The sequence below is a fragment of the Clostridium vincentii genome (assembly GCF_002995745.1).
Classification (GTDB): domain Bacteria; phylum Bacillota; class Clostridia; order Clostridiales; family Clostridiaceae; genus Clostridium; species Clostridium vincentii.
In genome coordinates this window covers 1-42,090 of record NZ_PVXQ01000031.1, presented here as the reverse complement: position 1 = coordinate 42,090, position 42,090 = coordinate 1, and the positions used below count along the sequence as shown (strand labels likewise).

38 protein-coding genes are annotated in these 42,090 nt (G+C 30.1%); 18 read left to right on the top strand and 20 right to left on the bottom strand.

Translation table 11 applies throughout. The features are described 5' to 3' along the window. The first annotated feature begins 250 nt into the window (after window positions 1-250). The 7 genes from CLVI_RS12805 to CLVI_RS12780 all read left to right on the top strand — a co-directional run bounded on the left by CLVI_RS12805 (window position 251) and on the right by CLVI_RS12780 (window position 6,242). Window positions 251-1,018 (top strand): enhanced serine sensitivity protein SseB, encoded by a 768-nt coding sequence (locus CLVI_RS12805; RefSeq protein WP_170065668.1) that lies wholly within the window; start codon window positions 251-253, stop codon window positions 1,016-1,018. A gap of 131 nt (window positions 1,019-1,149) precedes the next feature. Continuing rightward, window positions 1,150-1,293, top strand: coding sequence for a hypothetical protein (locus tag CLVI_RS17510; RefSeq protein WP_170065667.1), 144 nt, complete (start codon window positions 1,150-1,152; stop codon window positions 1,291-1,293). Between the two features lie 306 nt (window positions 1,294-1,599). Then, window positions 1,600-2,595 carry an ABC transporter substrate-binding protein gene (locus tag CLVI_RS12800; RefSeq protein WP_106060511.1) on the top strand — a complete coding sequence of 332 codons (996 nt, stop codon included), beginning with the start codon at window positions 1,600-1,602 and terminating at the stop codon, window positions 2,593-2,595. Between the two features lie 16 nt (window positions 2,596-2,611). Further along, on the top strand, window positions 2,612-4,339 hold the full coding sequence (locus CLVI_RS12795) for an HD domain-containing phosphohydrolase (protein WP_146127332.1): 1,728 nt from the start codon (window positions 2,612-2,614) through the stop codon (window positions 4,337-4,339). 88 nt (window positions 4,340-4,427) lie between these two features. Further along, window positions 4,428-4,898: a GNAT family N-acetyltransferase gene (locus CLVI_RS12790; RefSeq protein ID WP_106060517.1), complete on the top strand. Its 471-nt coding sequence runs from the start codon at window positions 4,428-4,430 to the stop codon at window positions 4,896-4,898. Between the two features lie 276 nt (window positions 4,899-5,174). Next, complete coding sequence (locus tag CLVI_RS12785; RefSeq protein ID WP_106060509.1) at window positions 5,175-5,855, top strand: PBECR4 domain-containing protein; 681 nt, start codon at window positions 5,175-5,177, stop codon at window positions 5,853-5,855. A gap of 114 nt (window positions 5,856-5,969) precedes the next feature. Further along, window positions 5,970-6,242, top strand: a complete 273-nt coding sequence (locus CLVI_RS12780; protein ID WP_106060508.1) for a hypothetical protein — start codon at window positions 5,970-5,972, stop codon at window positions 6,240-6,242. A 76-nt stretch (window positions 6,243-6,318) separates the two neighbouring features. Here CLVI_RS12780 and CLVI_RS12775 read toward each other — a convergent pair whose 3' ends face one another. After that, window positions 6,319-6,801: a flavodoxin family protein gene (locus tag CLVI_RS12775; protein ID WP_106060507.1), complete on the bottom strand. Its 483-nt coding sequence runs from the start codon at window positions 6,799-6,801 to the stop codon at window positions 6,319-6,321. A 362-nt stretch (window positions 6,802-7,163) separates the two neighbouring features. Here CLVI_RS12775 and hcp point away from each other — a divergent pair, with 362 nt between their 5' ends. The 7 genes from hcp (at window position 7,164) to CLVI_RS12740 (ending at window position 15,916) form a co-directional block, all read left to right on the top strand. After that, entirely contained in the window at window positions 7,164-8,822 is a 1,659-nt protein-coding gene (gene hcp / locus CLVI_RS12770; RefSeq protein ID WP_207655381.1) for a hydroxylamine reductase, read from the top strand. Window positions 8,823-8,989: 167 nt separating this feature from the next. Further along, window positions 8,990-9,631: a hypothetical protein gene (locus CLVI_RS12765; protein ID WP_106060506.1), complete on the top strand. Its 642-nt coding sequence runs from the start codon at window positions 8,990-8,992 to the stop codon at window positions 9,629-9,631. Further along, complete coding sequence (locus CLVI_RS12760) at window positions 9,631-10,179, top strand: hemerythrin domain-containing protein (RefSeq protein WP_106060505.1); 549 nt, start codon at window positions 9,631-9,633, stop codon at window positions 10,177-10,179. Before CLVI_RS12765 ends, CLVI_RS12760 begins: the two co-directional genes overlap by 1 nt. 121 nt (window positions 10,180-10,300) lie before the next feature. Continuing rightward, window positions 10,301-11,620, top strand: coding sequence for an MATE family efflux transporter (locus CLVI_RS12755; RefSeq protein ID WP_106060504.1), 1,320 nt, complete (start codon window positions 10,301-10,303; stop codon window positions 11,618-11,620). Further along, window positions 11,614-13,914, top strand: a complete 2,301-nt coding sequence (gene gshAB / locus CLVI_RS12750; RefSeq protein ID WP_106060503.1) for a bifunctional glutamate--cysteine ligase GshA/glutathione synthetase GshB — start codon at window positions 11,614-11,616, stop codon at window positions 13,912-13,914. Before CLVI_RS12755 ends, gshAB begins: the two co-directional genes overlap by 7 nt. A gap of 9 nt (window positions 13,915-13,923) precedes the next feature. Then, window positions 13,924-14,244, top strand: coding sequence for an ArsR/SmtB family transcription factor (locus tag CLVI_RS12745; RefSeq protein WP_106060502.1), 321 nt, complete (start codon window positions 13,924-13,926; stop codon window positions 14,242-14,244). Window positions 14,245-14,959: 715 nt separating this feature from the next. After that, complete coding sequence (locus CLVI_RS12740) at window positions 14,960-15,916, top strand: tyrosine recombinase XerC (protein ID WP_242980689.1); 957 nt, start codon at window positions 14,960-14,962, stop codon at window positions 15,914-15,916. Window positions 15,917-16,016: 100 nt separating this feature from the next. On the opposite strand, the gene CLVI_RS12735 is transcribed toward CLVI_RS12740, so the two are convergent. From CLVI_RS12735 to CLVI_RS12725, 3 genes are all read right to left on the bottom strand, one after another. Continuing rightward, a complete protein-coding gene (locus CLVI_RS12735; RefSeq protein ID WP_106060501.1) occupies window positions 16,017-16,541 on the bottom strand; it encodes a hypothetical protein in 525 nt (174 codons plus the stop codon). 130 nt (window positions 16,542-16,671) lie between these two features. Continuing rightward, window positions 16,672-16,905, bottom strand: a complete 234-nt coding sequence (locus tag CLVI_RS12730; protein WP_106060500.1) for a hypothetical protein — start codon at window positions 16,903-16,905, stop codon at window positions 16,672-16,674. A 65-nt stretch (window positions 16,906-16,970) separates the two neighbouring features. Continuing rightward, window positions 16,971-17,378, bottom strand: a complete 408-nt coding sequence (locus CLVI_RS12725; RefSeq protein WP_207655380.1) for a hypothetical protein — start codon at window positions 17,376-17,378, stop codon at window positions 16,971-16,973. A 148-nt stretch (window positions 17,379-17,526) separates the two neighbouring features. Here CLVI_RS12725 and lexA point away from each other — a divergent pair, with 148 nt between their 5' ends. Continuing rightward, complete coding sequence (gene lexA, locus CLVI_RS12720) at window positions 17,527-18,132, top strand: transcriptional repressor LexA (protein WP_106060498.1); 606 nt, start codon at window positions 17,527-17,529, stop codon at window positions 18,130-18,132. Window positions 18,133-18,211: 79 nt separating this feature from the next. After that, entirely contained in the window at window positions 18,212-18,928 is a 717-nt protein-coding gene (locus tag CLVI_RS12715) for a DUF3267 domain-containing protein (RefSeq protein WP_106060497.1), read from the top strand. Between the two features lie 38 nt (window positions 18,929-18,966). Here the strand turns inward: CLVI_RS12715 and CLVI_RS12710 are convergent, their stop codons facing one another. From CLVI_RS12710 to mutS, 5 genes are read right to left on the bottom strand one after another with little or no spacing between them, the layout of a single operon-like run. Then, window positions 18,967-20,247 carry a methionine gamma-lyase family protein gene (locus tag CLVI_RS12710; protein WP_106060496.1) on the bottom strand — a complete coding sequence of 427 codons (1,281 nt, stop codon included), beginning with the start codon at window positions 20,245-20,247 and terminating at the stop codon, window positions 18,967-18,969. Between the two features lie 59 nt (window positions 20,248-20,306). Continuing rightward, window positions 20,307-20,552: an RNA chaperone Hfq gene (gene hfq, locus CLVI_RS12705; RefSeq protein ID WP_207655382.1), complete on the bottom strand. Its 246-nt coding sequence runs from the start codon at window positions 20,550-20,552 to the stop codon at window positions 20,307-20,309. Window positions 20,553-20,600: 48 nt separating this feature from the next. Next, complete coding sequence (miaA, locus tag CLVI_RS12700) at window positions 20,601-21,524, bottom strand: tRNA (adenosine(37)-N6)-dimethylallyltransferase MiaA (protein WP_106060514.1); 924 nt, start codon at window positions 21,522-21,524, stop codon at window positions 20,601-20,603. A 13-nt stretch (window positions 21,525-21,537) separates the two neighbouring features. Beyond that, complete coding sequence (mutL, locus tag CLVI_RS12695) at window positions 21,538-23,373, bottom strand: DNA mismatch repair endonuclease MutL (RefSeq protein WP_106060494.1); 1,836 nt, start codon at window positions 23,371-23,373, stop codon at window positions 21,538-21,540. Window positions 23,374-23,388: 15 nt separating this feature from the next. Further along, the gene (gene mutS, locus CLVI_RS12690) at window positions 23,389-25,998 is read right to left on the bottom strand and encodes a DNA mismatch repair protein MutS (RefSeq protein ID WP_106060493.1); all 2,610 of its coding nucleotides are present in this window, start codon (window positions 25,996-25,998) and stop codon (window positions 23,389-23,391) included. A 216-nt stretch (window positions 25,999-26,214) separates the two neighbouring features. Here mutS and CLVI_RS12685 point away from each other — a divergent pair, with 216 nt between their 5' ends. Beyond that, window positions 26,215-26,559, top strand: a complete 345-nt coding sequence (locus CLVI_RS12685; RefSeq protein WP_106060492.1) for a phenylpyruvate tautomerase MIF-related protein — start codon at window positions 26,215-26,217, stop codon at window positions 26,557-26,559. 294 nt (window positions 26,560-26,853) lie between these two features. On the opposite strand, the gene CLVI_RS12680 is transcribed toward CLVI_RS12685, so the two are convergent. The 8 genes from CLVI_RS12680 to CLVI_RS12645 form a co-directional block, all read right to left on the bottom strand. Next, on the bottom strand, window positions 26,854-30,114 hold the full coding sequence (locus CLVI_RS12680; RefSeq protein WP_106060491.1) for a DEAD/DEAH box helicase: 3,261 nt from the start codon (window positions 30,112-30,114) through the stop codon (window positions 26,854-26,856). After that, window positions 30,111-31,463 carry a tRNA (N6-isopentenyl adenosine(37)-C2)-methylthiotransferase MiaB gene (gene miaB, locus CLVI_RS12675; protein WP_170065666.1) on the bottom strand — a complete coding sequence of 451 codons (1,353 nt, stop codon included), beginning with the start codon at window positions 31,461-31,463 and terminating at the stop codon, window positions 30,111-30,113. The genes CLVI_RS12680 and miaB overlap by 4 nt, the downstream gene beginning before the upstream one ends. Before the next feature lie 183 nt (window positions 31,464-31,646). Beyond that, the gene (locus CLVI_RS12670) at window positions 31,647-32,534 is read right to left on the bottom strand and encodes a GNAT family N-acetyltransferase (protein WP_146127331.1); all 888 of its coding nucleotides are present in this window, start codon (window positions 32,532-32,534) and stop codon (window positions 31,647-31,649) included. 61 nt (window positions 32,535-32,595) lie between these two features. Continuing rightward, entirely contained in the window at window positions 32,596-34,503 is a 1,908-nt protein-coding gene (locus CLVI_RS12665) for a bifunctional 4-hydroxy-3-methylbut-2-enyl diphosphate reductase/30S ribosomal protein S1 (protein WP_106060489.1), read from the bottom strand. 29 nt (window positions 34,504-34,532) lie between these two features. Next, window positions 34,533-35,189 (bottom strand): (d)CMP kinase, encoded by a 657-nt coding sequence (gene cmk, locus CLVI_RS12660; protein ID WP_106060488.1) that lies wholly within the window; start codon window positions 35,187-35,189, stop codon window positions 34,533-34,535. A gap of 53 nt (window positions 35,190-35,242) precedes the next feature. Beyond that, a complete protein-coding gene (locus tag CLVI_RS12655; RefSeq protein WP_106060487.1) occupies window positions 35,243-36,457 on the bottom strand; it encodes a BaiN/RdsA family NAD(P)/FAD-dependent oxidoreductase in 1,215 nt (404 codons plus the stop codon). A gap of 117 nt (window positions 36,458-36,574) precedes the next feature. After that, a complete protein-coding gene (locus CLVI_RS12650) occupies window positions 36,575-37,390 on the bottom strand; it encodes a CAP domain-containing protein (protein ID WP_170065664.1) in 816 nt (271 codons plus the stop codon). Window positions 37,391-37,513: 123 nt separating this feature from the next. Further along, window positions 37,514-38,545, bottom strand: coding sequence for a pyruvate kinase (locus CLVI_RS12645; protein ID WP_106060485.1), 1,032 nt, complete (start codon window positions 38,543-38,545; stop codon window positions 37,514-37,516). Between the two features lie 133 nt (window positions 38,546-38,678). On the opposite strand from CLVI_RS12645, the gene CLVI_RS12640 reads away from it, so the two are divergent. Beyond that, complete coding sequence (locus tag CLVI_RS12640) at window positions 38,679-39,788, top strand: DEAD/DEAH box helicase (RefSeq protein ID WP_106060484.1); 1,110 nt, start codon at window positions 38,679-38,681, stop codon at window positions 39,786-39,788. 82 nt (window positions 39,789-39,870) lie between these two features. Here CLVI_RS12640 and CLVI_RS12635 read toward each other — a convergent pair whose 3' ends face one another. From CLVI_RS12635 to CLVI_RS12625, 3 genes are all read right to left on the bottom strand, one after another. Next, window positions 39,871-40,404, bottom strand: coding sequence for a glutathione peroxidase (locus tag CLVI_RS12635; RefSeq protein ID WP_106060483.1), 534 nt, complete (start codon window positions 40,402-40,404; stop codon window positions 39,871-39,873). Window positions 40,405-40,504: 100 nt separating this feature from the next. Continuing rightward, entirely contained in the window at window positions 40,505-40,846 is a 342-nt protein-coding gene (locus CLVI_RS12630; RefSeq protein ID WP_106060482.1) for a hypothetical protein, read from the bottom strand. A 62-nt stretch (window positions 40,847-40,908) separates the two neighbouring features. Then, window positions 40,909-41,820: a ribonuclease Z gene (locus tag CLVI_RS12625; RefSeq protein WP_106060481.1), complete on the bottom strand. Its 912-nt coding sequence runs from the start codon at window positions 41,818-41,820 to the stop codon at window positions 40,909-40,911. Between the last annotated feature and the right edge of the window lie 270 nt (window positions 41,821-42,090).

Here is a 42,090-nt window from a genome sequence, read left to right as displayed (position 1 = left end):
ATGTGGATTAAAAGGATTTGGAGATATTAGTTACAATTAAGAGTAAAAATGCTTAAGGGAAGTTATAAATATATACTGTAAAATAATGGATAATAAAATAGTTGCCCACTTTTACTTGACTCAATCACTATTTCATAGAAATTTTACTCTAATAGCGTAATTTGATATAATAGGATATATAAATAATAAATAAATTTAGCATGGATTTGCTGATTAGTATAACTATTAATAAAATAGAAGGATGTGTCTTATGATAGATGTAAACAAACCTCTAACAAATGTAGAATTAGTCAATAGCATGAATACTTGCTTAAATGAAAAAACTGTAGAGAATGAATTTGCTTTTATTGAAAAACTTACTAAAGCTAATTTTTTGGCGCCTATAATATTTAAAGGTGAAATAGAAAATGGAGTGATTAAGGAAGACTCGACTATGAGTTTTAAAACCATAACTAATAGTGTAGATGAAGCCTTTTTTCTTGCATTTACAGATTGGGAAGAGCTAGGCAAGTGGTCTAAACAGAAAGAACAAACTTTGATTGTTCCCTACGACGACTTAAAAGCTATGGTGTTAAAAGATAATTTAAATATAAAAGGTTTTGTTATAAATGCCTATGGACAAAACTTTCTTATTACCCCTGAATTAATGGAATACTTTTCTAAAATAAAATCAGAAGTATTAGAAGTATCAGAAGTAGTTGTGAAAAAGAATACTAAAATTTTTCTTGGACAGCCTGCGAAGTATCCTCAGGAGATGGTGGACGCTTTAATAACTTTTTTTAAAGAGCATAATAACGTAGATAGTGCACATTTGTTTTTATATAGTAGAGAGGGTGAAGAAAAGCCAAACTTACTACTTATTATTGATTTTATAGGCGGAAAGGATGAATTATTTTCACAGGTAGCTGCTGTTACTAAGTTGTATTTAGGTAAGGATGAATATATTGATTTAATTTCCATGGGCGACACCTTTACTAAAAATGCAACAAAAGATTCCACTCCTTTTTATAAAAAATAATAATTTTGCAAATAATATTATAAATAAGTATAATATAGAATGTATTAATTTATATACCTTTACTAAAAATTTAGGAATAGATATTTATTTGACCATGTTCATTATATTATTTTGGAAGGGGGGTGAAATTTATGGCAGGAATTAATAGACCTAATACACCACCAAAAAAGCCTACAGTACAAGCACCACAAACACAACAAAGAAAAAAAGGGTTACCGTTAAAACCAGTTAAAGAAAGTGTTGATCCGAGTGGAAGAAAAGGAAGAAATAAATAGGGCGTTTTTTTGTAAGAGAGCTTAATTTAATATTATAGCTCTCTTTTGCTATATAAAAAAGGAAGATAAATAATTGCACTGGGTTATGCTGGTGCAATTATTTATGTTTAATTTAGTTGGATTTCAAAATATAGCAAAAGTAATTAAATTTTTTTCATGTATAAGCTGAATATTATGGTAATTTTATTGTATAATAGTGTAATAATAGGTTAAGAGTGATAATTATATTAAGAAAAAATTTATATAGATTTAATAAGTAAGTTGTGAATTAACTACCGAAAAAATACATCATAGGGGAAGATAGTAATGAAAAATATAAAAGTGTTTTGTAGTATTTGTTGTCCAATATTTATTGCATTATTTTTAGTTAGTTGTGGAAATTCGAATAGTAGCACAAAAGTTAATGAGTCTTTAGAAAGTAAGGATGAAGAAGAAATTTATATTCCGATTATTTCAAAGGGGTGGCAGCATCAATATTGGCAATCGGTTAAGATGGGAGCCAATAAAGCAGCTAAGGACTACAATGTTAGAATAACCTTTGAAGGTCCAGAAGGTGATGCTGCTATTAATAAGCAAATTGAAATGATTGAATCGGCTTTAAGTAAGGAGCCTTCAGCGCTTGTGTTGGCAGCCTGTAATAGTGACGCAGTTATTCCTCAACTTGAGAAGGCTAAAGCTGCTAATATACCTATTATTGGATTTGACTCAGGGGTAGATAGCGATATCCCGATTACTATGGTAGCTACGGACAATGAGGTTGCTTCAAGTGCAGCAGCCGATAAATTGGCTGCTGCTATAGGGCAAGAAGGGGAAATTGCAGTTATATGTCATGATTCTGTAAGTACTACAGGGACAGAACGTCGTGATGGTTTTGTAAATCAAATGAAAGAAAAATATCCTAATATAAAGGTTGTAGCTGTTGAATATAGCGGCGGTGACCATGATATTTCACAAAACATTACTAGGACGATTATTGATAAGTACCCAAATATAAAGGGAATCTTTGCAACAAATGAAGGCTCAGCATATGGTCTAATTAATGGTGTAATCGAAAAAGATAAAGTAGGAAAGATTGTACTTGTTGGATTTGATGCTGGTAAGCTACAAAAGGAATCTGTAAGGAATGGAACAATGCTTGGTGCAATTAGTCAGGATCCGTTTAACATAGGTTACAAAGCTGTTGAGGCTGCTTACAAGGCTTCAAAGGGAGAAGAATTAACAAGTACAATAGACACTGGGTACAAATGGTATGACAAAACTAATATGGATGACGAAGATATGAAGACTTTATTATACGATTAAAGGAAAGAGAGAGATTGTGGTGAAGATAAAAATAAGAAGCATTAGAATTCAGACAAGACTTATAGTATCATTTTTATTGCTATCCATTGTCCCGTTAGCAGCTACCAGCTTAATAAGTTACAAAAAATCAAGTGATGCTATTCAGACTAAAATTAACACTTATTCAGTTCAAGTAATGGATGACGTTAGCAGAAACTTGCAAACTGAATTGACTTTTAAAGAAAGTTTATGTGAAGAGCTAGCTATGACTGATGAGATACAAAAGAATTTAATTGATTATACGAAATTAACTAATACTGAAAAGTATAAAATAGAAGACGATATTACTTTAAAGTTTGTAGAAAAAATGAGGCTTTCAGCATTTAATGCCTCTTCGGATATAACTAGTTTAAATATTATTATTAATAGTAATGTAATAATGGGAACTGGTCAAAATAATTATGACCCAAATCAACTTATTGAAATTTATAATGAAACTAAAGATGACAATTACAAATATAATTACACAATAGTCAAGGATTTGAATGGAAATTTTCAAGTTGCAATTGATAGTATTATAAAAAACCATATTACTGGTGAAGAAATTGGAACCTTAATACTAACATTTAAAGATTCATATATTTCGGATATTTGTAAGCAGTTGGAAATTGGAGAAGATGCAGATGTTCTAATTATGGATTCAAAAGGTAAAATAGTATCCAGTAATGATGAATCTAAAGCACCAATAAATAAAGAATATTTAGAAAAAACGCTAATACAGAAAGTTATAGAGAACAATGAATTAAAACAACATAGTTTTTCAATGGATATCCTGGGTGAAAAACGATTGGTAGCCTATAATCGTATTACTAACTGTGATTGGTTTATAGTAAGTACTATTCCATATACATATCTTCAGGAAGAATCAAAAAGTTTGATGTTGAGTATAATATTTATTGGATTAGTATGTTTAATATTTGCAATACCTCTCTCTTTTATAATTTCATTTAGTATATCAAGACCACTAAGTAGATTAAAGAAGCATATGAATGAAGTCCAAATGGGAAAACTTGATATAGAACTTTCAGATAATAATAGTGACGAGATCGCTGAAATTTCTACAGGATTTAATGATATGATTTCAAGTATAAGACTTCTTATTAAGGATAATATTGATACTCAAAATGAAATAGTATATAAGTTAGGAGCTGTTACAGAAGCTCGTTCACAAGAAACTGGTAATCATATTAAACGAGTTGCTCAGTATTCTAAACTTATTGCACTGAAATATGGTATTCCTGAAAAAGAAGCCGATATTGTAAGAATCGCTTCTACTTTACATGATGTTGGGAAGATATCAATTCCTGATAATATATTATTAAAGCCAGGTAAGCTTACTGTAGAAGAATTTGAAATCATGAAAACTCATGCTGTTATAGGAAATGAGATTTTATCAAATTCTAATAAAAAGGTTTTGAAAATTGCCTCAATAATTGCTCTAGAGCATCATGAAAGATATGATGGTACTGGTTATCCAAGGGGGATAAGCGGTGACAAAATTGGGATTTATAGTAGAATTGTTTCTTTAACTGATGTCTTTGACGCATTAGCAACTGACCGTGTTTACAAGAAAAAATGGGAGTTTACTAAAATAGTAGAATATATTAAGAAACAGCGTGGCAAACAATTTGATCCTAAAATAGTAGATATATTTCTGGCAAATCTTGATGAAATTAAAATAATACAAAATAATTTAAGTGATTAATGAATTATACCTATTAAACGGTAGTGAAGTCACTCACTTGGATATGATATTGGATAGATTTAAGCAGGTGGATAATGGGGTGATATTTATGTTAATAAGAGAAATACAAGAGAAAGATAATAAAGAAGTAGAGTCGCTTATTAGAACTTGTTTAATAGAATTCGGAGGAGATAAGCCTGGTTGTGCATGGTCTGACCCTGATTTAGGACGTTTTTATCAAGTATATCAAAATGAAAAATCTAAATATTGGGTTGTTGAAGAAAATAATAAAATAGTTGCTGGTTGTGGGATTGGATCACTAAATGGTATACAAAACACATGCGAATTGCAGAAAATGTATTCTCTAAAAGAGATAAGAGGTACTGGAATTGCAAGTGAACTAATGAAAACTTCTTTAGACTTTGCAAAAGAACATTATGAAAAATGCTATCTCGAAACCTTTAGTAATATGGTTGCAGCTAATAAATTCTATAAAAAGCATGGATTTATTCAATTGGGAAAACCTTTAATTGTAACTGAACATTATGCTTGCGATGTATGGTACGTAAAAGCATTATAAATTAATAAAAGTCGTATATTAAATATTGTAATTCATAATAGATTGCATCTAATATATTAATAGTGTATAATTATATTAATAGAACAATACATTTAATGGAGAAATGCCTTTAGCTGATAGGCTATAAAGTAATGGGAGCAGAGATGACCTTCTTTCCCTATTGGGGGACAATAATAATACCATAGAAACCCTAGCTGTGGGTTCATAGCAGTTCGTCATCTAAAGAAGAACGTCTTATTTAATAAGACGTTTTTTTTTGTAAAAGGGGGATTTTATATGTTGACAAAAATACAATTGTTGACTCAAAATGAAATGCCAAAAATATCGGATATTTCATTGTTGTTATATATAGAATTTTTTGAGGAAAATTTTCATGGGAAAATATATGAATACAAACTTAATAATGGGTGGATTGTACGATTAAATATGGACAAGTCTCGTATACATCACCTATTAGGAATCCAACATATAGATTCAAAGAGTATAAATAAAAAAACTTTTATAAATGATATCAAGAATTACACCATAACTATTGATGCGTTAAGGGATAGCAAAGGGAAAAAGGATAGATTTAATGATATGAAGGATAGAATTTTAATGTTTTCATGTCTAAATTATTTGTTAGAAAACTGTACATACTTTTATGTAGATACTGGCAAAGTGCCTAAATCAATGGTTCCTGCAGATTTTCTGCTTTTTAATAAAATTTCTGAAAAAGGTGTTCAATTAGCTATTGAGAAAAATAAAGATAATGAATTTTACAAAGCAGTTTCTCTTTTGGTAACTAGAGCAGCTAGTTATGACAAGCATATTGCAGATCTTGATAATTACCAAGTTGTTGAATTAAATATTTGGGGGTGCAATAATAAATTGATTAAAAATATTTATTATAGCAATGAAGTAGAAAAAGAAATAGCTGCTACAAATAATAGGTTCTTAAACTACCTAAAAAAATAGGAATAGCTTATATACTTAAAATTTCAAGACAATCTATTTCTATAGTTTTTTGTAATTAATAGAAGAAATTCGCTAAAATGTGTATAATAATAGTATATGAAAGGTGTGAATATCATGAAAGAAAAAGAACTTTATGTTTTAAAATATGTTATTAAAAAAATAAATGGGAAAAAAGATATTGAATATAATTGTGATATAGAAAAAGAATATGCAGTTAATGAAATAGCATATTACCTAAGACGGCTTATATCGAAAGGCTATATAAGAGGGAGAGGTTGGGCAATGGTAGAGGGCGAAGAAGTAAGTGTATATAAAAATAATGTATCATTAATATATTATGAAAAATTGGTCTTAACGAAACATGGCAAAGAAGTACTAAATAAATAATTTAAGCAGTATTATAAAGGCATTTATTTTAAATGTTATAATACTGCTATTTTTTTTGAAATTATATTAAAATTAATTACGATTTAAGGTTATTAATCCATACTCTAACTTGGATCAGACTTTCCTCAGTATTCTTTTTAACAGGTTCTAGAAAATCTATCTCTCCTATATACTCATTATTTGGTAATTTGTTTTTAAAATTAGTATAGAATTTTTTTGCTCCTCCGCCACCATGACAAGCGAATAAACATATTTTTTTGTTTTCTATATTACAATTTTCTATAAAGGTATTAAATGGTGGAGCATAAGTACCAACCCATATAGGAGTTCCTATAAATATGCGATCATACTCGTTTGGATCTAGATCTATTTCTAATAGATCTGGCTTTTGATTCAGTAGTACGCTTTTTCCACCCCAAAGATATTTCTTAAATCTTCCTGTTGGATATTCTTTCTTAGTTTTAAGTTCTAATATATCAGCATTTGTTTCTTTCGCTATAGTTTCAGCTATTAGTTTTGTATTTCCTTCTAAAGAATAATAAATTACTAATGTTTTCATTTATAATACCTTCTTTCTTAATATATATCTATAGTGATATTTCTATGTCTTTAATTCCAAATAAATATAATTATAACAAACTTGACATTAAATTGACACTTTATAAAAATATAATTATTATAGGGGCAATGCTTTCATATTCTTATTTTTTAATAGGAGTAATATTTGGGATTTATCCCGCTATAATATAAAGGCATCTAAATTAAATCCTATAGACGCTTTAAGATTTGAATAGGCGAAAGATGTCTTTTAAAATCAAATTAGCAAAATTTGTCATTATGTGGTATGTTAATGATAAGAATACGTATACAAAAATAAAAAATGATAATACTAATATTATAAAAGATTAAGGAGTGATTGTAGTGGATAGAAATCCAATGTTTTGCTATCAATGCGAACAAACAGCAGGGGGAAAAGGTTGTACTAAAATGGGCGTATGTGGTAAAACACCTGAAATAGCGAATCTGCAAGATTTACTATTACATCAGGCAAAAGGAATAAGTTGTTATTGTGTTGATTTGATTGAAAAAGGAGAAACTATAGAAAAAGAGATAGTTTCTTTTGTTGAAAATTCACTATTTACTACTTTAACTAATGTTAACTTTGATGCAGAGGTCCATGTTGAAATGCTTAAAAAATCTCAACAGATAAAAAAGGACCTAAGAAATAGAGTTTCTGGCGATAAGTCGTATCCAGATCAGGCGACTTATAATTTAAGTGATACAAAAGAAGAAATGCTTGAAGATTCAATAAAAGCTGGAATTATGTATGATAAAGATCTTAATGAAGATGTACGATCTTTAAGACAAACTATTATTTTTGGACTTAAAGGGGTAAGTGCATATGCTCATCAGGCTAGAGCCCTTAAATATGAAGACGACCAAGTTGATAATTTTTATTTTAGAGCTTTAGAAGCTGTAACAAACGGCAATCTTTCTGTGGAAGAATTAATTCAAATGACAATGAGAACTGGCGATATGAGTGTTGCTGTTATGAAGTTATTAGATGATGCTAATACTACTAAATACATGCATCCAACACCTCATAAAGTTAATGTAAATATTCAAAAGGGACCATTTATTATAGTTTCAGGTCATGATTTAAGAGATTTAGAAATGTTATTAGAACAAACAGAAGGAAAGGGGATAAATATTTACACTCATGGAGAAATGCTTCCTTCCCATGGATATCCAGAACTAAATAAATATTCTCATCTTGTAGGAAACTATGGTGGGGCGTGGCAAGATCAACAAAAAGAGTTTGATGGAATTCCTGGATGTATGTTAATGACTACAAATTGTCTTATGAGACCTAGAGAAACATATAAGGACAGGATATTTACAACAAGTGTTGTTGGATGGGATGGAGTAGAATATATTCCAGCTGATAAGGATGGGTATAAGGATTTTTCTAAGATTATAGATAAGGCATTAGAACTTGGTGGTTTCCAAAGCTCAGAGAAGCCTAAAGAAATTCTTGTTGGGTTCGGTCATAATGCAACATTAAGCCATGCAAGTGAAATAATTAGTGCAGTAAAAAGTGGAGATTTAAGACACTTCTTCTTAATCGGAGGATGTGACGGTGCAAGACCTGGTAGAAATTACTATACAGATCTTGCGAAGATGGTTCCAAAGGACTGTATTATACTTACATTAGCTTGTGGTAAATATAGATTTAATAAATTGCAATTCGGTGAAGTTGCAGGACTTCCAAGGTTGTTAGATGTAGGACAATGTAATGATGCATACTCAGCGGTGAGAATTGCTACAGCTTTAGCAGATGCATTTGATACTGATGTAAATGGATTACCTTTGTCAATAGTTTTGTCATGGTATGAGCAGAAGGCTGTTGCTGATCTTTTAGCATTATTATCTCTTGGAGTAAAGGGAATATTCCTAGGACCATCCCTTCCAGCATTTATTAGTCCAAATGTACTTCAATACTTAGTAGATACCTTTAATCTAAGACCGATAAGTACACCAGAAGAAGATCTTAAGACTTGCTTACAACAGAGTGTTTAAAATTTAGACTTTTTTGAAATAAAGTTGGCTAAAGTGTATAATCTTTAGCTAACTTTTTATATTTCTGTCCATCATAGGTAACATAGGTTACAGACTAGATAAAGATATTTTAGTATACTTTATTTAATGAAGTAATGAAATAATGAAGAATATGAGGAGAGATTAATATGAGTTTATTTTTAGGAAAAGTTCACTATTGGTTATTTAATAAAGTTGTATGGTTTGAAGGATTAGAAGTGGAAGTAATTGGCCTTGCAAAGGATGCTGGCTTAGATATAGAAACTTTATCAAAGGAGATTAACGAAAAATATGGAGCGAAGCTTCCTAGTGTACCACTTGAAGATATGATAGATACAAGCAATATTCATGGTTGGTTACAGGGGAAAATACAGGCTTCAGAAGGAAGAATGGCAGCTTGGACTACTAAAACTTTGAATTATAGTAAGGAGACTTCTTTTAAAATGGAAAATATCTATATTAAACAAGGAGAAAAGGCTGCAATAGAGGTTCAGGAAGAAAATTTAGAATATTCTACAGCACCAGATATTTATAATAGAATAAATGATTATATTTTAGATGGAATGCCTTGTGATAGGGTAAATGAAGTAGTATCTTCAGATGATAACATTCATTCTTGGAAAAGAAACATGTGTGTTCATCATGATATCTGGAAAGGTGAAAATGGGGATGTTGAATATTTCTATAAGTTAAGAAGTTTGTGGATAAAGGCTTTTGTTCATTCACTTAATAGTAAATTTGAGTATATTGAAGATGAAAATGAATTAATGTCAATAAGGAGAATAGGATAATGAATGCAATAGAGCTTATGATGGATGAACATAAATATATTAAAAGAATGCTTAAAGTAGTAAGAAAAGCAACTTTTACAATTCTTGAAGGCAAGTCAGTTAATTATGATGATTTTTATTTAATGATTGATTTTATTAGAAATTATGCAGATGCACATCATCATAAAAAAGAAGAAGTGATACTTTTTAATAAAATGGTTGAAAAATTAGGAACAATAGCTGAAAAAACAGTTAAATATGGAATGCTTGTAGAACATGATTTAGGAAGATTTTATATAATGAGCTTGGATGAATCGTTGCAGAAACTAAAAAGTGGTGATAAAGAAGCGACCTTAGATGTGATTGCTAATGCAATTTCCTACACTCATTTATTAGAAAGACATATTGACAAAGAGGATAATGTAATCTATAAATTTGCACAAAGAGAATTAGATGAAGAGAGCTTATCTAAGGTAGACGAAGAGTGTATTGGATTTGAAAACACAAATAGCAATACAAAGGAAAAATATATTTTGTTATTGGAAGAATTAGAAAAGAAATACAACTAAAAATGATAAAGAAGATGCTAAATTGTAATAGCATCTTCTTTATTTTGCTATCATCTATTGACAAAACATAGATAGTTATCTATATTTATATATGAAGAACACTAAAGTTATGAGGTGACAAATGAAGAAAATAGATCTGACACAAGGTAAGGTCATTTCGGTTTTAATGGCACTTGCCTTGCCGATTATGGGAACATCTTTTCTGCAGTTTGCTTATAATATAATAGATATGATATGGGTAGGAGGTCTTGGCAGTAATGCAGTAGCAAGTGTCGGTTCGGCAAGCTTTTTTGTTAGCCTTGGCTATTCAGTAAACTCATTAGTAGTTATAGGCGTTGGAATAAAGGTTTCTCATTCCTTAGGTAAAAAAGAAGAAAATGAATCTAAAAGATATATAAATGCAGGACTTTTCATAAATGTAATTTTAGGATTACTTTTTGCACTGGCTCTTATATTATTTGGAAAAGCTTTTATAGGTTTTTTAAATATTGATAATCTAGTTGTAGAAAAAGATGCATATTCATACTTAGTCTTAAGTGCTCCTACATTATTTTTCACTTTTTTTAATTTACTCTATGCTAGAATTTTAGGAAGTTATGGAAATACTAAAGAAGCATTAAAAATTAGTGTACTTGGCATAATAATTAATATAGTACTAGATCCAATTCTTATTTATATATTTAAGCTAGGAGTATCAGGGGCAGCTCTTGGTTCTTTAGTTGCTAACCTTGTAATGTTTTTAGTTTATAGAATGAGATTTAAAGGCTCTTTTAACTATAATAAGAAAATAGGACTTGATTATAAAAAGGTTAATGAAATAATAAAGCTTGGGACTCCAATGGCTTTTCAAAGAATTCTATTTACCTTGATAAATATAATACTTGCTAGAATAATTGCAAGATTTGGATCAGATGCCATAGCAGCTCAAAAAATAGGACTTCAAATTGAATCCCTAGGGTATATGGTTATTGGAGGGTTTCAAGGAGCGATTGCAAGTTTTACAGGTCAAAATTTCGGAGGTAAAAAGTTTGAGAGAATTAAAGAAGGATATAATGCTGCATTAAAGATTGGTATAATATATTCATCAATATTAACAGTAGTATTTATATTTTTTAATGTGCCACTAATCAAAATTTTCATTAGGGACGATGCAACAATTATAATTGCTTCAGCCTATTTGCAAGTTATAGGGTTTTCACAAATATTTAGTACAATAGAGGTAATATCAAATGGTCTATTTACTGGTATTGGTAAGCCTAATATACCGGCTACTATTAGTGTGGTTTTTACAGCGTTAAGAATTCCTATGGCTTTACTATTCACCATATTCCTTGGACTCAATGGTATATGGTTAAGTATTGCACTGTCTAGTATGTTCAAGGGAATCGCCGCATATTTAATATATATAGTCAAAGTAAGAAAGGAAAACAAAAAATGTTAAATAGATTTAAAGAGATGTTTACTCCAAATGAATTATTAAAAGGAAATTATGGTATAGAAAGAGAAGCCTTAAGGGTTAGTAAGGATGGACGGATATCCTATGAGATTCATCCAAAAGTATTTGGCAGAAAGATAGAGAATCCATATATAACTACTGACTTTGCAGAAAGTCAAGTTGAGGTGATAACTCCTACATTTACAAATATAGAAGAGACTTATAATTTTTTAAATGCACTTTATGATATTGTATCCATGGAAATAGGGGACGAATATCTTTGGCCACAATCAATGCCTTCTATTATGCCAGGTGAGAATAAAATTCCAGTTGCTAACTTTGGAGAAGGAGAGAAAAATAATAGAGCTCATGAGTATCGAGAATATTTATTGAAAAAATACGGTGGAAAAAAACAACTGATTTCTGGGATTCATTTTAATTTTTCCTTTAGTGAGGAGTTCATTGAAAAGTTATATAAAGATGGGAATATGGAAATAGACTATAAAGGATTTAAGGATAATATCTACTTAAAGGTAGCGAGAAATTTTCTTAGATATAGATGGTTGCTTATATACTTTACAGGAGCAACTTCCGTAGTTCATAAATCTTATCTTTGTGAATGTAAAAATGATTTAGAGGAAATATCAAAGGATAGTTTTTCTTGCGAAGGAAGTCTATCTTACCGAAATAGTGAATGGGGATATAAAAATACAACAAATTTATTTCCAAATTATGATTCTGTAGTGGAACATTTAGAAAGTATAGATGAATTTATTCGTGATGGAGTTATTGAAAGTCATAAGGAACTCTATAGTCAAATAAGGTTAAAACCTAAAAATAAGGATGATTTAAAAAATTCCTTAATAAACGATGGAATCTTATATTTAGAATATAGAAATATAGATATAAATCCTTTTGAGAAATCTGGCGTAAGTTTAGATGATTTATATTTCTTGCAGGTATTTAATTTATTCTTACTTTTAAAAGAAGAAAAAACTCAGGATGGTTGGCAGGAAGAAGCTCAAGCAAATCAATATTTAATTGCGAGTTCAGGATCCGGTGAAATTATGCTAAAGAGAAACGGAGAATCAATATCAAAGGAAAAATGGGCATTAGAACTATTGGATGAAATGATGATAACTAATAAAGAACTTAACTTAAAAAAAGAAGATGTCATAAATAAAATGGTTAATAGAGTTAAAGATCCTAAATTGTCCTATGCTTATAAAGTTAAAGAAATGAGTAGGGAAGACGGTTATATTAATTCTCATATAGACCTTGCAAAGAAATTTAAACAGAGCTCATATGAGAATAGATTTAAGCTTGAAGGATATGAGGATCTAGAATTATCAACTCAAATTTTAATGAAGGAATCTATTAAAAGAGGTATTGCTGTGGAAGTTGTAGATAGAAGTGATAACTTTATTCTTCTGAAAAAGGATGGAAAGGTTGAGTATGTAAAACAGGCGACAAAAACCTCTAAGGATAACTATATAACTGTATTAATTATGGAGAACAAGGTAGTTACAAAAAAAGTTCTGAAAAGTAATGGGATTAGAGTTCCCGAAGGGGAGGAGTTTAGTTCTATTAAAGAGGCTTTACTTGCAGCAGATAGATTTAAAAATACATCTTTAGTAATTAAACCTAAATCAACTAATTTTGGGTTAGGAATAAGTATATTTAAAGATGGAGCTTCAAAGGATGATATAATAAAAGCATTTGAAATTGCTTTTAAACATGATAATACAGTTCTTATTGAGGAATTTATCAAAGGAAAAGAATATCGCTTTTTGGTTTTTGATGATAGAGTAGTAGGGATACTTCATAGAGTTCCGGCAAATGTCATGGGAAATGGTATTAGTTCAATTAAACAATTAGTTGAAATTAAAAATGAAGATCCATTAAGAGGATATCATTATAGAACACCTCTTGAAAAGATAAACTTAGATGAAAATGCAGAACTGTTTTTAAAACATCAAAATAAAGATTTTAATTATATTCCAGGTAAAGATGAAGTAGTATATCTAAGAGAAAATTCTAATATTAGCACTGGAGGGGATAGTATTGATTATACTGATAAAATCCCAGATAAGTTTAAAGAAATAGCAGTAAAATCAGCAAAGGCAGCTGGCGCTAGAATTTGCGGAGTTGATATGATGTTAGAGAATTATAGTGATGAAGGATCTAAATATGGAATAATTGAAATTAATTTTAATCCGGCTATTCATATTCATTCTTATCCATATAAAGGTAAAGAACGAAACATAGCGGCAGAGTTGTTGAAGGTCTTGGATTTATAGGAGGATTTTATGGAGAACTATTATGAAGTAACTGCAAAAACATTTAAAGCATTAAGTGATTCAAATAGATTGAAGATAATTGATTTATTATCCTGTGGCGAAAAATGCGCTTGTGAAATATTGAATTACTTTGAGTTTACTCAACCAACTTTATCTCATCATATGAAGGTATTAATAGAATGTGGTTTAATTAGTTCAAGAAAAGAAGGTACTTGGAATTATTATAGGCTAAACTCAAAAAATACAAATAAGGTCATATTATCATTAATGAATATAGTATTAGAAACAGATCAATGTGTATGTGATAACAATAAAATAGATAAATTATAAAAATGAAAAAATAGAGAATATATTGTTCTCTATTTTTTTGTTTATTTATGGTGTCGATTTGTACAGAAATTAGATTTCAAGTTTTTAATATTAGTAGAAGTGTATGTATTTATAAAAAGTTAAAGCTTAAATCCGGTTAAAAAAGCTTTAACTTTTTAAACAAGTTTTGAAAAGATTAAAAAAACGCGAATAAATAACTTCGCTAAATACACATTTATTATATTTCGCACTCTTGTAGGAAAAAAAACTCTGTGATATAATGAAATCAAGGCTTTAGAGCATATTAACAGAGGTGAAAAAAATGAAAATAATGCGAAGTAAAACTCTTAAATATAAAAATTACGAATATCCACAGGAAATATTAAAGCTTTTTGACGTAGAATTAAATAAAGCTGATAGAAAAAGACTTCATACAATCTATTCTACTTTTTATGACCTTAAAGCTGAACGAGGCTATGAATATATTATTGAGGATCTTTACATTCTTTCATATAAACAAAAGATTACAACATCTCAAATAGCACTAATTTATGATGTTGGAGTTCGTACAGTTCAATTATGGTTTAAAGAATTAGGTCTTAATGAAGAACTAAAACAAACTGCTAAAACTAAAGGCAAAAATAGGGATTTAATAATACCGCCTTTAAATAATGAAGAAACTGCAATATCCAAAGAAATTTCAGAGAATTTTGGAATTGAAAGTCCTTATAACAGTATGTATCCATCTAATATGATAGACTTTTTAAATTATTTAGAAACTATCAAAGGAAAATCTATTAATACAATTAATGGATATGCAATAGATTTAACTTTATTTTTTAGATTTTTAAAAGTTTATAAGGGTGTAATTAAGGATGTTAATCTTGAATTCTCTGAGATTCCTATAAATGATGTTGACAGTGATTTTATTAGATCTATTAAGCTTACTGACATTTACGCATTCCTATCCTACGTAGAAAAGGTCAGAGAAAATGGAAGTTACGCTAGAGCTAGGAAAGTGGCAGCTTTACGATCCTTTTATAAATTTCTTCAGGGTAAGGCGAAAATTATTGATGATAATCCTACTCTAGATTTAGAATCTCCGAAAATAAATAAACGACACCCAGTTTATCTTACACTTGATCAAAGTTTAGATTTATTAAGTTCTTTAAATAGTAAAGACAAAAATTATAGACGAGATCATTGTATTTTAACTTTATTTCTTAATTGTGGAATGAGATTGTCAGAACTTTGTTCCATAAAGATTGATAAAATTAAAACTGATACCCTAACCATTATTGGAAAAGGTAATAAAGAACGGACTGTTTATTTAAATGAAGCATGTGTTAAGACTATTAATAATTACATGCAGGTAAGAGATATATCAAAGGTTCTTGAGGCTGAAAATAAATTTCTATTCATTTCTGCTAGGAATCGTGTTATTAACAAACGAACTGTAGAATTGCTGGTTAAAAAACATATTCAAAATGCAGGGATTGTTGATGGTAAATATACTCCACATAAACTTAGGCACACTGCTGCTACCCTTATGTATAAGTATGGGAACGTAGATATTAGAAGTCTTCAAAGTATTTTAGGCCATGAAGATATATCTACAACCCAAATTTATACTCATGTTGATGAAGAATCTTTAAGGGAAGCTGTTAAATCCAATCCTTTATCTAAATTATAGAAGGTAGTAATTTTTACTAGCTTCTTTTTTGTATTAATATATTACATAGTAAACATTATGTAACCTAATTACGACAATAAAGAGTAAAATAACCCTTTATCTATCCTAAAACCGGATTCCCTAATATTTCTTTTGCTTCTGTAAGGGCTATTTCATTATCTCCATCGTAAATTACCACTACTCTACCCTTTTTATATATGTGTGGAGCTGTCTTCCAATTTACATTTGTATCATTAATTTTCATACCATTATCTGTTACACTTCTAAGATCATCTTCAAGTTTAGTATTATCTTCAGCATTATATTGGTAAACTGAAAACGTTTCACCATTGATTATAAAGTCATTATTTTCAGCTGAAAAATAAGATTTTCCACCTTCTTCTACTTCTTTTGGTATATATCCTTTGGATTCTACATCTTTTTTTAAGTCATCACTATTATAATCCATAGTAGAATCAGTGATCTTCTTGACAAGATCAGAAGCAGTTTCACCTGTTTTTGTAACGCCCTCCTCTACTTTCTTACTAATATCTTCTGAAGTTTCATTAGTTCCACAGCCAAGTAAAAAAACTGATAAGGATATTCCAATAATAAAAGCAAACGGAACGAATTTCTTTTTAAACATAAAATCACCTCCATACTAATACTTCTTAAGTATCTTTTGTAATATAGAGTGATTTTATATTTTTTTTATTATAAACAAAAAAATCCTACAAGGTAGACATTTTATTAAGTGTCTAATTGTAGGATGCAGTTTAGTTAGGAACAATGTCAGAAGAAGTACTGCCTGGTTCTCCAGTATTGTCTTTTTCAGGTTGAGTACTATTCTCTGCAGGTTGAGTGGTATTCCCTGCGGGTTGATTAGTGCTAGGTTTAGCAGGTTTATTACTAATATCATCTGCAGTCTTATTAGTTCCACAGCCAATCAAAAAAGTTGACAATGCTATTCCAGTAACAAAAACTAAAGAAATAAATCTTTTTTTAAACATAAAATCACCTCTATATTACTATTTCTAAGATATCTTGTGTAATACAGGGTGATTTTATACTATAGTTATTTGTCTTTTAACTTCCTTACTCCTGGAAATATTTCTTCAGTAAACTCTTTAAGAGCTTCATCGTTAAAAAGGTCTACACCTTCTAATTCCCCAATATGATCAAAAGCATCTTCATAATTTTCTTGCGAAAAGTCAAATCCAGTCTCACTTTTAAATTCATCATAAGCCGCATTTAACTTATTCTTTGCATCAAATGAAAACTCTTCATTCATTGATTCCTCTTTTGATTCTATATCATTTTTATATTCTTCTTCAAGAATTGTATTCTCTTCCACTGTTTTAGCAATATCTTCAATTCGTATAGCTTTTGTGTCAATCCCATCTGCTTCTAGACATTTTCCGCAGTTATCGCATATTTTTTTACTGTATAAATCGCAGTAATCATCGTCTGTATATTTTTCCATTATAGATCCACCACCTAATTAAATAATAAACTTCATTATAACAAAGAATTTCTCCTTTAGCAAATTTATAGTAAGAACACTAGTTTTGAGAACATAGGTTTGATATAATAAAACCCTTATGATATAATATAAAAAAAGAGGTGTTATTATGGTTGAAATTAAAGATAAACAAGCAGAAATATATAGATTTTTAATTGACTTTACAGAAAAGAAAGGATATCCGCCTTCAGTTAGAGAAATTTGTGAAGCAGTCTCTTTGAAATCTACTTCAACAGTACATGGACATTTAAAGCGATTAGAAAAGAAAGGGTTAATTAAAAGAGATCCGACAAAACCAAGAGCTTTAGAAATCTTAGAATTAAGTGCATTAAAAAGAGAAATGCTTAATATTCCTATAGTTGGCAAGGTTACAGCTGGAGTTCCTATTCTAGCAACTGAAAATATTGAAGATACTTTTGCAATCCCAATGGACTTCATTAAGCATGATAGAGAGTTATTCATTCTTAAGGTCTCAGGAGAAAGTATGATAAATATTGGTATTAGAGATGGTGATTTAGCTATTATTGAACATGCTGATTCTGCATCTAACGGCGAAATTGTAGTCGCTCTAATAGATGATGAAGCAACAATTAAAAGATTTTTCAAAGAGAACAACCATATAAGATTACAACCTGAGAATGATACAATGGATCCAATTATTGTTGAATCCTGCAGTATATTAGGAAAACTTGTTGGATTATTTAGACAATATTAAGTAATAATATTATGTCAAGAGCTATATATTTAAATATAGCTCTTTTTTATAATCTTTTTGCTTAAGGAGGATATATATAATGTTCGTTTATGGTCCTTTTCCCAATATTGAAATGGAAATTCCAAGTAGGTATCAATTAATAGTTGCAGACACTAATACTATAACTGATCAAAGAAAATATTCCTATCTTATAATGCTTTTTATTTATTTCTTCGCATGTTTTGGACTAGGTTGTAGTATGTATTCTTTCAGTTCCTTATTTATTAATTCTGCTTTTTGGTTTTTAGGATATTTAATTGTAATGAGTTTTATAATAATTCCTATGCATTATTTCATTCATTGCCTATTCTACCCTGTAAAAATAAAAAGCGATGAGTGTTTTATTGGTTTTTATAAAAATCTCTTAACACCTTTTTGTTATTGTAAAAAAGAATTGAGAAGACAACGACTTATTATTTCAAGTGTAGTCCCTTTTGTTGTACTTACAATAATACCTTTAATTGCTTTTATCAATTTAGATACTAATATGTGCTTGTATGCCTTGATTTGCGTAAATGCGCTTCTATCATCTTTCGATATATATGATGCTTATGTGCTTATACGAAAAATCCCCAAGGGTGATAAACTTATCATTAAATCAAATAATACTTATTATACTATTTTAGATACTTTAGATGTTGCAGATACTTTAGATGGTGTAGATACTTTAGATGTTGTAAATACTTTAGATATTGTAGACACTTTAGATGTTGTAGACACTTTAGATGTTGTAGACGCTTTAGATGTGAAACAATAAAAGCTGGCTAGTTTTAAATACTAGCCAGCTTTTATTTATTATCCCAGCACTTTATTTAATGCTATTAGAATTCCTATTTTAGCATGATCAAAAGTTAATCCACCTTGAAGATATGCTATATAAGGTTCTCTAATTGGAGCATCAGCTGATAATTCAATTGAAGATCCTTGTACAAATGCACCTGCTGCCATTATAATTTTATCTTTATATCCAGGCATTTCCCAAGGTTCACATTGTACATAACTATCGATTGGTGACCCATATTGTATTCCCTTGCAAAAGTCAACGACCAGATCTTCTTTACCAAATTTTATAGCTTGTATAATATCACTTCTCTTATCATCAAACTTAGGTAATACTTCAAATCCTGCAAGCTCCATAATTCTTGAGCAAAAAATTGCACCCTTAACAGCTTCCATAGATACGTGAGGGGCTAAAAATAGCCCTTGGAAAAGTGTTCTCATAAGTCCAAAAGTAGCTCCACACTCCCCTCCTATTCCAGGGATAGTTAATCTATATGCTGCTTGTTTAACTAATTCCTCTTTCCCTACTATATATCCACCAGCTGGAGCGATTCCTCCACCAATATTTTTAATTAATGAACCTGCTATTATATCAGCGCCTACATCTGTAGGTTCAATTACATCAATAAATTCTCCATAGCAGTTATCTACAAAGACATTAACATCTTTCCTTAGATTCTTAATATATGAAATTACTTCTCCAATCTCGGAAACTAAGAAGGAATTTCTCCATCCATAACCTGTACTTCTTTGAATATGTACTATTTTTATAGAACCATCTTCTAGGGCTTCTTTTATTTTTTCAAAGTCGAATTTTCCTTTTTCAGTTAAGTCAACTTGTCCATAATTTATTCCATATTCCTTTAGTGATCCTATTTTTTCATCACCGCTAATACCAATGATACTATGAAGAGTATCATAAGGTTTTCCGGATACGCAAAGCAATTTATCTCCTGGTCGTAAATTCCCGAATAAGGCTGCTCCTATGGCATGTGTCCCATTTACAAAATGAGGTCTAACAATTGCAGCTTCTGCATTAAAAATCCTTGCATACACTTTATCTAAGGAATCTCTTCCTATATCATCATAACCATAACCTGAAGAATTAGTGAAGTGAGCATCACTTATCCTTTCTTGTTGAAATGCCTTTAAGACTTTAAGTTGATTAAATTCTCTAATCTCATCGTACATTTTAAATTGACCTTCTACATCCTTTATAGCTCTTTCATATAAATCTAAGGTCTCATCTTTTAATTTGTAGTTTGTTTTTAATAAATCTTTAGTTTGTTGTAACATAGTATCCTCCGTTAAATATAAATCAATAAAAAAAGTGAAAGTAAATCTTTCACCTTTTATTATAGTTCAGTTTCATTTTCACTCTCTGTAAATAGTATAGGTTTTGATGGAGTTACTGTAGTAATCGCATGCTTATAAATAAGCATTTGTTCACCTTCCTGATCTAATACAACTGTAAATGGATCAAATCCTTTTACTAAACCCTTAAGCTTAAATCCGTTTGCTAAATAAATAACCACCTGGATTTTATTTTTCCTTGCATTGTTTAAAAATATATCTTGTAAATTATTTTGTTGTTTATTCATCATATAAGCACCTCCATTTTTAATCTTAACCTTATTATACCCTTGTTGTTAGCTGATGTCATCTATAATTTTAGAGACTATCTCCTTAAGGGTGCACGTATCTTTATCTAAAAAAACTGCTCTAGGATCGCGTCTAAACCAGGTTAATTGCCTCTTGGCATAATTTCTTGATCCTTGTTTAATCATTTCTACAGCTTCTATAATAGATATCTTTCCTTCAAGATAAAAGAATACTTCCTTGTACCCTATCCCCTGTATTGATTGCATATTAGAATTATATCCTCGTTCCTTAAGCTTTATACATTCCTCTAAAAGTCCCTTTTCCATCATCATGTCTACTCTTTTATTAATATTTTCATAAAGTTTATCTCTATCCATTGTTAAGACAAAAAAATGAATATCATATTCTGAATTGTAAAAGTCACTTCCTGAATTATAAGAGCTAAATGGTTTTCCAGTTTTCTTATATACTTCTAAAGCTCTTATTACTCGTTTAACATTATTAGCATGAATTTCTTTAAAGCTAATTGGGTCAATATCCTTTAACATTTCATGAAGAGACTCATTCCCATTTTCATCTACTAATTTCTGTAATTCTAATCTGTAATTTTCATCCCTATCGGTTTCAGAAAAATTCATATTGCAAGTTAAAGCGTTAATATAAAGACCGGTCCCTCCTACAATCATGGGGATTTTATCTAGTGCTATAATATCTTCTAGAGCCTTAAAGCCTCCATCTTTAAAATCAGAGACGGAGAATTCGTCAGAAGGAAGCACAACATCTATCATATGATGAGGTACTTGGGACATTTCCTCTTCACTTATTTTACCAGACCCTATATCCATATACTTATATATTTGCATAGAATCTGCTGATATTATCTCAGCATTTAGTTTTTTTGCAATCTCTATAGAAAGTTCCGTTTTTCCAACTCCTGTAGGACCTGCTATTACTAGTAGTTTCTTTTTCATCTTCTCCATCATCTTATACTATCCTTTTAAATTTTTTTTCTAAATCATAATTACTAAACTTTATTATAGTCGGTCTACCATGGGGGCAATGGAAAGGGTCATCGATGTATCTAAGTTCCTCAACTAGCTTTAGCATTTCAATTTCTGATAGGGAATCATTTCCCTTAACTGCAGCTTTACATGCCATGGTAGCTATTCTATTATATTTAACATCTACTGTTTTTCCAGTACCTAAGTTCTTTAAATCATCTAATATATTTATAAATAAGCCCTTAGGATCTAATTTACCTAAGAAGTAAGGTACTTCTTTAAGACTTAATGTATTACCTCCAAAAGCTTCAAGCATGAAACCAGCAGTTTTAAATACGTCGTAATTCTCCTCATAGTTTGCATAGTCATCTATTGTTAAATCTATAATTGTTGGAATTAGCAAAGGTTGAACTATTAAGCTTGCATTTTCTATATTTTTTAGGTACTTTTCAAAAAGGATTTTTTCATGAGCCGCATGTTGGTCTATCATATATAGGACCTCATCATACTCTCCTAAAATATAAGTTTTATTAAATTGGCCTATTAACTTTATAGGTGGAAATTTCGCCGTTTTTCCAATAGTTAAAGCTTCATCTTTGCTTTCAACGTTAAAGGGTATAGAGGTTTCCTTTATTAATTCATTTGTAGGATCTCGAACAACTTCATTTTTTAAATCTAAGGGAAGTGTAACCTCTAGCCTATCCTTCTTTTCTAAAGATAATAGTGCTACCTTTTCATCACCAAGTTGTTTAATATCAAGTTTTAATTCCTCTATCTTAAATGAAATATCTTCATTAATCTTTTCCTCAGGTAGTCTGAAATTCGAAAAGACTTTTTCTTTTAAAGCAGAATGAACAGCCTCAAAAACCTGTTTAAATATTATTCTATCATCTGTAAATTTAATTTCTGCCTTAGTTGGATGAATATTTACGTCTATTAGATCAGGATAAATATCTATAAATATAATAAAGAAAGGAAATTTATTTACAGTGCTAAAAGATTTAAAGGCATGTTCAACTGCAACAGCAATTGACTTATGCTTTATATATCTTCCATTAACAAAGATACTTTGATTATTCCTTGAGCCTCTAGCTATTTCTTCAGTTCCTATGTATCCATAAAGTGTGATTATATCATCTATCTTTTCAAAATAAACTAAATTATCACTTATGTTTTTACCATATACTGTTCTTAATACATCCTTTAAATCATCAGTTCCATAGGTATGAACTATCTTTTTTCCACTATTATATAATTTGAAACTTATATTTGGATTAGCTAGTGCTGCTTTGTTAACCACGTCTGTAATTAGAGTAGATTCTCTTGATAAGGTCTTTAGAAACTTCTTCCTAGCTGGAACATTAAAAAATATGTCCCTAACCTCGAGTGATGTCCCTTTATTACTTCCGCATTCTTTAAACTCTTTAATTACTCCACCCTCTATAATAAGTTCACGGCCAAAATCCTCTTCCCCAATTCTAGATTTCACATTAACCAATGAAACTGCAGCAATAGATGGAAGTGCTTCCCCTCTGAAACCTAAAGTTTTTATAGAGAAGATATCCTCTGAGTCTTTTATCTTACTTGTTGCATGAGGAAGGAAGGCTTTTTTTAGATCCTCTGGATAGATACCATCTCCATCATCTATTATCCTTATTAGGGAAGTACCACCCTCTTCTATTTCAACAGTGATGTTTTTAGCATTAGCATCTATACTATTTTCTATAAGTTCCTTAACAACAGAGGATGGTCTTTCTATAACTTCTCCAGCGGCTATTTTATTTGAGGTATCTTCATCAAGTAAATTTATTCTATTCATAGATAGAATCCCCTCCTATTTTAATTTTTTTGCTTCTCCAATATACTTAAACAATGCATTCATTGCATCCATAGGTGTCATATTTAAAACATCACAATTTGCTAAGTCCCCAAGGAGAGATTCCTTTTCCATATAAGTAAAATCTAATTGCATAGAGTCTTCTACTTGGATCTTTACCTGCGCGGTTTCAATGGTATCTTTAGTCTTTTCTATATAGGGTTTAGTATCTCCCTCTAATGAAGCTAATATCTCTTTAGCACGATTAATTAACTCTTGAGGTAGTCCTGCAAGTTTAGCAACTTCAATTCCATAGGACTGGTCTGCTCCACCCTCTACTATTTTTCTAAGAAATACTACTTTATCATCTATTTCCTTAACTGCAACAGAGTAATTCTTTACTCCTTTAATACTATCCTCAAGTTTTGTAAGTTCATGATAGTGAGTAGCAAATAATGTTTTGCATTTTAAATTTTTGTTATGGGTGATATATTCTATAACTGCCCAAGCTATACTTAACCCATCATATGTAGATGTTCCCCTACCTACTTCATCAAGAAGTACAAAACTTTTATTGGTAGCATTCTTTAATATGTTAGACACTTCCCACATTTCAACCATAAAGGTTGACTTACCTCCAGCTAAATCATCAGAGGCACCTATTCGAGTAAATATTTTATCACAGACTGAAATGTTAGCTGACTTTGCTGGAACAAATGATCCAACCTGTGCCATAAGGGTAATAAGAGCTACTTGTCTCATATATGTTGATTTACCAGCCATATTAGGACCTGTAATTAAAAGCAGCTGATTATCTTCCTGGTTAATTAAACTATCATTAGAAACAAATTCTCCAAGGCCTATGACCTTCTCAACAACTGGATGTCTTCCATCTTTAATATCTATAAACCCTTCTTCATTTATGCTGGGCTTAACATAATCATTTTCTAAAGCTATTTGTGCTAAGGCGGATAGTGAATCTAGGTTCCCTATAATTCTAGCACTTTGTTTTAATCTTGAAATTTGATCTTCTACAATTTTTCGTATGGATTGGAAGAGTTCATATTCTAGGTTAATTAATTTCTCCTCTGCTCCTAAAATTTTCTCCTCCATTTCCTTAAGCTCTTGAGTAATATATCTTTCTGCATTAGATAGGGTTTGTTTTCTTATATATCTTCCCTCTGGAATTGAGGAGTAATTAGATTTTGATATCTCTATATAATATCCAAAGACTCTATTATATCCTACTTTAAGGGACCTAATACCAGTAAATTCTCTCTCACTATTTTCTAAAGATGCTATCCATTCCTTACCGTGGAGTTTTGCTTGTCTAAGCGTATCAACTTCTTCATTATATCCATCATTTATTATATTTCCTTCCTTCAAAGCAATAGATGGATCAGCTAATATGCTTGCCTTTAATAGGTCTTTAATATCTATAAGTTCATCTAAATCATTATAGTATTCCTTTAGTAAGTTTGAGGATGCTTCCTTTAAAGATTCCTTTATAGATGGTATTTTTTCAAGAGACGATCTTAAAGACACCATGTCCTTACCATTTACATTAACGCTAGAAATTTTGCCTACAATACGTTCCATATCATAAATTTCTTTTAATGCAGATCTAATATCCTCATTTAATGACAGGTTATTATAAAGCTCTTCAACTCCATTTAGCCTTTTATCAATTTCAGATTTAATTATAAGAGGTTCATCAATCCATCTTCTTAAAGATCGTCCCCCCATGGATGTACATGTCTTATCCATTACCCATAAAAGAGAGCCCTTTTTACCCTTATCTCGAATACTTTCAGTAAGCTCTAAATTTCTACGAGAGTTACTATCTATAGTCATGTAATTAATAATGTCATAATGTTCTAAAAAATTAATATTAGGTAAACTTATTTTTTGAGTCTCATTTATATACTTTAATAATACCTTTGAAGCCTTTTTGCATGTTTCATCTAAGGAATTAACTTCAGCATCTGAAAATTGTTCTATCAATTCCTTATCTGAAATAGTAAATTCAGAAAAATTTCTTTCTGTTACATAAAGATTTAATATTTCATCAATTTCTTTTACTAATTCCTTGGAAGTCCCCTCTGCTATAAGTATCTCCTTTGGAGCAATTTTTGAAAGCTCGTCTAATAAAGTAGTTTTTATGTTTGTAAAGGAAGTAGTCTTAAACTCTCCTGTACTTATATCTGTTGATGCAATTCCAATTTTATTTCCATCTTCGTATATGCAAACTAAGTAAATATTAGAATTTTCAAGAGTTGTATTCTTATCTATGTATGTTCCAGGGGTAATGACCTTAATAACATCCCGTTTAACAATACCTTTAGCTGCGGAAGGATTCTCTATTTGCTCACATATAGCGACCTTATATCCTTTTGCTATTAGCCTAGATATGTAGTTAGCTGCTGCATGATATGGAATTCCACACATTGGTGCTTTAGCATCTAATCCACAATCTCTACCAGTTAATACAAGCTCAAGTTCTTTAGATGCTGTTTTTGCATCTTCAAAGAACATTTCATAAAAATCTCCTAATCTATAAAATAAAATACAGTCTTTATATTTTTCTTTAATATCGAAATATTGTATCATCATTGGCGTTAGTGCCATTTAAAATCACCTCATAATTAATTGTATATAAAACACTAGGGTTTTACAGCCTTTATAGTGATTATACTATAATTGAATATTAATATAAAGAAAACTAGCCTAATAGGACAAAATAGAAAATATATATTAAAAGTTAAGACTTTTTTGTAGCGTATTTTCCTTGAATTTATATATTAATAAATAGGGAAGATTAAATAAAAGACGGGAGGATAAAATATGCCATACATTGATAGTAAAGTAACAATAGCTCTTTCAGAAAGAGACAAAGAAATGTTAAAAAAAGAACTTGGTAAAATAGTGGATGATATTCCTGGCAAGTCGGAAAAATTTCTAATGATTGGATTTCAAGATAAATATTCATTATATTTTAAAGGTCAAAAATTAGATTATGGTGCTTTCGTAGAGGTAAAACTATTTGGAGGTGTTTCAGAAGATTCTTTAAAAAAGGTTATTGAGGATATATCTAAACTTTATAGTGAGGAGCTTAACATTCCTCAGAATGCAATATATGTTAAGTTTGAAGAGGTTGATACCTGGGGATGGAACGGTAAAACATTTTAATAAGATAATATCTACTTAAACAGAAAAAAGTCATATAGCTGGGGAGCAAATATGACTTTTTCCTTAAAATACCTTTTACAAATATGAGTTTATCAAAAAAAGAGAGGAGAAAATGACTTTGTTAAAGATTTCTTTTTCAAGAAATAAAGGAGTTTGGTGAAATTAATTTTTTCATTTTCTACCCTCTTAAAATTGATATAAAAAAAAGGGCATTTTTCGGCGAATAAATTCGCTAAAAAACACCTTTGTTTTCTATTATTATATCTTCTGAGATTAATTTTGTAAAGGTTTATTTTAAATATTTTTAGAAAATAATGATAAGATATCATTTTCTTGCAAGCTACTTAAAGATCCGCCTAAGTCTACTTTTCCCCCTACAACTTTATCTATTAAAAGCTTCTTTTGTTCTTGAAGATCAACTATCTTTTCTTCTATACTTCCTTCTGCTATCATTTTAATAACTTGAACAACTTTTCTTTGCCCTATTCTATGAGCTCTATCTGTAGCTTGTTCCTCTACTGCTGGATTCCACCATGGATCAAAATGTATTACTATATCAGCACTAGTTAAATTTAAACCTGTTCCGCCTGCTTTTAAGGATATTAAAAATACTGAGGTGTTGTCCTCATTAAAATCCTCAACTAGCTTTCCACGGAGTTTAGAAGGCGTGCTGCCATCTAAATAAGTGAAAGTTACATCATTCTCTTTAAATCTTTTAGCTATATTTTTTAAGACAGAGGTAAATTGTGAAAATACAAGTATTTTATGTCCTTCGTCAATCCCTTGAATTACTGTTTCAAGCAAGGCATCTATCTTACCACTTCCTCCATCGTAATTATCCATAACTACTGAAGGATCTAAACATATTTGTCGAAGCTTGGTTATATATGAAAGTATTTCTATCTTACTCTTTTTGAATTCATCGTCCTTAACCTTATTCTCAATTAACTCCTGGGCATATTTTGCATAGGTAGTGTAGACTACTAACTGCTTTTCATCCATAGGAACAATTAAATTCTTTTCTATCTTATCTGGAAGCTCTTTTATAACATCTTTTTTATATCGTCTTAGAATAAAAGGCTTGATAAGTCTAGTAAGCTCTTCTATTATAACATCCTCTTCCTCAAGTCTCCTGTGATATCTTGCAGCAAATCTTTTTTCATTATAAAGATATCCTGGCATTATAAAATCGAATATTGACCATAACTCCATAAGGGAATTTTCAATTGGTGTACCTGTTAATGCAAACTTTCTGGTAGCCTTTATTCCCTTTGCTGTTTTTGCATTTTGAGAAGAAGGGTTTTTTATATTTTGTGCTTCATCTAAAATACAGTAGTCAAACTCAATAGTTTCATAAATATCCGCATCTCTTTTTAAAAGATTATAAGTAGTTATATATGCATCATATTTTTGAGTGCTTCTTAGTAGGTCTTCCCTATCATTTTTCGAACCATTTAAAATAGCAATCTTCATAGTAGGTGCAAATTTTTTAAATTCATTATTCCAGTTATAAACAAGAGATGTGGGTGCAACAATCAGAGTGCTTTTTCCTTTGTTTGAAGCAAGGAAAGTTATAGTTTGAAGAGTTTTACCTAATCCCATTTCATCACCAAGAATTCCTCCAAATCCTAAGAAATCTAAGGTCTTCAGCCAATAATATCCATCCTTTTGATAATTTCTAAGGTTTGCATTAATATCATCAGGTAATATGAAATTAGTATTTTTCAAGTCGTTCAAAGAGTTTTTCAAAGCCTTTAAGCCTCGTCTCCCCTTTACATATTTAATCTCTTCATCCTCTAGATAATCCTCTAGGTAAATACCCTTGCTTTTATGAAAATTCAGTACATTTTCTTCAAGGTTATTATCTTTTTCTAGCGAATCAAGTAGTTTTAAAAATTTCTTCATTTCTATTTCTTCAAGATCTAGAAATTCACCGGATTTTAGCCTATAGTACTTCTTGCTATCTCTAAATGCATTAAGTATATAAGCATTCTCTTCCTTTGGAATATCTCCAAGTTTAAACTTAAATTCAAAATAATCATATTTACCCTTTTTAACATCACCTTTGAAGGCACCATCGTGAAAAGTTTTAATTCCTGTAAATCTATCTGAATAATAAACTTCACCAAGTTCTTGTATGTCTTTCACTTGGTCTTTAAAAAAGCTGAATATATGTTCTTCATCCTTGAAAAAGATGAATTTATCATTTACAGATTCAAATCCAAGCTCTCTTAATTTCATTAAGACCTTATCCTCTGCATTTTTATCTCTATAAATTACTTTTTCTTCATATGTATCAAAGTAATTAAATTCATATTTATCATAAAGAACCTTTAAAGTTAAATGAATTTCCTCATCTTTATCAAAATAAAATTTAAACTTCGCTGGTGCTATAACAACCTTATTACTTAATCTAGTAGATAGTTCTATTTCACCAGTTACTTTTTGAATAGAAGGGATTAGTTCTCTTAACACACGATCTTCTTCTGCTTTTGTAAAAAATATTGTATTTCCATGATTAAAAGCTTCAATATATGGGGTTAAGCCCTCCATTTGATTATCTGGCGGAAGATATATTATTGTATCATAAAGATAAATATCACCAATATCAGATAAAGCTTCAGGTACTCCCCGTACAGCTTCAAGTTTCAACATATTTCCTACTTCTTTAAGTTTCATTGGAAATGGGATTGGACCATTTATTATTTCTGTTTCTAATTGTCTTGAATAAAAACCTGATCCTAAGTAAACTCTATGATGGCAAATTATATTCATAAATTGCCTTAGTAGAGCCTTAGGTATTGTAATTTGCTTTCCTAGAACTAATTTCTCATTAACCTTTTTATAGGAACTTGAGGAGAAATCTATTTCTTTTAATAACTCTATAAACTCAATTATTTTTTTATCCTTAATATTTAACCCTTGCTCTTTAATGTTAAAAACAAAATCTTTACCATAGGTTATTGGAATGTTATTGTTTATTGCTACCAAAAAACCATCAATATCCTTTAAAGAATATAACTTATTCGACTTCATACCTTTAAGGCCTATTTTAAACTCTGCAGCAATCTTTCCTGACCAAGAAATCCTGTTAATTACTACTTCTAATTTAACTTCATGTATTTTTTTATCGTTTCCTAATAAAAAATCTAAAATAGAGCTTTCAGTTGCTGCAATAAGGCGTTCCTTAGGTTCTTGCATATTCAACCTATCCTTTAGGTCTAGCTCCTCATCCAAATCAAGAATAAATTTATAAAAGGTTGCTGTTAAGTGTTTGCAACAATATCCTCTTTGTTTAGATGAACTTTTCTCAAAGTCCACGCAACTGCAACTAGTAAATAAAACCTCTTTGCTAAATCTATCTATATCAAGCTTACAAGAATATTGACTATATAATTCCTCAGAAATGACTGAGCTTAAAACATAAATACAATCCTCATTTGAATCATATTTTATATTAGATATTAGATCATTTTTCAATATTCTGTGTGCAGCATGATCCTTTTTTCCATAAGTGCTTTTCTTAAACCCCTCTATTAAGGCTTGTTTAATCATTCTTCTACTAGTTCCCCAAACAATGAGTTGGGTTGTGCTCTGTTAATTTTAACATTAACAAGGGTTCCTATATTACTTGAATCTCCAATATATTTTACAAGTCTGCCATCTCTAGTCCTTCCCATAAGATTAGTTTCATCATTTTTGCTTGTACCTTCCACAAGAACCTCTACAACTCGTCCTTCATAGTACTTATTCTTATTTACAACACTTGCATTTACAGCTTCTAAAACTTTATTAAACCTTTCATGTTTTATGTTTTCTGGAATTTGATCTTCCATCTTATCCGCTGGAGTATTATTTCTTCTTGAATATATAAAAGTAAAAGCTGAATCAAATTGAACTTCCTTAATAAGGCTTATTGTATCTTCTACATCTTTATCAGTTTCACCAGGAAAACCTATAATAAAATCTGTAGAAATTGAACAGTCAGGCATTTCCTCTTTAATTTTATTCATTACTTCTAAATATCTAGCTCTATCATAATGCCTATTCATACTTTTCAATAAAGTATCTGAACCACTTTGAACTGGTAGATGTATTTGATGACAAGCCTTTTCACATTCCTTAACCGCCATAATTACGTCATCAGTTAAATCCTTAGGGTGAGAAGATATAAATCTAATTCTAGCAAGACCGTCTATTGTATTAACTTTTCTTAAAAGGGCAGCAAAGTTAATATCTTCATCTAGACCCTTACCGTAGGAGTTAACATTTTGACCAAGTAAGGTTATTTCTTTATATCCCTTTGATATAAGATCCTCAATTTCCTTTATTATATCTTCAGATTTTCTACTTCTTTCTCTTCCACGAACATAGGGAACTACACAATATGTACAAAAATTATTACAACCATACATAATAGTAACATAGGCTTTAATTGAACTTTCACGCTCAACTGGAATTCCTTCAATTATCGCAGCCTCTTTATCAAATATTTCTTTAACTTGTACCCCTTCTGTTTTGACTCTATTTAAATATTCAGGGAACTTATGTGAATTATGCGTTCCAAAAATTATATCTACATAAGGAAATTTCTTTAATACTTTGTCAGCCATGCCCTCTTGTTGCATCATACAACCACAAATTCCAATAATTAAATCTTTATTTTTTCTTTTTAATTCTTTTAAGGCTCCAATGTTGCCATAAACCTTATTTTCCGCATTCTCTCTAACACAACAAGTATTAAATAATATAATACTTGCTTCTTCTCTTTTGTCAATTCTTGTATATCCACTTCTTTTAAGCATACCAGAAAGTTTCTCAGAATCTTCTTCATTCATCTGACATCCATAAGTAGCAATAAAGAATGTTTTTGGTTTCATTTCAATATGTATATTTGTATTCATAATAAACTCCTTTTCATATAAATTTCACTGCTTTCACTGTAGTATATTATAACAAAGTTGAAAGACTAGGTAAACATGTATAATTATTTTTAAACACCTCTTTATTATGCACTAAAAAAGCATCTAAAATCATAGATGCTTTCAAATTAAACATAAAATTCAGGTTACAAGACATATAAATCTTTACCTAACAAATTCTTTGCTCCATAACCAGGTAGAAAATTTACCAACTTCCCTAAATCCAACCTTGTCATAAAGCTTTTTAGCTGCAAAATTATCATGGTCTACCCTTATGAATATATTATCTATCCCCTTTTTTTTAGCTAAATTAACAAGTTCACATATTAATGACTCGCCATAACCTCTAGCTCTAAATCCTTGAAGAATTCCGAAATTTACAAGTGTATACATTTCTCTACTATAAATAATTTGACCATATCCAATTATCCTATTATTTAATTTAATAAAGATGGAAAGATCCTCTAAGTAATAATCCTGCTTTTCATCATAATAAATATCTTCAATAGATAGGGGTATTCTACTATCCTCTTTAAAAATTGCATTTTGAAGGTTACATCTAATTTGTGCATCATTTTTAGGATTATATAAACTATAGGATATCTTTGTGTTAATAGGCTTAGGCATTGTATCTTTAGGATTAACACTCATTAAATAAGTAAGTCTAATTCTAGTTAAAGAAAGCTTCTTCAGAAGATTTAATGAATAGGCATTTTCTAAACATTCATAAGTAATTATGCTACTATCCAAAACTAGAAGTAGTCTTGAATTAAAGTGTGTCAAATATTCTTCTTTAATAAACATATCACAAATTACGGTGTTTTTTGGTGAAGGATTTTCAATCCAAAGATACCCTACATAATTATCACTAACTTTAATAAGCTTTATTAATTTACGCATTATAAATTTGAAAATAAAGCTTTTATTATCATAATATTTGTAGAAATCTTCTCTATAGTCTACTTTTTCCTTTGATTCCTTAAGTAAAGATTTAAAGTTTTCAAAATTACTGCTATTTAACCTCTCAAAGGTCACCATACTATAATACCCCATTTCAAAAAGCAAAAGAACTCCCTATATTTATATATGGGAGTTCTGAAATTAAATTCCTATTTTAAACATCTTTAATGCTTAAGCTAACTCTCTTGTTTTCTGCATCTACTGATAGAATCTTAGCTTTAACCTCTTCTCCAATAGTTAATACTTCGGATGGATGTAATACTCTATCATAGCTTATTTTAGAAATATGAACTAATCCATCTAACCCTGGCTCCAATTCTATGAAAGCACCAAAATCATTTAATCTAACAACTTTACCTAGAACTACAGAATCTTCAGGATACTTTTCAGTTACATTTTCCCATGGTTCAGGTGTTAATTGTTTTATACTTAAAGAGAGCTTGTTTGCTTCCTTATTTAAGTCAATAATTTTAAGATCTAATATATCACCTTTTTTTAATACTTCTTCAGCCTTATTTATATGTTTCCATGAAATTTGAGAAAGATGAATTAACCCATCAATTCCATTTACTTGAGCAAAGGCACCGAATTTTGCAAATCTTTTAATTTCACCTTTTACAATGTCCCCTACATTAAAGCCAGACCATGCTATTTCTTCAATCTTTGCGATTTCAGCTTCAAGTATAACCCTTCTTGACGCAATTATTTTTGAAGTTCTACCAAGTGAGAATTCTATTAATTTAACTTTAAGAATCTGTCCTTTTAAGTAGTCTTTATTATCTATGAATTTAGTATCAATTTGAGATGCAGGAATAAAAATTCTTGCTCCCTTAAAATAGGATACTAATCCCTTCTCTTTAATTTCATCAACTTTAGCGTCAAAAATTGTACCATTATCAAATAAAGTTTGCAATTCAACATAAGCAGCATCTTTTTCAAATTCTAATCTTGAAAGGACTACATAACCATCGCTATTTTGAAGCTTAATTACTTTGGCTTTTATTGTGTCACCTATACATAGCTTTTCAGCCATTTCAGTTGAATCACATAATGTAGTTAATTCTCTAAAAGAAATAACACCATCGGATTTATATCCAACAAGAGATACTAATATTTCATCTCTTGTTTTCGAAAGTATTTCACCTTCTACTTCATCTCCTATTATAAATCGCTTGTCCATTTGATCCATCATTTGTAGTTGATCTTCCTTGTTATTTATCTCATCTTGCATAATATTAATAACCCCCCTAATTATCCACTCTGGCGTTGATGCGCCGGCGGTAATTCCAATACTTTTAAAATTATTATTATATATGTATTCTTCTGGAAGTTCAGAAGAATTCTCAACATGTATAGTATGGACACAATTTTCTTTTGAAATATTATATAGTTTAGTAGTATTAGAGCTATTTTTGCCACCAACGACTATCATAGCATCAACTTTTTTTGATAGCTCTTCAGCACTTTCTTGTCTTTCGGTAGTTGCTAAACAAATCGTATTAAATGTCAGTACTTCCAATTCTTTAGATGCTAAAGTATCTAAAGTTTTATCCCAATTCTCTTTTTTTTCTGTTGTTTGAGAAACAGCACATATTTTATTATATAAATTATCAGGCAATAATCCATCTTTTGTAATTATGGCCTTGTTATCACACCAACCATTTATCCCCATTACTTCAGGATGATTTTCGTCTCCAAGGATAACAATATCATACCCTTCTTTTGAAAATTTTTCCACCTTTTTTTGAATATTTGTTACAAAGGGGCAAGTAGCATTCTTAACAATTAAACCTCTTTTCTCAAGTTCAGTAAAAACTTCTTTTGCCACTCCGTGGGACCTAATAACAATGACATCACCATTCTCTAAGGTGTCTATATTTTCTAGACTAATTGAAAATATATTATTATCCTCTAGGTGTTTTACAACATCATTGTTATGAATTAAAGGTCCAAGAGTATAAATTTTTTTATTATATTGTTTTTGAATTTTAAGAGCTTCTGCTACTGCTCTTTCAACACCAAAACAGAAACCAGCATTTTTAGCTATTTTTATTATTCTCATATGTCATAACTCCTAAAAATATATAATTACTAATAAATCCTCTTCAATATATATGAATTGATTTTTTCACAAACTTGATTAATATTAAGTCCTGTTGTATCTACCTCTATAGCATCGTCAGCCTTTTTTAATGGATCAGTTTCTCTATGGGTATCCGCATAATCTCTATTTTTAATATCCTGCAGAATTCCTTCATAAGAACATTCTATATTTCTTTCAGATAATTCTTTAAATCTTCTAACTGCTCTTTCCTCTGGTGTGGCTGTTAAAAAAAATTTAAAAGGAGAATCCTTAAGTACAACAGTTCCGATATCACGACCATCCATAATAACATTAAATTCATGAGACATATCTCTTTGAATTTTAACAAGGATTTTCCGAACCTCTGGTATGGAAGCGTAAGCAGAAACTTGAGAACTAATACTTGGCATAGTTATTTTATCTTGAATATTTTTTTCATTTAAAATCAAATCATCATTTTCAAATTTCATTTTCATTGTTTTAAGTAAGCTACATATTTCTCCAACATTCGCAGGAGATAAGCCATTTTCATTTGATTTAAGAGCTACAGCTCTATACATGGCTCCTGTATTTATGTACATTAAATTAAATTTTTTAGCTACTATTTTAGCAATGGTACTCTTTCCTGCTCCAGCAGGTCCATCTATTGCCACGGATATTCTCATGATGCATTTCCACCCTTCTTTGCAATATAAATAAATTTATTATTTCATTTAACTTAAATATTTGTGCCTGCAATGTATCCAGTTGATAACGCAATTTGCACGTTATATCCCCCGGTAAAAGCATCAACATCTATAACTTCTCCTGCAAGTGATAAATTTTTTATAATCTTAGATTTCATTGTTGAGGGATCAATCTCTTTTGTATCAACTCCACCTGCAGTAACAATAGCTTCAGCAATATTTCTCAAGCCTTTTACTTTCATTTTTAAATTTTTAATAAGTTCTACCAGCCTTTTTCTTTCTTCCTTAGTAATCTCATTTACTTTTTTAGTTTCAAGAATATTAGAAAGGTTTATTATAACTGGAATTAATTTCTTTGGCAAAAGATCATCTAAGCAATTTTTAAAATCTTTGTTAATAAATTTTTTGAAATCCTTTTGAATTCTTTTATCAAGTTCAATATCATCTAAACCAGGTTTTAAATCAATTGATAAAGTATAATTATTACTATTTTTAACATATCTACTGGCACTTAAAATCAATGGTCCTGATACTCCGAAATGTGTGAATAACATTTCTCCTAGATTCTTATAAACAGACTTATCTCCTTCAAAAATGGTAGCTTCCACATTTTTCAATGAAAGGCCCATTAATTCAGGAACCCATTTATCACAAGTCTCAATTGGAACTAAAGATGGTTTAAGGTCAATAATTTTATGACCAAGCTTTTCAGAAAATCTTTGGCCATCTCCCCTGGAACCAGTTAAAGGATAAGATGCTCCTCCTGTAGCTAGAATAAAATAATCTCCCTTAATATGTTCATTATCATTTACTATAACTTCTTTAATTAAATTATTTTCAGTTACTAAACTTGTTACTTTATGATTTAACAATATTTTTACGTTAGCCTTACTAAGTCCGTTAGATAATCCTCTAATAATATCTGAGGATTTGTCTGTATCGGGAAATACTCTTCCGCCTCTTTCTACTTTAACCTTTATTCCCTCATCTTCAAAAAATTTCATTGTGTCTTCATTAGTGAATGTATAAAGAGAACTATATAAAAAATGTGGATTTCCAGGAATAAAGTCAAAAAATTCAGAAATATCCTTTGCATTTGTTACATTGCAACGACCTTTCCCTGTGATATACAATTTTTTGCCTATTCTTTCATTTCCATCTAATAAAATCACTTCATTATTCTTGCCAGCTGTAATAGCTGCCATCATTCCTGCTGGACCTGCTCCAACTACGATTACCCTGCTCATTTGTAAAGCCTCCTTCATTAAGTCACTTAATTTTACTATAATAAGGAGAAAAGTTAAAGTGATATAAATAAAATAAGCAGGACAATTTTGTCCTGCTTATTTTTATACCACTTATTACTATGCTGTATAGAAAATTTGAGTTGCATATAATTTATTGTTTCTATAAGTAACACCAATTCCTATTTCTTTGTAATCTTTATTTAATATATTAGCTTTATGCCCTGGTGAATTCATCCAAGAGTTGTTAATAGCTGTACCGCTAGCACTACTTGCTGATGAACCTGTCATAGTATATATATTTTCACCAACTCTAGAATATTTCCATCCATCTCTTTTAGCTATATCGGATATATATCCATTAGTAGGTGATTTGTGATCAAAATAATTTAAGTTAAGCATCTCCAATGATTTACTTCTAGCATAACCATTAGCTGTATTATTTCTTGTTAACGGTTGTAATCCTGCTTTGGCTCTTTCATTATTAGTAGCTGTAAAAATTTCGTCTTCTACTTTAGCTAGATAATCACCCTCAGTAGCGGTTGTCCCACTGTTGTCATTAGTAGTAGGTGCAGGTGCTGGAGTGGGTTCTGGTGTTTGAGTAGGTGTTGTTGTTTGAGTAGGTGTAGGTGTTGGTGTCGGCGTTTGTGTAGTAGGAGTTTGCGGAGTTTCATTAGTTGGTGTACTAGGAACAGTACCTCCATCCCCTGCTGTTTCAGTAGTAACATCATTATTTAAAGGTAATATATTTTCATCTACTGGAACTTCTACATTAGTTGAATCTTTAGTTTCTTGGGTGTTTTCAGAAATCTCAGCCTCACTAGTTGTAGAAGCTTTATCGGGAAGTCCTATAGATTTATCAATATTAGCTCCTAAGCCTAAGCTTGTAAACCCTAAAAGTATACTTATAATGTAACTTATTGCTTTGAATTTCATGTACATCACTCCTTATCTTTTGCTCTTTATAAGCTTGCCATTACTATACGTTACAAGGACAAGCTTTTCCATAGTAGAGATTTGGAGATAGACTTACTATTAGCCTATTATGGCAATATATAACTATGTTGTTATATATTTTAATATTAGTTCTTTTAATTTTTTAATTACTAAAACAGGCTCATTTGAAATAGTTATCTCAGTACTAAGCATAAATCCATCAACCTTATTCTTAGTAAAATTATAAATGTCATTTACCTCTGCTAAGGATGGAGGATTCCCTCGCTTCATAGAATCTAAAACATATGTGCCAATTATTAAAGGCTTTTTATTTGATTGCATCTTCGCTATTATATTTTGCTGCATTATTGGAATATCCTCTATAGTAGCCTCACCGTTTAAATCTCCACGACCAATTAAAATCCCATCACTATATTCCAAAATTTCATCAAAGTTTTCTACCCCTTCCATACATTCAATCTTTGCCCATATATTAATGTTTTTGAAATTCTGTTTATCTTTTTTAATTCTATTTATGTATTCTCTAACCTCTATCATATCTCGAACAGAGGTTACATAGGATAAGCATATTATATCCACGCCTATTTCTATACCCCAGGATATATCATTCTTATCTTTATTAGTAAGTCGTAATTCTTGTCTTTTTAATAATGGAGCATTTACTCCCTTTTCTGCTCTTAGTATTCCTCCTCGTTCAGTTATTGCATATATGTATCCTGACTTTTGTGCAATTAACTTAAACTCCATTGTTGCATCCTTCATTAAAATTATCTTTACGTTTTTAAAATCTGCAAATACTCCTTCATAGCTTAGGGGGATAACTTTAATTTTCTGGATTTTTTCTTTAGATATAAGTTCTTCATAATCATTATCTAAGCAAAATATAACTTTATCCCCTTTATACACCTTATGTTCTTTATTAAACTTTCTCGAAATTCTAAGTTTATTTCCTTGTAAATCTTGCAGGATCTTCATCTCTGGGTAAGTTTTTTGAATACCATTAATTAATTTTCTAAACTTGATATAGTCAACGTGGGAAAAATTAAATCTTGGCATTGTCATTCCAGCCTTAACATAGGCATGAACTTCTTCCATTGTATTTACTCTTGGTCCAATGGAGCATATTAAGTCCATATATCAAACTCCTATCTATTATATTCTCATATATTCATATGAATTAACGCTTTAAGATATGTTTATATTAGGAATATAGGGATTCTTGTGTTATCATAGTATGACGAAATATATAAATGAAAGGTTGCAAATAATGAATTTTATAGAATTAGGCATTAATCAAGAGATGGTTACAAAATTAAATAGTCAAGGGATTAAAACTCCTACACCTATTCAAGGTAAATGTATTCCTATTATAATAGACGGGAAAGATGTAATAGCTGTGGCTGCAACAGGTACTGGGAAAACTTTAGGGTTTTTACTACCAGTTTTTGAAAATATAAATTCAAAGTCAAAGGATATACAGGTTTTAATATTGACTCCTACTAGGGAACTTGCTCTTCAGATTTCTAAGGAAGCTGAGAGCTTAAAGGAAGGAACAGATATTAATATTTTAGCGGCTTATGGAGGTAAGGATATTGGCTCTCAACTTAATAAACTTAAGGGTAATATTCATATAGTAATAGCCACCCCTGGTAGACTATTAGACCATTTAGCAAGGAAAACAATATCTTTATCAAAGATTAAAACTTTTGTTTTAGATGAAGCTGACCAAATGTTATTAATGGGATTTAAAAATGATGTTGAAGATATTAAGAAGGAATGCCCGAAGAAACATCAAACCCTTTGCTTTTCCGCCACAATGGATTCTCAAGTGAAGAAATTAGCGTATAGATATATGAATGAGCCTTCTGTAGTATCTATTCAAAGTGCTAGAGTAACCTTGGATAATATAAAGCAAGAGGTTGTAGAAACTACCGATAGATGGAAGCAAGCTTCACTAAAAAAAGCTTTAAGTGAAGATAATCCTTTTATGGCTCTAATTTTTTGTAGAACTAAGCGCAGAGCTGATGATCTAGAATTAGGTCTTGGTCAAGCCGGTTACGATGTAGTTAAATTACATAGTGATGTTCCTCAAAATAAGAGAGAAAGAATAATGAAAAATTTTAGAGATGCTAAAATACAATATTTGATCGCAACTGATGTTGCATCTAGAGGTATAGACATAACAGGTGTTTCACACATATACAATTATGATATTCCTGAAACTGTGGAAGCTTATATACATAGAATAGGAAGAACAGGAAGAGCTGGTGAAGAGGGATATACTTGCTTATTTATTGATCCCAAAGATAAACATCTTTTAGATCAAATTGAGAACAAAATTAAGATGAAAATTACAAGACGAGAAATTACATTATAGAAAATAGAAAGAGTCCAAATCTAAGATTTGGACTCTTTCTTATTATATTATTTACAGTATTAAATACTAATGTTTTACTTAATTAATTTATTAATTTATTAATTTTTTCTTCTATTTTTGCTGGCTCATATGTTGGAGCAAATCTTTCAATAACATTACCGTTCTTATCTACAAGAAACTTTGTGAAGTTCCATTTAATATCATTTCCAGTTGTATCAAATCCAAGCTTTGATAATTTGTCATATAATCCTTCTGATGATGCATCCTCAGTTGCATTAGGGGCTTCTTTCTTTAAAAACTTATATAAATCATCTGTATTTTCACCATTAACATCTATCTTAGCAAATCTATCAAAAGTTGTACTGTATGTTAACTCACAAAAATTAGCAATTTCTTCATTACTTTCTGGTGCTTGTTCGAAAAATTGATTACATGGGAAATCTAATATCTCGAATTCAGTATGCTCATATTTATCATAAAGTTTCTGAAGTCCTTCATATTGTGGTGTAAGGCCACAGCCTGTTGCTGTATTAACTATTAATAGTACCTTTCCTTTATAATCTTTCATTGAAATTTCATTACCTTTATTATTTTTTACATTATAGTTATATATCATATTGCTCACTCCTTATGTGTATAAATTTAATACAATTTAATTTAGTTCAATTGATTTGTTGATTCAATTATAAGTTTTATAATTATAATTGTCAATATAATTAGTTTATTTGATTTTTAAAATTAATATATACTTCTTCAGGTATTTTAACATCATCTAATGAAATTTTGCTTGGATTATGTAGTAAAGAATATTCTTCTATCCAGAGGTTGCTATCAATTATTCTATATTTATTTATTGGTTTACTGGGATCCTCATCATTTACTTCTTCTAATTCCTGGTAAGGAGTTAGAACTACTATCCGCCTACAGGGTTCATCCATTTCAGTAAATATATTAAAAAAACTGTTGTAGTTATCAAAACTTTTTGTAGATGTAACTACCTTTAAATACACTCCTAGTTCTTTTGCGACGTCTGTTGCTTTTATAAAATTCGAACTCATCTTATGTACCACCTTTTAATGAATATGATTAATGCTTATATTTTACATTATACCATGTCTTTTTACTCTTCAAAATTCAATGTGAATTTCATTCTATCCTCACCAATCAGCGTATTGTTAAAAACATCAGTAGCATTTGTCAAATATTCACTAGGCTCCAGGATTGCAGGTGAAAAATGAGTTAGCAGCAGTGTTTTTACATTACCTGTTTTAGCAAGTATAGCTGATTCTTTAAAAGTCATATGTTTATTTCTTATTGCTTTTTCTATATCTAAATCATTACCATAGGTCCCTTCACAAATAAAAAAGTCACTATCTTTTATAAATTCTACAATCTCATCTTTTGGTCTAGTATCAGTTACAAAACTTAGTTTTATACCCTTTCTTTCTTCACCCATAACCATTAAAGGATTATATCTTTTACCTTGATAATTTATAGAATCCTTCGATTTTTGTAGTTTATTCCAAAGAATTTTAGGAACATCATTTTTTTTTGCTCTATCCATATCAAACCTAGGATTTCTTTTAAAGTAAAACCTATATCCAACGCAGGGGGACGAATGATCTAATTCTAGGGTAGAACATAATACTTCTCCCTCTAAAAGTTCCAAATCATTTTCGCCTACTTCTATTATCTCAATATCATAGGGCAAGTATTGTGCTACTACTCTAAGACCGTTAACTGCAGCTGTTATACCTTTTGGACCTAATATTTTCAGAGGCTGTCTTCTTTCACTATTTCCAATAGTGGATAAGAGACCTGGCAATCCGATTATATGATCTCCATGAATATGAGTTATGCAAATTATATCTATATTTTTAAAGCCGGTTTTAGCTATTTTCATAGATACCTGAGTTCCTTCACCACAATCAATTAAAATCTTTCTGCCTTTATAATTTATTAGAAGAGATGATAGAAATCTCTCTGGAATAGGCATTCCACCACCACAACCTAATAGCGTTAAATCTACCAATTAATTTTCACCTGCCTTTTTCATTGTTTACTCTAGTATATCCTAATTTTAAAAAAAGAATTTTTCACTAAGTCAATTGGTAAAGTATGGTACAATATATTTATAAAACACATAAATGAGATAATATATTATCTGATGAATCTATAATCGAGTAGGAGCTAAATAATTATTTTATTTAGCGTCCTCTCACACCACCGTGCATACCGTTCGGTACACGGCGGTTCATTAGAAATTAATGTATCTTTTGATATTTGCTTGTTAGGCTAACGA

Excerpts from the sequence above, each read along its gene's own strand:
- CLVI_RS12640 (WP_106060484.1), top strand. The coding sequence starts at position 38,679 with ATGAATTTTATAGAATTAGGCATTAATCAAGAGATGGTTACAAAATTA.
- CLVI_RS12630 (WP_106060482.1), bottom strand. The coding sequence starts at position 40,846 with ATGAGTTCGAATTTTATAAAAGCAACAGACGTCGCAAAAGAACTAGGA.
- CLVI_RS12730 (WP_106060500.1), bottom strand. The coding sequence starts at position 16,905 with ATGTTTAAAAAAAGATTTATTTCTTTAGTTTTTGTTACTGGAATAGCA.
- CLVI_RS12655 (WP_106060487.1), bottom strand. The coding sequence starts at position 36,457 with ATGAGCAGGGTAATCGTAGTTGGAGCAGGTCCAGCAGGAATGATGGCA.
- CLVI_RS12685 (WP_106060492.1), top strand. The coding sequence starts at position 26,215 with ATGCCATACATTGATAGTAAAGTAACAATAGCTCTTTCAGAAAGAGAC.
- CLVI_RS12790 (WP_106060517.1), top strand. The coding sequence starts at position 4,428 with ATGTTAATAAGAGAAATACAAGAGAAAGATAATAAAGAAGTAGAGTCG.
- miaB (WP_170065666.1), bottom strand. The coding sequence starts at position 31,463 with ATGAATACAAATATACATATTGAAATGAAACCAAAAACATTCTTTATT.
- CLVI_RS12725 (WP_207655380.1), bottom strand. The coding sequence starts at position 17,378 with ATGGAAAAATATACAGACGATGATTACTGCGATTTATACAGTAAAAAA.
- mutL (WP_106060494.1), bottom strand. The coding sequence starts at position 23,373 with ATGAATAGAATAAATTTACTTGATGAAGATACCTCAAATAAAATAGCC.
- CLVI_RS12635 (WP_106060483.1), bottom strand. The coding sequence starts at position 40,404 with ATGATATATAACTATAATGTAAAAAATAATAAAGGTAATGAAATTTCA.
- CLVI_RS12710 (WP_106060496.1), bottom strand. The coding sequence starts at position 20,247 with ATGTTACAACAAACTAAAGATTTATTAAAAACAAACTACAAATTAAAA.
- CLVI_RS12665 (WP_106060489.1), bottom strand. The coding sequence starts at position 34,503 with ATGAGAATAATAAAAATAGCTAAAAATGCTGGTTTCTGTTTTGGTGTT.
- CLVI_RS12755 (WP_106060504.1), top strand. The coding sequence starts at position 10,301 with ATGAAGAAAATAGATCTGACACAAGGTAAGGTCATTTCGGTTTTAATG.
- lexA (WP_106060498.1), top strand. The coding sequence starts at position 17,527 with ATGGTTGAAATTAAAGATAAACAAGCAGAAATATATAGATTTTTAATT.
- CLVI_RS12800 (WP_106060511.1), top strand. The coding sequence starts at position 1,600 with ATGAAAAATATAAAAGTGTTTTGTAGTATTTGTTGTCCAATATTTATT.
- CLVI_RS12745 (WP_106060502.1), top strand. The coding sequence starts at position 13,924 with ATGGAGAACTATTATGAAGTAACTGCAAAAACATTTAAAGCATTAAGT.
- CLVI_RS12780 (WP_106060508.1), top strand. The coding sequence starts at position 5,970 with ATGAAAGAAAAAGAACTTTATGTTTTAAAATATGTTATTAAAAAAATA.
- cmk (WP_106060488.1), bottom strand. The coding sequence starts at position 35,189 with ATGAGAATATCCGTGGCAATAGATGGACCTGCTGGAGCAGGAAAGAGT.
- CLVI_RS12760 (WP_106060505.1), top strand. The coding sequence starts at position 9,631 with ATGAATGCAATAGAGCTTATGATGGATGAACATAAATATATTAAAAGA.
- mutS (WP_106060493.1), bottom strand. The coding sequence starts at position 25,998 with ATGGCACTAACGCCAATGATGATACAATATTTCGATATTAAAGAAAAA.
- hfq (WP_207655382.1), bottom strand. The coding sequence starts at position 20,552 with ATGAATAAACAACAAAATAATTTACAAGATATATTTTTAAACAATGCA.
- CLVI_RS12805 (WP_170065668.1), top strand. The coding sequence starts at position 251 with ATGATAGATGTAAACAAACCTCTAACAAATGTAGAATTAGTCAATAGC.
- CLVI_RS12680 (WP_106060491.1), bottom strand. The coding sequence starts at position 30,114 with ATGATTAAACAAGCCTTAATAGAGGGGTTTAAGAAAAGCACTTATGGA.
- CLVI_RS12735 (WP_106060501.1), bottom strand. The coding sequence starts at position 16,541 with ATGTTTAAAAAGAAATTCGTTCCGTTTGCTTTTATTATTGGAATATCC.
- CLVI_RS12785 (WP_106060509.1), top strand. The coding sequence starts at position 5,175 with ATGTTGACAAAAATACAATTGTTGACTCAAAATGAAATGCCAAAAATA.
- CLVI_RS17510 (WP_170065667.1), top strand. The coding sequence starts at position 1,150 with ATGGCAGGAATTAATAGACCTAATACACCACCAAAAAAGCCTACAGTA.
- CLVI_RS12650 (WP_170065664.1), bottom strand. The coding sequence starts at position 37,390 with ATGAAATTCAAAGCAATAAGTTACATTATAAGTATACTTTTAGGGTTT.
- gshAB (WP_106060503.1), top strand. The coding sequence starts at position 11,614 with ATGTTAAATAGATTTAAAGAGATGTTTACTCCAAATGAATTATTAAAA.
- CLVI_RS12645 (WP_106060485.1), bottom strand. The coding sequence starts at position 38,545 with ATGGACTTAATATGCTCCATTGGACCAAGAGTAAATACAATGGAAGAA.
- CLVI_RS12670 (WP_146127331.1), bottom strand. The coding sequence starts at position 32,534 with ATGGGGTATTATAGTATGGTGACCTTTGAGAGGTTAAATAGCAGTAAT.
- CLVI_RS12715 (WP_106060497.1), top strand. The coding sequence starts at position 18,212 with ATGTTCGTTTATGGTCCTTTTCCCAATATTGAAATGGAAATTCCAAGT.
- CLVI_RS12740 (WP_242980689.1), top strand. The coding sequence starts at position 14,960 with ATGTATCCATCTAATATGATAGACTTTTTAAATTATTTAGAAACTATC.
- miaA (WP_106060514.1), bottom strand. The coding sequence starts at position 21,524 with ATGAAAAAGAAACTACTAGTAATAGCAGGTCCTACAGGAGTTGGAAAA.
- CLVI_RS12765 (WP_106060506.1), top strand. The coding sequence starts at position 8,990 with ATGAGTTTATTTTTAGGAAAAGTTCACTATTGGTTATTTAATAAAGTT.
- CLVI_RS12775 (WP_106060507.1), bottom strand. The coding sequence starts at position 6,801 with ATGAAAACATTAGTAATTTATTATTCTTTAGAAGGAAATACAAAACTA.